This window comes from Brevundimonas sp. GW821-FHT02A10 (assembly GCF_059422025.1).
The window spans coordinates 229017-283966 of the sequence record NZ_JBWKWC010000004.1; the positions used below are offsets into that span (position 1 = coordinate 229017).

General features: G+C 68.4%; 49 protein-coding genes, 2 tRNA genes and 1 pseudogene (2 of these 52 cut by a window edge). 21 read left to right on the top strand and 31 right to left on the bottom strand.

The features are described 5' to 3' along the window. The 4 genes from AC07U0_RS13150 to AC07U0_RS13165 all read right to left on the bottom strand — a co-directional run. Positions 1 to 310, bottom strand: the 5' portion of a protein-coding gene (locus AC07U0_RS13150) for a valine--tRNA ligase (RefSeq protein WP_494720460.1). The gene continues 2405 nt to the left of window position 1, outside the view; only the first 310 of its 2715 coding nucleotides appear in the window; its start codon is at positions 308 to 310; its stop codon lies off the left edge, out of view. A 77-nt stretch (positions 311 to 387) separates the two neighbouring features. After that, a complete protein-coding gene (locus tag AC07U0_RS13155; RefSeq protein ID WP_494720461.1) occupies positions 388 to 978 on the bottom strand; it encodes a DUF2497 domain-containing protein in 591 nt (196 codons plus the stop codon). Positions 979 to 1140: 162 nt separating this feature from the next. Continuing rightward, the gene (locus AC07U0_RS13160; RefSeq protein ID WP_494720462.1) at positions 1141 to 2619 is read right to left on the bottom strand and encodes a TolC family outer membrane protein; all 1479 of its coding nucleotides are present in this window, start codon (positions 2617 to 2619) and stop codon (positions 1141 to 1143) included. Positions 2620 to 2755: 136 nt separating this feature from the next. Then, positions 2756 to 3385: a protein-L-isoaspartate O-methyltransferase family protein gene (locus tag AC07U0_RS13165; RefSeq protein ID WP_494720463.1), complete on the bottom strand. Its 630-nt coding sequence runs from the start codon at positions 3383 to 3385 to the stop codon at positions 2756 to 2758. A gap of 132 nt (positions 3386 to 3517) precedes the next feature. Between AC07U0_RS13165 and AC07U0_RS13170 the strand changes: the two genes are divergently transcribed. Continuing rightward, positions 3518 to 3591 (top strand) — tRNA-Cys (locus tag AC07U0_RS13170). 293 nt (positions 3592 to 3884) lie between these two features. Here the strand turns inward: AC07U0_RS13170 and AC07U0_RS13175 are convergent. From AC07U0_RS13175 to AC07U0_RS13190, 4 genes are all read right to left on the bottom strand, one after another. Next, positions 3885 to 4091, bottom strand: coding sequence for a hypothetical protein (locus tag AC07U0_RS13175; RefSeq protein WP_494720464.1), 207 nt, complete (start codon positions 4089 to 4091; stop codon positions 3885 to 3887). A gap of 297 nt (positions 4092 to 4388) precedes the next feature. Further along, on the bottom strand, positions 4389 to 7244 hold the full coding sequence (locus AC07U0_RS13180) for a M16 family metallopeptidase (RefSeq protein ID WP_494720465.1): 2856 nt from the start codon (positions 7242 to 7244) through the stop codon (positions 4389 to 4391). 94 nt (positions 7245 to 7338) lie between these two features. Beyond that, complete coding sequence (locus tag AC07U0_RS13185) at positions 7339 to 7764, bottom strand: hypothetical protein (protein ID WP_494720466.1); 426 nt, start codon at positions 7762 to 7764, stop codon at positions 7339 to 7341. A gap of 25 nt (positions 7765 to 7789) precedes the next feature. Beyond that, positions 7790 to 8722, bottom strand: coding sequence for a LysR family transcriptional regulator (locus AC07U0_RS13190; protein ID WP_494720467.1), 933 nt, complete (start codon positions 8720 to 8722; stop codon positions 7790 to 7792). Positions 8723 to 8869: 147 nt separating this feature from the next. On the opposite strand from AC07U0_RS13190, the gene AC07U0_RS13195 reads away from it, so the two are divergent. Beyond that, positions 8870 to 9568 (top strand): pirin family protein, encoded by a 699-nt coding sequence (locus AC07U0_RS13195; protein WP_494720468.1) that lies wholly within the window; start codon positions 8870 to 8872, stop codon positions 9566 to 9568. A gap of 77 nt (positions 9569 to 9645) precedes the next feature. Beyond that, positions 9646 to 10038 (top strand): DoxX family protein, encoded by a 393-nt coding sequence (locus AC07U0_RS13200; RefSeq protein WP_494720469.1) that lies wholly within the window; start codon positions 9646 to 9648, stop codon positions 10036 to 10038. 63 nt (positions 10039 to 10101) lie between these two features. On the opposite strand, the gene AC07U0_RS13205 is transcribed toward AC07U0_RS13200, so the two are convergent. Together AC07U0_RS13205 and AC07U0_RS13210 are read right to left on the bottom strand one after the other, a co-directional pair. After that, on the bottom strand, positions 10102 to 11751 hold the full coding sequence (locus tag AC07U0_RS13205) for a M28 family metallopeptidase (RefSeq protein WP_494720470.1): 1650 nt from the start codon (positions 11749 to 11751) through the stop codon (positions 10102 to 10104). Positions 11752 to 12101: 350 nt separating this feature from the next. Next, positions 12102 to 12905: a TrmH family RNA methyltransferase gene (locus AC07U0_RS13210; protein WP_494720471.1), complete on the bottom strand. Its 804-nt coding sequence runs from the start codon at positions 12903 to 12905 to the stop codon at positions 12102 to 12104. A 66-nt stretch (positions 12906 to 12971) separates the two neighbouring features. On the opposite strand from AC07U0_RS13210, the gene AC07U0_RS13215 reads away from it, so the two are divergent. Further along, positions 12972 to 13046, top strand: a tRNA-Asn gene (locus tag AC07U0_RS13215). Positions 13047 to 13245: 199 nt separating this feature from the next. Here the strand turns inward: AC07U0_RS13215 and nagE are convergent. The 4 genes from nagE to AC07U0_RS13235 all read right to left on the bottom strand — a co-directional run bounded on the left by nagE (position 13246) and on the right by AC07U0_RS13235 (position 22427). Further along, positions 13246 to 15021, bottom strand: a complete 1776-nt coding sequence (gene nagE / locus AC07U0_RS13220; RefSeq protein ID WP_494720472.1) for an N-acetylglucosamine-specific PTS transporter subunit IIBC — start codon at positions 15019 to 15021, stop codon at positions 13246 to 13248. After that, positions 15018 to 17552 carry a phosphoenolpyruvate--protein phosphotransferase gene (gene ptsP, locus AC07U0_RS13225; RefSeq protein ID WP_494720473.1) on the bottom strand — a complete coding sequence of 845 codons (2535 nt, stop codon included), beginning with the start codon at positions 17550 to 17552 and terminating at the stop codon, positions 15018 to 15020. Before ptsP ends, nagE begins: the two co-directional genes overlap by 4 nt. A 1-nt stretch (position 17553) precedes the next feature. Continuing rightward, complete coding sequence (locus AC07U0_RS13230) at positions 17554 to 19674, bottom strand: family 20 glycosylhydrolase (RefSeq protein WP_494720474.1); 2121 nt, start codon at positions 19672 to 19674, stop codon at positions 17554 to 17556. A gap of 113 nt (positions 19675 to 19787) precedes the next feature. Further along, positions 19788 to 22427, bottom strand: coding sequence for a TonB-dependent receptor (locus tag AC07U0_RS13235; RefSeq protein ID WP_494720475.1), 2640 nt, complete (start codon positions 22425 to 22427; stop codon positions 19788 to 19790). 283 nt (positions 22428 to 22710) lie between these two features. Between AC07U0_RS13235 and AC07U0_RS13240 the strand changes: the two genes are divergently transcribed. The 3 genes from AC07U0_RS13240 to nagA are packed head-to-tail and all read left to right on the top strand — an operon-like array spanning position 22711 to position 25639. After that, positions 22711 to 23454, top strand: coding sequence for a GntR family transcriptional regulator (locus AC07U0_RS13240; RefSeq protein WP_494720476.1), 744 nt, complete (start codon positions 22711 to 22713; stop codon positions 23452 to 23454). Continuing rightward, the gene (locus tag AC07U0_RS13245; RefSeq protein WP_494720477.1) at positions 23454 to 24500 is read left to right on the top strand and encodes an SIS domain-containing protein; all 1047 of its coding nucleotides are present in this window, start codon (positions 23454 to 23456) and stop codon (positions 24498 to 24500) included. Before AC07U0_RS13240 ends, AC07U0_RS13245 begins: the two co-directional genes overlap by 1 nt. Beyond that, positions 24500 to 25639 carry an N-acetylglucosamine-6-phosphate deacetylase gene (gene nagA, locus AC07U0_RS13250; RefSeq protein WP_494720478.1) on the top strand — a complete coding sequence of 380 codons (1140 nt, stop codon included), beginning with the start codon at positions 24500 to 24502 and terminating at the stop codon, positions 25637 to 25639. Before AC07U0_RS13245 ends, nagA begins: the two co-directional genes overlap by 1 nt. Positions 25640 to 25684: 45 nt before the next feature. On the opposite strand, the gene AC07U0_RS13255 is transcribed toward nagA, so the two are convergent. The 10 genes and pseudogenes from AC07U0_RS13255 to AC07U0_RS13300 all read right to left on the bottom strand — a co-directional run bounded on the left by AC07U0_RS13255 (position 25685) and on the right by AC07U0_RS13300 (position 34329). After that, positions 25685 to 26098 (bottom strand): hypothetical protein, encoded by a 414-nt coding sequence (locus tag AC07U0_RS13255; protein ID WP_494720479.1) that lies wholly within the window; start codon positions 26096 to 26098, stop codon positions 25685 to 25687. Positions 26099 to 26128: 30 nt separating this feature from the next. Continuing rightward, a complete protein-coding gene (locus AC07U0_RS13260; protein ID WP_494720480.1) occupies positions 26129 to 26497 on the bottom strand; it encodes a hypothetical protein in 369 nt (122 codons plus the stop codon). A 116-nt stretch (positions 26498 to 26613) separates the two neighbouring features. After that, positions 26614 to 26874: a hypothetical protein gene (locus AC07U0_RS13265; RefSeq protein ID WP_494720590.1), complete on the bottom strand. Its 261-nt coding sequence runs from the start codon at positions 26872 to 26874 to the stop codon at positions 26614 to 26616. A 118-nt stretch (positions 26875 to 26992) separates the two neighbouring features. After that, positions 26993 to 27193, bottom strand: a pseudogene (locus AC07U0_RS13270) (LuxR C-terminal-related transcriptional regulator); the annotation flags it as partial. A 66-nt stretch (positions 27194 to 27259) separates the two neighbouring features. Next, positions 27260 to 28480 carry a TetR/AcrR family transcriptional regulator gene (locus AC07U0_RS13275; protein WP_494720481.1) on the bottom strand — a complete coding sequence of 407 codons (1221 nt, stop codon included), beginning with the start codon at positions 28478 to 28480 and terminating at the stop codon, positions 27260 to 27262. A gap of 38 nt (positions 28481 to 28518) precedes the next feature. Then, complete coding sequence (locus AC07U0_RS13280) at positions 28519 to 30111, bottom strand: carboxylesterase/lipase family protein (RefSeq protein WP_494720482.1); 1593 nt, start codon at positions 30109 to 30111, stop codon at positions 28519 to 28521. Positions 30112 to 30121: 10 nt separating this feature from the next. Beyond that, a complete protein-coding gene (gene pelA / locus AC07U0_RS13285) occupies positions 30122 to 31309 on the bottom strand; it encodes a pectate lyase (protein WP_494720483.1) in 1188 nt (395 codons plus the stop codon). 118 nt (positions 31310 to 31427) lie between these two features. Further along, the gene (locus AC07U0_RS13290) at positions 31428 to 32552 is read right to left on the bottom strand and encodes a pectinesterase family protein (protein ID WP_494720484.1); all 1125 of its coding nucleotides are present in this window, start codon (positions 32550 to 32552) and stop codon (positions 31428 to 31430) included. 17 nt (positions 32553 to 32569) lie between these two features. Beyond that, a complete protein-coding gene (locus tag AC07U0_RS13295) occupies positions 32570 to 33682 on the bottom strand; it encodes an HlyD family secretion protein (RefSeq protein WP_494720485.1) in 1113 nt (370 codons plus the stop codon). Beyond that, entirely contained in the window at positions 33679 to 34329 is a 651-nt protein-coding gene (locus tag AC07U0_RS13300) for a TetR/AcrR family transcriptional regulator (protein ID WP_494720486.1), read from the bottom strand. The genes AC07U0_RS13295 and AC07U0_RS13300 overlap by 4 nt, the downstream gene beginning before the upstream one ends. A gap of 54 nt (positions 34330 to 34383) precedes the next feature. On the opposite strand from AC07U0_RS13300, the gene AC07U0_RS13305 reads away from it, so the two are divergent. The 3 genes from AC07U0_RS13305 to AC07U0_RS13315 all read left to right on the top strand — a co-directional run bounded on the left by AC07U0_RS13305 (position 34384) and on the right by AC07U0_RS13315 (position 38811). Next, complete coding sequence (locus AC07U0_RS13305) at positions 34384 to 36009, top strand: DHA2 family efflux MFS transporter permease subunit (RefSeq protein WP_494720487.1); 1626 nt, start codon at positions 34384 to 34386, stop codon at positions 36007 to 36009. Positions 36010 to 36045: 36 nt separating this feature from the next. After that, on the top strand, positions 36046 to 37335 hold the full coding sequence (locus AC07U0_RS13310) for an acetyl-CoA C-acyltransferase (protein WP_494720488.1): 1290 nt from the start codon (positions 36046 to 36048) through the stop codon (positions 37333 to 37335). Positions 37336 to 37590: 255 nt separating this feature from the next. Continuing rightward, on the top strand, positions 37591 to 38811 hold the full coding sequence (locus AC07U0_RS13315) for an NAD(P)/FAD-dependent oxidoreductase (RefSeq protein WP_494720489.1): 1221 nt from the start codon (positions 37591 to 37593) through the stop codon (positions 38809 to 38811). 133 nt (positions 38812 to 38944) lie between these two features. On the opposite strand, the gene AC07U0_RS13320 is transcribed toward AC07U0_RS13315, so the two are convergent. Next, entirely contained in the window at positions 38945 to 39706 is a 762-nt protein-coding gene (locus AC07U0_RS13320) for a hypothetical protein (protein WP_494720490.1), read from the bottom strand. Between the two features lie 92 nt (positions 39707 to 39798). Here AC07U0_RS13320 and AC07U0_RS13325 point away from each other — a divergent pair, with 92 nt between their 5' ends. Further along, complete coding sequence (locus AC07U0_RS13325; RefSeq protein WP_494720491.1) at positions 39799 to 40401, top strand: LOG family protein; 603 nt, start codon at positions 39799 to 39801, stop codon at positions 40399 to 40401. Between the two features lie 126 nt (positions 40402 to 40527). After that, entirely contained in the window at positions 40528 to 40821 is a 294-nt protein-coding gene (locus AC07U0_RS13330; protein ID WP_494720492.1) for a DUF8200 family protein, read from the top strand. A 65-nt stretch (positions 40822 to 40886) separates the two neighbouring features. On the opposite strand, the gene gltX is transcribed toward AC07U0_RS13330, so the two are convergent. From gltX to AC07U0_RS13345, 3 genes are all read right to left on the bottom strand, one after another. After that, on the bottom strand, positions 40887 to 42221 hold the full coding sequence (gltX, locus tag AC07U0_RS13335; protein WP_494720493.1) for a glutamate--tRNA ligase: 1335 nt from the start codon (positions 42219 to 42221) through the stop codon (positions 40887 to 40889). A 76-nt stretch (positions 42222 to 42297) separates the two neighbouring features. Continuing rightward, the gene (gene dksA / locus AC07U0_RS13340) at positions 42298 to 42714 is read right to left on the bottom strand and encodes an RNA polymerase-binding protein DksA (RefSeq protein WP_492949177.1); all 417 of its coding nucleotides are present in this window, start codon (positions 42712 to 42714) and stop codon (positions 42298 to 42300) included. Between the two features lie 201 nt (positions 42715 to 42915). After that, a complete protein-coding gene (locus AC07U0_RS13345; RefSeq protein ID WP_494720494.1) occupies positions 42916 to 43353 on the bottom strand; it encodes a flagellar assembly protein FliX in 438 nt (145 codons plus the stop codon). A gap of 180 nt (positions 43354 to 43533) precedes the next feature. On the opposite strand from AC07U0_RS13345, the gene AC07U0_RS13350 reads away from it, so the two are divergent. The 4 genes from AC07U0_RS13350 (at position 43534) to AC07U0_RS13365 (ending at position 47092) form a co-directional block, all read left to right on the top strand. Further along, complete coding sequence (locus tag AC07U0_RS13350; protein WP_494720495.1) at positions 43534 to 44649, top strand: flagellar basal body P-ring protein FlgI; 1116 nt, start codon at positions 43534 to 43536, stop codon at positions 44647 to 44649. A 2-nt stretch (positions 44650 to 44651) separates the two neighbouring features. Further along, positions 44652 to 44987, top strand: a complete 336-nt coding sequence (locus tag AC07U0_RS13355) for a rod-binding protein (RefSeq protein WP_494720496.1) — start codon at positions 44652 to 44654, stop codon at positions 44985 to 44987. Continuing rightward, positions 44984 to 45421: a flagellar basal-body protein FlbY gene (locus AC07U0_RS13360; protein WP_494720497.1), complete on the top strand. Its 438-nt coding sequence runs from the start codon at positions 44984 to 44986 to the stop codon at positions 45419 to 45421. Before AC07U0_RS13355 ends, AC07U0_RS13360 begins: the two co-directional genes overlap by 4 nt. An 87-nt stretch (positions 45422 to 45508) precedes the next feature. After that, positions 45509 to 47092, top strand: coding sequence for an EAL domain-containing protein (locus tag AC07U0_RS13365; RefSeq protein ID WP_494720498.1), 1584 nt, complete (start codon positions 45509 to 45511; stop codon positions 47090 to 47092). A gap of 284 nt (positions 47093 to 47376) precedes the next feature. On the opposite strand, the gene AC07U0_RS13370 is transcribed toward AC07U0_RS13365, so the two are convergent. Together AC07U0_RS13370 and AC07U0_RS13375 are read right to left on the bottom strand one after the other, a co-directional pair. Further along, positions 47377 to 48939, bottom strand: a complete 1563-nt coding sequence (locus AC07U0_RS13370) for an ATP-binding cassette domain-containing protein (RefSeq protein WP_494720589.1) — start codon at positions 48937 to 48939, stop codon at positions 47377 to 47379. Beyond that, the gene (locus tag AC07U0_RS13375) at positions 48929 to 49057 is read right to left on the bottom strand and encodes a hypothetical protein (protein ID WP_492949460.1); all 129 of its coding nucleotides are present in this window, start codon (positions 49055 to 49057) and stop codon (positions 48929 to 48931) included. The genes AC07U0_RS13370 and AC07U0_RS13375 overlap by 11 nt, the downstream gene beginning before the upstream one ends. Before the next feature lie 127 nt (positions 49058 to 49184). Here AC07U0_RS13375 and AC07U0_RS13380 point away from each other — a divergent pair, with 127 nt between their 5' ends. Further along, a complete protein-coding gene (locus AC07U0_RS13380) occupies positions 49185 to 49625 on the top strand; it encodes a hypothetical protein (RefSeq protein WP_494720499.1) in 441 nt (146 codons plus the stop codon). A 5-nt stretch (positions 49626 to 49630) separates the two neighbouring features. Here the strand turns inward: AC07U0_RS13380 and AC07U0_RS13385 are convergent, their stop codons facing one another. Beyond that, on the bottom strand, positions 49631 to 50467 hold the full coding sequence (locus AC07U0_RS13385; RefSeq protein WP_494720500.1) for a hypothetical protein: 837 nt from the start codon (positions 50465 to 50467) through the stop codon (positions 49631 to 49633). Positions 50468 to 50644: 177 nt separating this feature from the next. Between AC07U0_RS13385 and uvrA the strand changes: the two genes are divergently transcribed. The 4 genes from uvrA to AC07U0_RS13405 form a co-directional block, all read left to right on the top strand. Then, positions 50645 to 53587: an excinuclease ABC subunit UvrA gene (gene uvrA, locus AC07U0_RS13390; RefSeq protein WP_494720501.1), complete on the top strand. Its 2943-nt coding sequence runs from the start codon at positions 50645 to 50647 to the stop codon at positions 53585 to 53587. Positions 53588 to 53727: 140 nt separating this feature from the next. Beyond that, positions 53728 to 54195 (top strand): hypothetical protein, encoded by a 468-nt coding sequence (locus tag AC07U0_RS13395; protein ID WP_494720502.1) that lies wholly within the window; start codon positions 53728 to 53730, stop codon positions 54193 to 54195. A 53-nt stretch (positions 54196 to 54248) separates the two neighbouring features. Continuing rightward, the gene (locus AC07U0_RS13400; RefSeq protein ID WP_494720503.1) at positions 54249 to 54707 is read left to right on the top strand and encodes a hypothetical protein; all 459 of its coding nucleotides are present in this window, start codon (positions 54249 to 54251) and stop codon (positions 54705 to 54707) included. A 17-nt stretch (positions 54708 to 54724) separates the two neighbouring features. Further along, positions 54725 to 54950, top strand: partial view of a hypothetical protein gene (locus AC07U0_RS13405; protein WP_494720504.1) — the 5' end (the start) only. It continues 290 nt past the right edge of the window; 226 of the gene's 516 nt are visible here — the first part of the coding sequence; it begins with the start codon at positions 54725 to 54727; its stop codon lies beyond the right edge, outside the window.

A 54950-nucleotide genomic window follows, 5' to 3' on the forward strand; every position in this document is an offset into this window, starting at 1 on the left:
CGCGGCGACCGACATTGCCGGCGGCGGCCAGCTGACGCTCGACGACCATCTGGGTGGCGATACCGGCGTGGTCGGTCCCGGGCAGCCACAGGGCGGCCTTGCCCTTCATCCGGTGATAGCGGGTCAGGATGTCCTGAAGCGTGTTGTTCAGCGCATGGCCGATGTGCAGCGACCCCGTCACGTTCGGCGGCGGGATGACGATCGAATACGCTTCGGCCGCCCCTTCGGTCGGGGCGAAGGCGCCGGACTGCTCCCACTGGGCGTACAGGCGGGGTTCGGAAGCCTTGGGGTCGAAGGTCTTGTCGAGCATGGGGTATTCTCAAAAGCAGAAGAGGCGGCTCCTGCCGGAGCCGCCCCTGTTGATCTAGTCGCGGAGTGCGCGAAGGGCTAGCCGGCGGTGCGGGAGATCCGCTCTACCTCGGCCTTGACCGCGCGTTCGACGATGCCCGGCAGGTTGGCGTCGAGCCAGTTCTTGAGCAGCGGCTTCAGCATCTCGGCGACCATGCCTTCGACGGTCGAACCGCTGATGAAGTTCAGGTCGCCGGTCGGGGCCGGAGCGGCCGAGGCCGGCTTCAGGCTGGCGTGCAGGCCGGCAAAGGCCGAGGCGGCGCTGGCGGCGGCGCTTTCGCCGACCAGGCTGTCATAGTCGGGCGTCGGGGCCGGTGCGGTCCAGGCGGTCGGGGCCTCGGGCTCGGGCGAGGAGACGTCCAGATCGCCGATGCTCTCGACGGCCGGGGCCTCATAGGTGTCGGTCAGTTCGAGGATATCTTCCTCGACGGCCTCGGGCTCCTGCACCGAGGGCGTCTCGTCCATCAGGGCGGCGCTCGGGAAGGGTTCGGGCTCGGGCGCCGGGGCCGGAGCGGGCTCAGGCTCGGGCGCAGCCGCCGTCTCGGCCGGAGCGTCGTCTTCGGAGATGATCCGGCGAATAGACGCCAGAATCTCTTCCATCGTCGGTTCCTGGGCGGTCGGGTCGGACATGCGTAAACCTCGGCGGCACTTGAATGCGCACGTGAACGACGTGCGTGGACGGCGCAGGGCCTCAGGCGATCAGATCGCCCTGCCCCACAATCCTGTCGTCGCATCAACGCCCGTCGGAATCAACGGGCGTTTTGCACCTGCGCGGTTAACCGGCCCGGGGCCTTACCCCTGGGGTGCAGTCTTGACGACGTCGGACTTCAGCTGGGTGTCGATCGGGGCCTGGGCGCCTTGCGGGGTCGGGGTGACCAGCGGGGCGGCGATACGGTCGATCGTCTCCAGAACGCCGTCCCACGGCAGGGCGCCGCGACCGCGCACCGCGTCGGTGTTGGCGGCGGCGTCATAGGCTTCCAGCGACGGCACCAGGTTCGGGCCTTCGAGGCGGCCCATGGCGGCCAGCAGCGAGGACTGGGCGATGTAGGCGTTGGCCACAGCGCTGACCAGCTGGACCTGGGCGGCGCGCAGCTCCAGCTCCTGGTTCAGCACGTCCAGGGTGGTTCGCAGGCCGACCTGGGCCTCCTGACGCACGCCCTCGGCGGCGACGGTGGCGGCGCGGACGGCTTCGTTGCCGGCGGTGACCGTGGCCTTGGTCGAGATGACCTGGGCATAGGCCGAGGAGACGTCTTGCAGCACGCCACGACGCTCGCCGTCGATGGCGATCTTGGCGGCGTTGGCGGTTTCAAGGGCCTGGGCGACGCGCGAGGCGTTCAGGCCGCCGGTGAACAGGGGCACCGAGATCTGGGCGCCGACGGTCAGGCTGGAGCGGTCGGCCAGGTCGAACTGGCTGAGGTCGCCGGAGCCGCCGTAGGAGGCGGTCAGGCCGGCCTGGGGCAGATAGGCCGAACGGGCGGCGGCGACGCGGGCCTCGGCGGCCTGCAGGGTGAAGTCGGCGGCGACGATGGACGGATTCTCGACCAGACCGACGTCCAGGGCCTGTTCGAAGTCTGTCGGGACGCCGGGCAGTTCGGGCGGGGTCACCAGATTGGTCGGGGCCTGGCCGACGACGGCGGCATAGGCGGCGCGCGAGACCGACAGCTGGGCCTGGGCGTTGGCCAGGTCGGCTTCCGAGGAGGCAAGACGGGATTCGGACTGGGCGACGTCGGTGCGGGTGATCTCGCCCACTTCGAAGCGGGCGTTGGATTCGTCGAGCTGGCGGCGCAGGACGGTCAGATTGTCCTGACGGATCTGCAGGATCTGCATGTCGCGCTGGACGCCGACATAGGCCTGGATGACCGAGGCGAGGACCTGCTGCTCGACGGCGCGAAGGTTTTCACGGCCGGCCAGGACATTGGCTTCGGCGGCGCTGACGGCGTGGCCGATACGGCCGCCGCTGTACAGGGTCTGCGACAGGCTGATTTCGAGGCTGGCGCTGTCGACGTCGGTGACGTCCACGCCCTTGACGTCGGTGCGGGTGTAGCTGGCGCCGATGCCGACATCGATGGTCGGACGGTAGGAGGCGCGGGCCTGCGGAATGCTCTCGTCCAAGGCCCGCTGGTTGGCGCGCTGCGCCAGCAGGGTCGGGTTGGTCTGGTAGGCCAGGGCCAGGGCTTCCTGCAGCGTCTCGGCGGACGCGGATCCGGCGGACACGGCCAGCCAGGACACAGAGGCAAGGGCGACCGCGATGACGGACGAACGTTTCAGCATGTCTAATTCCCGATAGGGTTCGCGGAGGAGCGCGCCCTGAACTCTTCTATTCTCGCGTAGAGCGCATTCCGCCTACGCCACGCCAGTTAAGTTTTTTTCACGCGCCCGCCACCCCCGCCCGGCGGAAAAATGGACACTACAGTGCGAAAATCATCGGGGGCGACATTTCCGCCATAACCTGGGGGTTGGAATCGAACAGTTCGCGGCGCGACAGACCCTCGCGGCCACGGACATAGAGCACGGCCTTGCCGGCCGCGCCGGGACGTTCGACGACGACCAGACGGCCGCCGACCTTGAGCGCCTTGATCCAGGCTTCCGGACGGACCGGGGTCGCCATTTCCGAGACGATGATGTCGTAGTCGCCGCCCGAGGGTTCGGTGACGGGCGCCACGACGGTCGTGACGCCGGCCTCGGCCAGGGCCTCGCCCGCGATCTCGAACACCGCCGCATCAGCCTCCTGGGCCGTGACGGTCAGACCCAGATGGGCCAGCAGGGCCGCGGCATAGGGGCCGTTGATGGCCAGGGCCGTCTCGCCCGCGCGGGCGTCCGTCGCCTGCAGCAGCTTGGCCACGTCGCGGGCCATCATCAGCTTGCGGGTGGGGGTGATCTCGGTCTCGACCTCGGCATAGGCGGCGAAGGCGCGTTCCGGGGCGCAGAAGCGCTCGCGCGGCACGCTGTTGAGCGCGGCCTGCAGGCTGCGATCGGTGACGTCATTCACCCGGACCTGCGAGTCCACCATGACCTTGCGCGCGGCGGCGTAATCCATCGGCGGCGAATCCTTGTGCGTTCAGAGAGGAAAATCTGGCGTGCTTATAGGTCCGTGCGTTGCAGCGGACAATCCGATCTGATAGCGAACGCCTCCCGATGACGACGGGACCTCTTTCGAGGGGTTCCCGACGGCCTGATGGCGGAGTGGTTACGCAGAGGACTGCAAATCCTTGCACCCCGGTTCGATTCCGGGTCAGGCCTCCATCGCGGGAATGAGGGGGGAGCGGCGAGAGCCCTCCCCCCTTTCTCTTTTGTGGTTCAGGGGTCCCGTGCCGGTGCTTCGACGCCCCTAGGGATGGAACGGACTCGACTGTCCGAAGCCGCCGCCGAAGCCGCCGCCGAAGCCGGTCAGACCTTGCCCAGCGGCCGCCATTCTTGAGCTCAGCCTCATCCCGCGTCGTCCCCCGCCGAGCTCCACAGTTCACGCCCATCGCCTTTCTAAAAGCGGCGAGCCTGCGTGCAGGATGGGAGAGGGCTCGCGCCCTCTCCGCTTTTTATTAGAGGTTGGGGACTTCGATGCCGTTGATCGTCGGGGCCAGGCACACTTCGGACTGACAGGTCCAGGCGCAGAAGGTGTCGCCATTCCCGAACTTCATGCAGTTTTGATAGCAGCGGTCGTAGCACTCGTCGGCCATCGCGACCGGAGCGCTGGCAAGGCCGATGGCGCTCGCGAGAGCAAGAGTCGAGACAATCTTCTTCAGCATGACTTCTCTCCAAAGGGTCCAGGATGGACCTTTTGGAAATCTTCATTCTCGTTGTGCGCGAGTCAACAGGACGGCAACTTCAATCCAAAGACGTGCCGAGATCACATTCCGCCGATCGTCAGCGCCTTCGGTCCCATTGCCCTGCCAGAAATTCCGCCACCAGAGCGCTGCGCTCTGCGTAGAGTGAGATTAACTGCTGATCACACCCGTCACCCTTCGCAGGGTGGCGGGCTTCGTCATTTCAACGGGCAGTCGAGCGAAGGGGGGAGCGGCGCAAGCCCTCCCCCTTTCTCATTTCTACTTCAGGGCGCCCGTATCCAGATTCAGGCTGGAGACCGGGATGACCTCGACGTTCGGGTGTTTGGCGCGCAGGGCGTCGATGAATTTCGAGGCGTCGCCCACGATGACCAGACTGGCGTTCGAGACCGGCAGGGCGCGGGCGAAGGCGGCCTGGACCGAGGGACCGTCCACGGCGGCGACATTGCCGGCATAGGCGGCCAGATCGCTCATCGGCAGGTCGTAGAGGGCCAGGTTGGCCACCAACGAGCCCAGACCGTCCACCGTTTCCAGCGACGAGCCGAAGGCGCCGGTCAGGATGGCGCGGCGGGTGGTCAGTTCGCTCTCGGTCGGCTGGGTGGTGTCCAGACGCTCGATCTCGGCCAGAATCAGGTCCGACACCTCGACGGCGGTCTCGTTCTTGGTCTGGGCCGAGGCGGTGAAAAGGCCGGGGCCTTCCCGCAGGCCCAGCGACGAGCGGGTGCCGTAGCTGAGGCCGCGCTTGATGCGGATTTCCTGATTGAGGCGCGAGGTGAAGCTGCCGCCCAGCAGGGTGTTGCCCAGGGTCAGGGGGAAGTAGTCGGCGTTGACGCGGGGCACGCCGCGCAGGGCTGCGACCACCGCCGCCTGACCGGCGCCCGGCTGGTCGATGACCACGACGCGGGGCGACAGGGTCTGACCGGCCGGGGCCACGGCCGCATTGGCCGCCGAAGCGGTCGAAGTTGCGCGCCAGTCGCCGAAGGCCGACTGGGCCAGAGCCCGCGCCGCTTCCGGAGTGATGTCGCCGCTGAACACCAGGGTGGCGTCCGACGGCTGGTAGCGGGCGGCGTGGAAGGCCACGACGTCGGCGCGGGTCAGGGCGGGAACGGTCGTGACCGTGCCGATGCCGGGCGCGCCATAGGGGGCGTCGCCATAGACGACCCGCCCCGAGACCATGGAGGCGACCTGACCCGGAGAGGCCAACGACACTTTCAGGCCGTCGAGGGTCTGGGTCCGCTGACGGTCCAGTTCCTCCTCGGCGAAGGTCGGGTTGCGGACCAGATCGGCCATCAGGGCCACGGCCTGCGGGAAGACGTCGGCCGGAGCGTTGGCATAGACGCTGGTGAAGTCGGCGCCCGCGCCCGCGCCGATCGAGGCGCCCAGTTGTTCGATCTGGGTGGCGATCTGGGGCGCGTCGCGCGTCGTCGTGCCCTGGGTCAGGAGGTTGGCGGTCATGGCCGCGACGCCCGACTTGCCGGCGCCGTCATCGGCCGAACCGGCGTCGAAGCTGAGACGGGCCGAGACCAGCGGCAGGCCCGGCTTGTTGACCACCAGGATGCGCATGCCGTTGTCCAGACGCGCCTCGGCGACCGCGGGGGTCGTGGGCGAGACGGCGGCGGTCGGCTCGGGCAGTTTCGCGCGCTCGGCTTCGGGCAGCAGGGTCAGGGCTTCGCCGGCGGGGGCCAGATCGGCGATCTGGACCGGGGCGGTGACCCGGGTGTTCTGCTGGGTAACCGGATGCTGATCGTCGGCGTTGAGATAGCGGATGGTGATGCTGCGCTCGGGCGTCAGATAGCGGCGGGCGACGCGCTGGATGTCGGCAGCGGTCACGGCCTGGATGGCCGCGATCTCGCGGTCGGCGACCGAAGCGTCATTGGTGTTGATAAGGGCGAAGCCGAGGACGTTGGCGCGGTCGTCGACCGTCTCGCGGTTCCGCAGGGCGTCGGCGACCAGTTCGTTCTTGGCCTCGGTCAGTTCGGCGGCGGTGACGGGAGCGTCGCGGAACTTCGCCACCTCGGCGTTCAGGGCGGCGATCCCCTCCTCCGGCGTATGGCCGCCGGCCATGATGGCATAGACCTGCAGATTGCCGGCCTGCTGCGAGGAATCCGGGCTGGAGCCGATCTGGGCGGCGATCTGCTGATCATAGACCAGCGAGCGATAGAGCCGCGAGCTTTCGCCGGTCGACAGGATGCCGTCCAGCACCGTCAGCGGAATGCGGTCCGCCTCCTTGTAGGCCACCGTCGGGTAGGCCACGACCACCGCCGGGAGGGGCACATTGGGGGCGTAGAAGGTCGCCTCGCGCGGGCCCGTCGGCTCGCGTTCCTTGACGTCATTGACCGGCAGGGGACGGTCCGGATTGGCGATGGGGCCGAAATACTGGTCGATCCAGCCGTTCAGCTGGGCCTCGTCGAAATTGCCCGCCACGATCAGGATGGCGTTGTCCGGGCGATAGTAGGTGGCGTGGAAGCGGCGCACGTCATCGATGGTCGCGGCGTCCAGATCCTCGATCGAGCCGATGGTCGAGCGGCGGTAGGGGCTGTCCTGATAGATGGTCGCCGGGGCGAACAGGCCGAACAGACGGCCATAGGGGCTGGAGAGGACGCTCTGGCGGTACTCTTCCTTGACCACGTCGCGCTCGGACTTGAACACGTCCTCATTGACGACCAGCGAGCCCAGACGGGTGGCCTCGGCGAAGATCAGCCGCTGCAGGTGATTGGCCGGGATGGTCTCGTGATAGGCGGTGACGTCGTCGGAGGTGAAGGCGTTGTTGTTGCCGCCCACGTCCTCGGTCAGGCGGTCGAAGGTCTCGTCCGGGAAGTCCTTGGTCGCCTTGAACATCAGATGTTCAAACAGGTGGGCGAAGCCCGAGCGCTGCTGCGGATCATCCTTGGAGCCGACGCGGTACCAGACCTGGACCGTGACGTTGGAGGTCGACGCATCCCGCGCCGTATAGACGTCCAGACCATTGGCCAGGGTGCGTTTGGTGAAGCCCAGCGGCGGCACCTCGATCCCGGCGGTCGCGGTCGCGGGCGGCGCCGAGGACGTCCCCTCAGCAAAAGCGGGCGCGGCGGTCAGGAGGGCGGCGGCGGAGGCGGCGGCCAACAGACGGAACTTCATGCGGTTTCACTTTCCGGACAGGTCTGGTGTCCAGACCTAGGCCCGCAAGCGCGGCGGGAAAAGTGACCGATCTGTAATGCGGCCGCCTGAGAGGTCAGGCGGCGGGCGTCGCCGATGGTGCGGTTTGGGGCGCAACCTCTTCCAGCTTGCCCCGGCAGTAGGTGGCGGCGTCAGTCATCACAGCGTCCGGCGAGGCGGCGTAGGTCTGTTTGTTCAGGGTGACCATCTGGCTCGACAGCTCCGACGGGACGCTCTTTTCCAGCCATGTCTTCCAACGCGCATGGGCGGCGTCGTTCTCGGCCTGGCCCGCATTGGCCGGGAGCTCCAGCACCGCCACGCATTTGCCGCCGATCAGGGTCCAGTCGTCCGTGCCGAACAGGGACCGGGTGGCGGCGATGGGATCGGCCTCGGCCTGAACCGCCGGAGCCTTGGCCGCAGGCGTCGGAGACCCGCAGGCCGAGACGGCGACAGCGAGGGCGAGGAACGGGAGCGCGGTTTTCATGCCGTCAGAATAGGCCATGCCGCCCGTCTGGCAATCGCGCAGATCAGCGTTTGCCGCCGGTGTCGCCCGGCCACAGCGGTCCCGCGAACCGCCCGGCCAGATAGTCCATCAGGGCCGTGACCCGCGCCGGCCTGGGCCCCCCGCCGGGCGCCACCAGATGCAGGTCGATGCGCGGCAGCTCCCAGTCGGGCAGCAGGATCTCCAGACGGCCTTTCGCGATGTCGTCCCAGTGGAAAAAGTCGGGCTGTTCGGCGATGCCCAGCCCGGCCAGAAGCGAAGCGGTCAGGGCGTCGGCGTTGTTGGCGCGCAGGGGGCCGTGCGGCCGGACCATGACCTCGCGCCCGTCCGTCTTGTGCCGGAACTTCCAGGTGTTGGGCGTCGGCAGATAGGCATAGCCGAAGCAGGAGTGGCGCGAGAGCTCCTCTGGATCCTGCGGCCGGCCGCGCTGGGCGATGTATTCGGGCGAGGCAACCAGATGGCGTTTGATGGTGCGCAGCTTGCGCGCCGTCAGCGAGGAGTCCGGCAGGGCCGCGATCCGCAGGGCGCAGTCGAAACCGCCGCCGACCAGATCGACCACCTCATCCGACAGATGCAGGTCGATGGACACGTCCGGGTGCCGGGCCAGAAACTCCGGCAAGGCCGGCGCGACATAGGAGATGCCGAACGACATCGGGGCGGCCAGCCGCACCAGACCGCGCGGGTTCATCGACTGGTCCAGGGCCTGGGCCTCGGCGGCCTCGCCCTCGGCGACCATCTGGGCGGCGCGGGCGGCCAGCCCCCGGCCCTGTTCGGTCAGGGCGAAGCGGCGCGAGGTTCGGTGCAGCAGGGTGGTGCCCAGACGCACCTCCAGCCGGCTGACCGCCTTGGACACCGTCGCCTTGGACAGGTTCAGCGCCTCGGCCGCGCCCGAGAAGGACTGGGTCTCCGCCACCTTGGCGAAGATGGCGAGGGCTTCGAGGTCGGGCAGTTTGGACATGCGTTTCAGGACCGCTCGTGGAAACGATGTGTTTCCGCTGTTTCTATTTCTGATCGGTAGCGGATCGCTATCTTGCCCTCAAGCCAAGAGCGGCGGCGAGCGCGGCGGGGATGTCCCCGCCCCTGCCGGGACCGCGGAGACGAGACGATGATCGAGCGCAGACCTTTTGAATCCCTGGGCGGCGCCAACCACGGTTGGCTGAACGCCAAGCACCACTTCTCCTTCGCCAACTACTACGACCCCAAGCGCATGAGCTGGGGGTCCTTGCGGGTCTGGAACGACGATGAGATCGCCGCCGGCTCGGGCTTCCCGCCGCACCCGCACGCCGACATGGAGATCATCACCTATGTCCGCGAAGGGGCCATCACCCATGAGGACAGCCTGGGCAACAAGGGCCGCACCGAGGCCGGCGACGTTCAGGTCATGAGCGCCGGCACCGGCATCCGCCACGCCGAATACAACGCCGAGCCGGATCTGACCCGGATCTTCCAGATCTGGATCGAGCCGACCCGTCGCGGCGAAAAGCCCGCCTGGGGCGCCAAACCCTTCCCCAAGGGCGACCGCGCCGGTCAGTTCGTGGTTCTGGCCTCGGGCTTCGAGGACGACACCGATGCCCTGCCGATCCGCACCGACGCCCGCGTTGTGGGCGCGACGCTGAAGGCCGGTGAGACGGCGACCTATCCCCTGGGCGCCAGCCGCCGCGGCTATCTGGTCCCCGCCATCGGCGAGGTCGAGGTCAACGGCGTCCTGCTCAATGCCCGTGACGGCGTCGCCATCACCGACGAAGAAACCTTGACGGTTCGCGCAATCAAGGATGCAGAGATTGTCCTGGTTGACGCTGCCTGATAACTGGAACTAACACTGTTTCAATAAGACCCGGCGGTCTCACAGCCGTCGGGCCACTCTTCAGAGAAAGAATGACAATGGCTTCCTTCAATACCGCTCCCTGGGCGCCGCGCGCCCTCGCCGCCCTCCGCATCGTCGCGGGCCTGCTGTTCCTCGCCCACGGCGTGATCAAGCTCTGGGGCTTCCCCGACGGCGCCCAGCCGGGCGTGGTCCCGATGTTCAGCCTGTTCTGGATCGGCGCCGTGCTTGAAGTCGTCGGCGGCGCCCTGATCATCCTGGGCCTGTTCACCCGTCCGGCCGCCTTCGTCCTCGCCGGCGAAATGGCCGTCGCCTACTGGATGTTCCACTTCCCCAAGAGCCCGTATCCGGCCGTGAACGGCGGCGACGCGGCCATCCTGTTCTGTTTCATCTTCCTGTACCTGGCCTGCGCCGGCGCGGGCGCCTGGAGCCTGGACGCCCGTCGCAAGTAAGCCGACAGCCTGAGCGTCAATGACATACGGCCCGGAGTTCGCTCCGGGCCGTTTTCGTATGCTCTATTTACGGTCCGCCGCGCTGGCTTCGCGGACGCCCTCGAACTCATTGCCCGGAGTCCATCTGGGCCAGTCGGTCCCGGTCGCCAGCTCACGGCCCACCTCATACAGAAGCTGGACGTCGGCGGCGGCCCCGGTCATGTCCCAGCCCGGCTCCCAGGCGTCGGTCGGCTGGTGATAGCGGTCGCGGACGTAGACGCGGCTGGCCTCGGAGGCGCCGGTGAAGCCCGCCGCCGCGAACAGGGCCGGCACGCCCATCTTCGCCAGCGGGAAGTGGTCCGAGCGGTAGAAGGCCCCGACCTGGGGCGCCGGATCGGCGATCAGGGTCCGGCCCTCCTTCGCCGCATCGCGCGCCAGCCGGTCCTGCAGATCGGTCTTGCCATAGCCGATGACCACGATCTCGGGCGATGGCCCACCGGGCAGCAGCGAGTCCATATTGATGTTGGCGACCGTGGTCTCCAGCGGGACCAGCGGGTGGGCGGCATAGTAGTAGGCGCCCAGTAGACCCGCCTCCTCGGCGGCCCAGGAAACGAAGATCTCCGACCGTTCGGTGCGCGGGGCGGCGGCGAACAGCCGGGCCAGTTCCAGCACCCCGGCCACGCCAGAGGCGTTGTCGACCGCGCCGTTGTAGATGTCGTCGCCCGCCGCATTGGGCGTGGCATGGCCGAAGGCGTCCCAGTGGGCGCCGAACATCACCGTCTCGTTCGGACGGGTCGTGCCGGTCAGCTTGCCGGCGACGTTGCGGGTGGTCAGCCGCTCGTACTTCAGGCCGAAGTCCATCGACATGGTGACGCCGTTCAGGGCGACCGGATGGAAGTCGGCCGTCTGGGCCTGGGCTTTTAGCGTCGCATAGTCGAGACCGGCGGCGGCCATCAGCTTCGCGGCGATCGGCTGCTGAATCCAGCCTTGGGCCTGGACCCGTTCGGCCTCGACGTTGTCGCGCACGATGTCGAAGCCGGCGGCGGTGGAGGAGTTCTGCAGGGTGGTCCAGGGATAGCCGGCCCCGGCGGTCTCATGGATGACCAGGACGCCCGCAGCCCCGCGCCGCGCCGCCTCCTCGAACTTGTAGACCCAGCGGCCGTAGTAGGTCATCCCCTTGCCGTCGAACTTGCCCGCCACGGGGCTGTCGGCGGCGACCTCGAAGTCGGGGTCGTTGACCAGCATCAGCACGATCTTGCCGCGCACATCGACGCCCTTGAAGTCGTCCCAGCCGCGCTCGGGCGCGGTGACGCCATAGCCGACGAAGACCACCGGCACGTCGTTCAGGGTGATGCGGGACACCGGGCGGTGGCTGCCGACGATGATGTCGGTTCCGCGCTGGAAGGTCATGGCCTCGCCGCCGGCCTTGGCGGTGAGCACGGCGGGGCCGTCCTGCAGGAAGCGGTTGATCGGCACGGTCTGGAACCAGCCGCCGTCATCGCCCGCGGGCTCAAGCCCCATGGCCTTGAACTGGTCGGCGACATAGTTGACCGCCGCTTCCTCGCCCGCCGTCGTCGGTCCGCGCCCGCCCATGGCGTCGTCGGCCAGGGCCGCGATATGGGCGTTCAGCCGCGCCGGATCGATGTGTTGGGCGTCCTGGGCGCTCGCCACGGAGGCGGCGGCCGCCAGCAGCAGGGCGACGGCGGATACGGCGGTCGATTTACGGAAGGACATCGGGCGGACTCGGCGACAGGTCGGGGGACGCCGACCCTGCCCCCCGGCAGCCGTCGTGTCGACCTCCAAAGCCCGAAAACGCCTAGACCGGAGCAGTCATCCAGCCGATCGCCCCGGCGGTGCTGACGGCGAAGAAGACAACACCCAGCGCGGTCGCGACACGCGCGTTGCGATGGACGAAATACAGAATGCTGGCCATGACAATCTCCCCGCACGCATGGCGACACGGAAAGCGCGGCTCGGCAAGGTCAACAAAGCGTTAACGCCCTGAATTAGCGCGATTGTCACCCTATGGGCGCATTCGATCCGCCTACCTTCACGTGTGAGGCGAAACCGTCATGGTCCGCCCCTCAGCCGGCCCTCGTCAGCTGATGCAGGGCGATGGCCGAGGTCGCGGCCACGTTCAGGGAATCGAAGCCCCCGGCCATGGCGATCCCGACCGCGCGGCAGCGGTCGATGATCGTCTGCGGCAGGCCCGGCCCCTCCGAACCCAGCAGCAGGGCGCGCCGTCCGCCGGGTCTCAGGGCCGCCAGAGGTTCGGTCGCCGACGGGGTCAGGGCGATGACCTCGAACCGCGCCGCCTTCAGGGTCTCGACCAGCTCTTCCAGCGGCAGGGGTCGCGGCGACGGCGTGCGCAGCACCGCCCCGACCGAGACCCGGATGGACTTGCGATAGAAGGGGTCGCCGCAACGGTCGTCCAGCAGCACCGCCCCGGCCCCGAAGGCCGCAGCATTGCGGAACAGGCCGCCGATGTTGTCGTGATTGCCGATCCCCTCGGCCGCGACGATCACCGCGTCGTCACCGAGCCGGTCCAGCACCGCCGACGCCTCTTCCGGCGCGGGCTTTTCGCCAAGCGCCAGTATGCCGCGATGCAGGGGAAAGCCGGCGATCGAATCGAGCACGGCTTGGCTGGCCGCATAGACCGGCATGTCGGCGGGCGCGGCGGCGATGATCGGCTCCAGCGCCGCGATTCTCTTCTCGGCCAGCAGCATCGAGCGTGGGCGGCACAGGCCGGCGGGCGACACCAGATTGCGCAGCACCACCTCCCCCTCGGCGATGAACAGCCCTTCCCGCCCGGTCAGGTCCCGCTCCCGGATATCGCGATAGGCGGCGATCCGGGGATCGTCCGGGGCGTCGATGGAAATGATGCGCATGGCCCCACATTAGCCGTTGCAAGACGCGCGAAGCCACTGCTATACGCCCGCCTCCCGAGCAGATGTTCCGCAGTAGCTCAGTGGTAGAGCAGCCGACTGTTAATCGGCTGGTCGTAGGTTCGAATCCTACCTGCGGAGCCATCTCGGTACAAAAGCGCTGCTTCGGCAGCGCTTTTTTATTTTCCGGACAGCCTGTCCCGCGCCCGTGCATCCTGCAAGCCGCAGCGACGGCAGGAATGCTGATTCCCACCGCGACCAGATTCGGCTCATTTCGTGAAGCGCGCCGCTCCCTCCCGGCGTCGGTCGAGACCCTGCCGTGCGGCGACCCGACCAGCCGCCTTCAGGTTCCGGGTTCAGCGGCGGCCAGGACGCCCGCAGGCTCGAGCAGCAGGTGCACCGTGTCCGCCCCGGTCGCAACACAGGTCCTGACCGGGCTGGACGACAGGCCGGGCCAGTCGATCCTTGAAGCTTCGACAACTTCGACACAGAGCCGGGAGCCGCGGACAAGGACGCTGCGGATATTGCCGGCGCCGCCCAGGGCGCGATCGATCCCTGTGTGACCCGTGGTTGGGGATGGGGCCGAGGATTGGGTTCGGGCTGACATCGCCTCCGCGGTAGCGCCCGGTCCGGGCGGCGATGTCGGAACGGATGCTGCGCCCTTCAACTGCCCCCTGATCTCGTCAGCGACAGCGTCAGCGACGGGCCCGAGGATCACCTGGAGGTCGCTGGGCGACAGAACCAGGACGCCCCGCGCGCCAAGCCGCCGCAGATGGGGTTCATCGACCAGCGCCTGATCATTGACCGTCAGCCTCAACCGCGTCGTGCAGGCGGCGACGCTGTTCAGATTGGCGGCTCCGCCGAGCGCCACGACAAAGGCCGAGGCTCGCGCGCCCTCTTTCGCGCCAAGGGCGCCGGTCCCGGCCGCCTGCGCGGCGAGGGCGTCCGTATCCGGCTCCCTGCCGGGGGTCTTGAGGTCGAACTTCTCGATGAAGAACCGGAACAGCCCGTAATAGACCAGGGCGTAGAGCAGGCCGACCGGCGCAAGCAGCCACGGCCGAGTGGCCTGCCCATAGTTGATGACATAGTCGAACAGACCCGCCGAAAAGGTGAAGCCGAGATGCGACTCCAGCAGGCTCATGATCACCATCGCCAGACCGGTCAGGACCGCATGGATGGCGTAGAGCACCGGCGCCAGGAACATGAAGCTGAACTCGATCGGCTCGGTCACCCCCGTGAGGAAGGAGGTCAGAGCCAGCGACCCCAGCATGCCGCCGACGGCCTTGCGGCGTTCCGGCCGGGCGCTGTGGTACATGGCCAGACAGGCCGCGGGCAGACCGAACATCATCACCGGGAAGAAGCCGCTCATGAACCCGCCCGCGGTCGGGTCCCCCGCGAAGAACCGGTTGAGGTCTCCGGTCACGCCGCCGTAATCGCCCACGATGAACCAGGCGACATTGTTCAGGATGTGGTGCAGGCCCGTGATGATCAGGAGCCGATTGAGCACGCCGTAGACGAACAGGCCGATCTCTCCGGAGCCGACGATCGTGCGGCTGAAGACGTCGATCGCATGGTCCAGCGCGGTGAATCCCAGACCAACCGCCAGAGCCAACGCCAGACCCGCCAGGCCGGAGATGATCGGCACGAACCGCCGCCCGCTGAAGAAGGCCAGATATTCCGGAAACTTCAGCGTGGAAAACCGGTTGTAGAAGCTCCCCGCGATCAGGCCCGAGAGGATCCCGAGCGGCACGCCCAGACGGGCGACCGCGCTGTCCTTGAACGCCGCCGTGGCGAGCTTCGCGGCGGCCTCGGTCATGTCGGCGACGACTTCCGGCGGCGCCGCGATCAGGGCCTTGGCGCCCTCGGTGGCGATCAGGAAACAGACCACCCCCGCCAGTCCGGCCGCGCCGTTGTTGTCCTTTGCGAACCCCACCGCGACGCCCATGGCGAACAACAGGCCGAGATTGGCGAAGATCGCCTGGCCGGCGGCGGCCAGAAAGGCGATGTTCAGCAGGTCCGGCTGGCCGAGGCGCAGCAGCAGGCCGGCCACCGGCAAGACCGCGATGGGCAGCATCAGCGCCCGGCCGAGCGGCTGAAGGCTGGACAGACCGATCTTCATGCGGGCGCTCCTGCGGGTTGGCGCGGGGTTCGGCTTCGGTCGAGGGCTTCGGCGGCCAGTTGGCGCACGGCGTCCGCGCTCTCGACCGCCAGAGCTGAAGCGGCCAGCGCCCGGCATTCGCCCAAGGTCAGGCTGCGCACGACGGCCTTGATCTCGGCGACCATGGCGGGGGCCGCGGAAAGCTCGGTGACGCCCAGCCCGATCAGGATCGGCGCGGCCAGCGGGTCGGACGCCAGCCCACCGCAAACGCCGGTCCAGCGGAGGTCTCCCGCGCCCGATGCGGCGGCGGCGATCAACCTCAGCACGGCCGGATGCAGCCCGTCGAGCTGCGCCGCCAGATGCGGGTTCTGCCGATCCATGGCCAGGGCGTACTGGGTCAGGTCGTTGGTCCCGACGGAGATGAAGTCGATTTCCGGCCGCAGGAGATCGGTCGTCATCGCCGCCGCGGGGGTCTCGATCATCACCCCCAGAAGGGGCGTTGCGGAGCCGGTGTCCATCGCCGCGCGGTCCAGCAGGGCGCGCGCCTGACGGACCTCGGAGACGGAGGCGATCATCGGCAACATGACGGCCACAGGACCCGACGACCGGACCCCGCAGATGGCGCGCATCTGGGTCAGGAGAAGTTCGGGATGCAGCAGGCCGGAGCGGACCCCGCGAAGGCCCAGCGCAGGATTGTCTTCATGCGGCATCGGCAGATAGGGCAAGGGCTTGTCCCCGCCGGCGTCCAGCGTCCGCACGATCAGCGGCCGTCCTTCAAGCCCGTCGGCGATGGCCTGGTATTGAGCCAGTTGCTCGCGCTCGTCGGGCGGGGTCTGCCGGTCGAGGAACAGAAACTCGGTTCTCAGCAATCCGCAGCCCTCCGCGCCCCCGGCCACGGCGCCGGCCGTTTCGGACGCCGCGCCCAGATTGGCGAAGACCTCGATCCGGGCGCCGTCCGCCGTGCGGCAAGGTTCGCCGGAAGCAGCCCGGGCGTCGGCCTTGCGGCGACGATCGGCGGCGGCGCGGCTTTCCGAGGCCGCCAGGGTCTGGGCCGATGGCGAGGCGGTCAGACGGCGTCCGTCCGCATCCAGCACCACCAAGGTCCCGTTCGCGATCCGGTCCAGACCTTCGCCTGTCGCGACCAGGGCGGGCACGCCCATGGCGGCCGCCAGGATGGCGACGTGAGACGTGGGCCCACCGCGCGCGGTGCAGATCCCGGCCAGACGCGCGCCGTCCAGGGCGATCAGCTGGGAAGGGAGAAGATCATCGGCCAGCAGAACGTCGCCCGGCCCCAGGGTCGGCGGCGTGGCCGGCTCGTCGCCGGTCAGTTGAACCAGCACCTGCCGCTCGATATCCATCAGATCGTCGGCGCGCTCGGCCATCCGGGGATCGCCGAGAGAGCGCAGCAGGCCGGCTGTCGCCCCACAGGCGGATCGCCAGGCGAAGGCGGCGCTTCGCCCCTCGGCGACGGCCTGATGCGCGGCGGACACCAGTTCGGGATCGGTCAGGAAGGCGGCATGGGCCGCCAGTATGCTGCGCCGTTCCACCGAGCCGCCCGAGACACTGGCCTCAAGCCGCGCGCCCACGACCTTCAGCGCTGCGTCCAGGGCCGCCGCCTCGTGCGCGACGCCCTGCCCGGCCTCGGGGACCACGATTTCGCTCAGCCGCAGATGAACCGCCTTGCCGACCACCAGTCCTGGCGCCGCGCAGACGCCCGAGAAGACCAGTTCGCCGTCGTCGCCCGCGACGGGTCCGGTCGAGGCGATCATCGTCGCCGGCGCGGCGTGGGCCGGCCCGCCCTTCTCGTCCATTCCGGACAGGATCAGCTCGGCCAGAGCCGCCACCGCCGCCTCGGCGTCAGGCCCCGAGGCGCTCAGCGTCAGGTCGTCGCCGGCGCGCAGGCCCAGGGCCATCATCCCGACCGGGCTGGATGCGCTGGCGGTGCGTTGACCGGCCATCAGGATGATCCGGGCCCGGTGCGCGGCAGCGACGCCCGCCACCCGGGCCGCCGGCCGGGCGTGGAGACCATGGGGCAGCGGCGACCGGATGGTTCGGCTTGCCGATCCTTCCGACGCGGCCTCTGATCCGATCAGGCCTCCGCTCTCGATCCGCAGCACGGGCTGACCTGCCGCCACCAGCCGGTCTGTCACCCGCTGCGACAGGGTCCAGCCCTCGCCGGTCACGACCACGGGCGTGATCAGGCTGGCCGCCCCGCGCGCCACCGTTTCCAGATCGAAGGTCAACAGACGATCTCCGGCCTTCACCCGGTCACCCTCGGCCACATGGGCTACGAAGCCCCGACCGGCGAGCGCGACCGTCTCCAGCCCGACATGGATCAGCACCTCGATGTCCGTGTCGCTGCGGATGCTGACCGCATGGCGCGAGGACGGCAGGACGGTGATCACCCCGTCGAACGGCGCCCGCACCTCGCCCTCGGTCGGGTCGATCGCAAGCCCGTCGCCCAGCATCCGCTGCGAGAAGACCGCGTCGGGAACCTCGTCCAGGGGCGCGGCCCAGCCGGTGATCGGCGCCAGAAGCGTCACCACGCCCATTTCAGTTCGCTCCCGTGGGGCTCAGCCTGACCCAGTCCACAGCCCACATCGGATCGATACCGTGCTGGGTGAACGTCAGGCACAGATCGTGCGCCCCCGGCAGAGCCGGCAGCCGGCCCTTCAGCACCGTCACACCGTGCGAACGCGCCGCCTCGGTCAGGGGCACGACGAGCACCGGGTCGCCCGCGCAGCCGTCAATCCGCACCTCGAACTCACCGACGGGTCCAGCGGCCGGACGCACATGGACCTTGGCGATGTCGGCCCCGATCTGGAAGTTGAAAGGCACCTGTCCGACGGCGGCCTCCAGCATGACGCCCTGCGTCAGGTCCGCGGCCTGGTAGGTCCAGCACGGGTTCATGATGTCCATCTTGTAGGCCGCGCGTTCGCCTTGCACAGGCGCGTCGTCGATCAGGGTCAGGACCAGCCCCTCGGTGCAGAGTTTCATCTGGTGATCGTAGCGGCGTTCGCCGTCAGCCGGCGGGGCCATCTGGGCTGTGTCCAGCGCGGACCCGGCATAGTCGATGCCCAGCCGGCGATAGCGCGACAGCTGGGGCTGGAGCCGGCGATTGAAGTCGTCCCAGCCCTTCGCCTCCGGCCGCGACCAGGCCAGTTCCGCCAGGGCCGCGATCCGGGGATAGGCCATGTATTCCACCCGGTCCTCGCTCACCATGTGCTCGGTGAACAGATTGACCTGCACCCCGAGGACGTGGGCGCCCTGTCCCGGCGTGAGGGCCGCGGGGACCGGATCGAAGTCATAGATGTCCTGAACCGAGACCACCCGGCCGCGACCGGGTGCACCGTCGTTCGGGCTCTGGCGGTTGTCGAGATAGAGGGTCGGCTGGGCGGTCAGCACCGTGTCATGGCCCAGGCGGGCGGCCTCGACCGCGCCGGCGATCCCGCGCCAGGACATGACGGCCGCATTGCCCTGCAGGCCGCCTTCGAGGATTTCGTCCCAGCCGATCAGGCGGCGGCCGTGCTGGTTCAGATACTGTTCCATCCGCCCCATGAACCAGCTCTGCATGGCGTTCTCGTCGGTGATCCCGAGCGCGCGCATATGGGCCTGGACGCCCGGCGAGGCCTTCCACTGATCCTTGACCGCCTCGTCGCCGCCCAGATGCACATACTGGCCGGGGAACAGGTCGATTACCTCGCCCAGCACCTCCTGCAGGAAGACGATGGTCGTCTCATCGGTGTTGAACAGGGTGTGATAGACGCCCCAGTCCGACGGCACCGCGGACACGGCGCTGTCCGGCGCGTCCTGGACGCCCAGCTCGGGATAGGCCGCGACCGCCGCGCTGGCGTGACCCGGCACATCGATCTCGGGAACGACCGTGATGTTCCGGGCGGCGGCATAGGCGACGATCTCGCGCACCGTGTCCTGGCTGTAGAAGCCGCCGTAGAGGCGCGCCCGCCCCGTCGCAGGGTCGATGTCCGCCCGGGCCGCATCGCCTTCCGGCACACGCCAGGCGCCGACCTCTGTCAGTTTCGGGTGGCGGCGGATTTCGAGACGCCACGCCTGGTCGTCGGTCAGATGCCAGTGGAAGACATTCAGCTTGTGCAGGGCCATCCAGTCGATGAAGCCCTTGATGAACTCCGGCGACTGATAGTGGCGCGCGGAATCCAGCATCACCCCGCGCCAGACGAAGCGCGGCGCGTCTTCGATATGTACGGCCGCGATCGGCGCGGGCCCGGCCTCGGTCTGGGTCGCCAGCTGCCACAGGCTGATGAGCCCGTACTGCAGTCCGGCATCGTCGCCTGCGGAAATCTTCGCGCCGCTCGACCGCACGTCGAGGGCATAGCTTTCGGCCGCCGCCGTCGCTCCGCGTGTCAGGACGATCTCACCCCGGTCGCCCTCGACCACCGTCACGGACAGACCGCGCGTGCGTTGCATGAGATCGGCGAACCGGTCCGCGGCCGCCTTCGCCTGCCGGTCACCCGCCGGAACGGCCAGGCGGGCGCCGGTCCTGAGAACGAAGACCCCCTCCCCGGGCTCCACGCTTGCGGGTTCGGGAATGATGGCCGCGGCGGGGGCGGACATCCGCTCGGCCGGTAGTCCGAGGCCGGCGCAGCCCCCAACGGACAGGGCAAGGAAGGTCAGGAGGACGGCAGGCAGTTTCGACATCGTACGCTTCCGATCCGGCGACCTGACGAAGGTCTCTCACGGAGCCTAGGTCGTCGCACCCGGGAAAAACAGGCGGAGAACGGTCGCCCGTTCTCCGCCCAGTCGCTCAGGGTCTAGTAGCGATAGCGCACGCCGGCGTAGAGCGCCCGGCCGTTGTCGTAGGTGGCGCGCGGACGAACCTTGTCGCCGGCGAACTGGATGATGTCCTCGTCCAGCAGGTTCTGGCCTTCCAGGGTCAGGGCGACCTGCGGCGTGACGTTCCAGGCGAAGGAGGCGTCCAGCGAGCCGATGGCGTCCTGGTTCAGCTGGGTCGACCGGTCGAAGGTCACGAAGAACTCCGAACGGTAGTTGTAGGCCACCCGCGCCGAGAAGGTGTCGTCCTCGTAGAAGACCGAGGCGTTGTATGAATGCTCGGAGTTACCCGGCATCGGATCGCCGCTTTCGGTCTGCACGTCGGAGTAGGTGTAGTTGGCCTGGACGCCGAAGCCGCGCCAGATGTTCTTCACCACGGCCAGCTCGATCCCCTGCAGTCGCGCGCCCCCGCCGTTGGCCCGGCGATTGATCGTGAACTGGCAGTTATAGAGGACCGGATTGGCCGGACCGGCCGCCGTACAGAGCGAGAGGTTCGGCGTGGTCGTCTCGATCGCGAAGGTTTCGAGCGACGGCGCATCGGTGATGAAGCTTTCGATGTCCTTGTAGTAGAGCGCCGCCGAGAAGATCGTGCCCCGCTCCGGATAGTATTCCAGCGACAGGTCGAACTGGTTGGCGCGGTAGGGATCGATGTTTGGATTGCCGCCGACGCCGGTCAGCGAGCCCGGGTTCAGCGAGGTGCGCGGCGCGACGTCGGTGAAGTCAGGACGGGCCATCGTCCGCGCCGCCGCGAAGCGCAGCACAACGTCGTCCGTCAGGTCGAAGGCGAAGTTGGCGCTGGGCAGGACGTCGGTGTAGCTGCGATCGGCGCTGACCGCCGCGAAGGTCCCGAAGGCATTGGAGACATTGGTCGGGGACGCCACCAGGGCGTTGACGTAGCCGCTCGAGCTCTGGTCCGTGCGGACCACGCGCACGCCGATGTTGCCGCGCCAGCCCTCGCCTGCGAACTCGCCCATGACATAGCCGCCGGCCGCCTTCTCGTTGACCGAGAAGATCTCCGGATAGTTCGACACCCGGGCCCGCACGCTCGCCGGCAGGCCGTAGAGGATCGATTCCAGCTTGCTCCGGTCGACCTGCCAGTAGGAGGCCAGGGTCCCCGGCGCCTTGATGTCCTCGAGATAGTCGTTCGGCGTCAGGCCGCCGGCGAAGCTCGAGGGCGTACAGGCCGCGCCGCCGCAGCCCGAAGCCGCCAGCGGCAGGAAGAAGCCGCCGTAGGTGGTCGCCTGAAAGTCGGTGTCGCGGTCGTGGTCGGTGTATTTCAGCCCGACCTTGATCGCGTGCAGCGGACCGAGGTCGACGTCATACTTGCCGTCGACATAGGCGTAGAGCTCGCTGTCGTCATTGGTCACCTCGTGCAGGGACGCGAAGTCGAACTGCATGTCGGTCGGATCGGTCGGATCCAGGTTCAGGAAGGTGACCTGGGGCGTCTTGCCACGCAGGTCATAGGTGAAGGCGGCCGGGGCGCCGAACTCGACGAAGGGCTGGTTGGTCGTATCGCCGCTGGCCTCGGTGTAGCCCACCTTGAAGTCCAGGGTCAGGCGGTCGTTCGGCGTAAACTTGCCGTCGAGAGCGATGTTGCTCGTGGTCGCCTCGGCGTCGCGATCGATGGCGTCGAACACCGCACCGCGGCCGCCCGGCGTGGAGGTGATGGTGCCCACAACCGCCGTATTATCCACCACAGTGGTGTTGGTCAGGGTTCCGCCGCCGCCCAGCGCATTGGAGCCCCAGGCCAGGTAGTTCTGGTTGAAGTTGTCTGCGCCGAAGCGCGAATAGAGGCCGGTCAGGGTCAGTTCGACCTGATCGGTCGGCCGCCACTGGACCGCGAAGTTGGCGCCTTCACGCACCCGCTCCTGCTCGAACAGGGCCGACCCGATCAGGGACGGAACCAGCAGGGTGCCGGGGCCCGGATCGTTGTCGAAATAGCCAAGCACTTCAACGCCGTCGCGGCGGATGTTGCGCTTCTGATAGATGCCCGCGACCAACACGCCGAGGGTCTTGTCCGCATTATGCCAGCTGACCAGGGCCGAGGCGTTCGGGTCAAGATCGCCCGCATTCTCGTTGTAGGCGCCCTGCAGCGAGCCAAAGGCCTCGAACTCCTTCAGGTCCAGCGGGCGGCGGGTGCGGGTGTCGATCGTGCCGCCGATGCCGCCTTCTTCCAGATCCGCCGTGGGGCTCTTGTAGACCAGGGTCTGGCCGATGATCTCGGAGGGCAGCATCAGGAAGTTAAAGCTGCGGGTCGCCGACAGCTGCTCAAGGATGAACCAGTCGGCGGTCGCCAGGCCGTGGCCGTCGATCAGCGTCCGCGTCAGATTGGGCGAGGTGCCGCGCAGCGAGACCCGCTCGCCTTCGCCGAACTCGCGATTGATGACGACGCCCGGGACCCGCTGCAGCGCTTCGGCCACATTCTTGTCCGGGAACTTGCCGACATCCTCGGCGGTCACGACGTCGACGACGGCGTCGGCGTTCCGTTTGGTGCCGATCGATTCCAGGATCGACGCACGGATACCGGTGACGACTACCTCATCGACCGTGGTGGCGGACTGGCCGTCCTGCGCCATGGCGGCGCCTGCCGACAGCGCCAGCGCGCTGACGGTTCCGATCATCAAAGCCCGACAATTACGCATGACCAATCCCCTCCAATGTTGCAGGTCCGCTCCCCAGCGATCCCTGGCAATGCCAATAGAAGACCAATAAAGGCCCTCCGCTCCCTCTAGCCCTCGTCAAAAGGCCGTGGAATGGAGCCTGTCATCGAACAATCATCTCTGACAAGCCCAAATCGTCACATTGGACATATCTTTTTATCAGATTGGTTCTTGATTGGTTTGGTCAGATGGGTTGTGATGATCACAGCGATAGGCCAAGTCTGTTCCATCGCCCGGGGAGCCCATGTCATTCTCTGAACTGATCGGAACGCTGGACGCACGCCGCCCGGCCCCGCTTTACCAGCAGCTGCAACAGGCGGTCCGCGAGGCCATCGCCCAACGCGTGCTCAAGGCGGATCAGGCGCTTCCTGCCGAGCGCGATCTGGCGGCGGAACTGGATGTGTCGCGCATCACGGTCCGCAAGGCCTTCGACGGTCTGGTCGCCGAAGGCCTGCTGTCGCGCCGTCAGGGCGCCGGCACCTTCGTCGCCGCCCGTGTTGAGAAGAGCTTTTCCAAACTGACGTCCTTCTCCGAGGACATGGCCGCGCGCGGGCGCAAGGCGACCAGTTCCTGGCTCAGCCGGACGGAGGGCGCGGTGACGCCGGAGGAGTCCCTGACCCTCGGCCTCAGCCCCGGCACCGCCGTCTATCGCTATCACCGGATCCGCTACGCCGACGGCATGCCGATGGCGCTGGAGTATTCGACCGTGCCCGCGTCGTGCCTGCCTTCGCTGGAAGCGGTGGAGCTTTCGCTCTACCAGGCGCTGGACGCCAACGGCCAGCGCCCCACGCGCGCCCTGCAACGCCTGCGCGCCGTTCTGTTCACCGCCGAACAGGCCGAGCTTCTGGGCGTCGCACCGGGCGCCGCAGGTCTCCTGATCGAACGTCGCGCCTTTTCCCGGACCGGCCAGGCGGTCGAGGTCACCCAGTCCTTCTATCGCGGCGACGCCTACGACTTCGTCGCCGAGCTCAACGACGGTCCGGCCTGATGCGGCTTGTCGAAAAGCAGGCTTCCGAGACCCTGATGTTCCGGGAAGCGGCCGATTCCGGACGCGTGGTCGCAGAGCAACTGCGCCTCAACCGCCCGATCGCCGAAGCTCTGGGTCGGCGTCTGCGGGACTTCGCGCCCACCGCGGCCCTGATCTGCGGGCGCGGCAGTTCCGACCATGCCGGCGTCTTCGCCCGCCACCTGATCGAGACCGGGGCCGGCCTGCTCACCAGTTCGGCCGCCCCCTCCGTGGCTTCGGTTTATTCAACGGCCCAGAACATGCGCGGGGTGGTCTGTATCGCCGTGTCCCAGTCGGGCAAGAGCCCCGACCTTCTGGCCTCGGTCGCCGCTGCCCGGGACGGCGGCGCCTTCGTGATCGCCGTGGTCAATGTCGAGGATTCTCCGCTGGCCCGCGCCGCTGACGCCGTCGTGCCGGTGCGGGCCGGTCCGGAGCATTCGGTGGCCGCCACCAAATCCTTCATCGCCAGCCTGACCGCGCTCGCCCAGATGATCGGCCATTGGCTCGAGGACGAGGCGCTGCTCGCGGCGCTGGAGACCTTGCCGGACCGGCTCGCCGAGGCCTGGGCGCTCGACTGGTCCGCGGCCTTGCCCACGCTGACGGAGGCGCGCAACCTCTATGTCGTCGGGCGGGGCCCGGGTTATGGCGCGGCGCGCGAGGCCGCCCTGAAGCTCAAGGAGACCTCCGGCCTTCACGCCGAGGCCTTCAGCGCCGCGGAAATCCGTCACGGCCCCATGGCCCTGGTCAAATCCGGCTTTCCGGTCCTGGTCTTGCCCCAGGACGACGAAAGCCGCGACGACACCCTGTCGCTGGCCGCGGAGTTCGCGGGTCGCGGCGCGAGGGTTATCCTGCCCGATGTTTCCCCGACGCCCGGGACCATCGCCCTGCCCGCCCTGTCCGCCCATCCGGCAGTGCAGCCCATTCTGCTGATCCAGAGCTTCTATCGCCTGGCCGCCGAACTCGCCGTCGAACGGGGTTACGATCCCGACCGGCCGCCCTATCTCAACAAGGTCACCGAGACCGTCTGATGCCGACCACCTTCCGCAACGGCCCCATCCTGATAGACGGCGCCTTCGCCCGGGACGCAGCCGTCACCATCGATGGTGACCGGATCGTCTATGCGGGACCGGCGTCCGACGCCCCCGACGGCGAAACGGCGGATCTGGCCGGCCGCATGCTGGTCCCCGGCTTCATCGACACCCAGGTCAATGGCGGCGGAGGCGTGCTGTTCAATGACTGCCCGACCGTGGAGTGTATCGACGCCATCGGACGCGCCCATCGCCGCTTCGGCACGACCGGCTTTCTCCCGACTCTGATCAGCGACGACCTCTCGGTCATCGATACCGCCATCGACGCCGTGGAGGCCGCGATCGCCCAGGGCGTCCCCGGCGTCCTCGGGATTCATATCGAGGGCCCCTATCTCAACGAGTCTCGCAAAGGCGTGCACGACGCCTCGAAATTCCGGACCCTCGACGCCGAGGCCGTCGCCCGCCTGACCCGGCTGAAAGGCGGCAGGACCCTCGTGACCCTCGCTCCGGAAATGACCACGCCGGACATGATCCGCGCGCTGGTCGCCGGGGGCGCCGTGGTCGCGGCAGGCCATACGGACGCCGACTACGCCCAGACGCGTGCGGGAATCGGGGCCGGAATGACCGGCTTCACCCACCTGTTCAACGCCATGTCCCCGCTGACCAGCCGCGCGCCAGGCGCCGTCGGGGCCGCGCTGGAAGACATCAACGCCTGGTGCGGCCTGATCGTGGATGGCGTCCATGTCGATCCTGTCGTGTTGAAACTCGCCTTGCGCTGCCGGCCGCTCAATCGCTTCATCCTGGTCACCGACGCCATGCCCGGCGTCGGTTCCGGCGATGACCATTTCTTCCTTCAGGGCCGCCGGATCGACGTTCTGGACGGCGTCTGTCGCGATGAGAACGGGGTGCTGGCGGGATCGGATCTCAATATGGCGGCCGCCGTGCGCAACGCCCGCGACATGCTGGACCTGCCCCTGGAGGCCGCGCTGGCCATGGCGTCTCTTTATCCGGCCCAGTTTCTCGACATCAGGGCGACCGGCGTGATCCAGGCAGGCGCGCGGGCCAGTCTGGTCATCGTCGACGATGATCTTCGCGTTGTGGATTCCTGGATAAACGGGGTGGCGCGAGAGGCTCGCTGAGAGCGTCCGATCCCTCGCCTGTCTCACGGAACTCCGTCGCGCAGCCTAAGGCGTCGCGCCTGAGGCCTTGCGCTCCCGCCACACGACGCCGCACGCCAGGGCCGCGATGACGCCCAGGTTCCAGACGTAGTAGGCCGAGACATAGGCCCACTGCTCCAGCGAACGGTCGCGCGCGAAGACGAAGTGGGTGCACAGGATCAGAAACTGGAAACCCGCCGCCCCTGCCGTCCAGCTCCGCCGCGCATAGAGGGCGGCGTAGAGGAAGAACAGGAAGACGGCGGTGTCGATGGCGATGGCGATCCAGGGCGGATCGATGCGATTGAACGGGGTCAGCGCCGACCCGATCCAGGCCACGGCCAGCACAACGACGCTGGCGCGCTCCCAGCGACCGCCGCGCCACAGGGCGGCGAGGCCGACGAGCGCGAAGACGACGAGCGTGAAAAGATAGATTGGCGACACGGCGATTCCCCCGCCGTGTCGTAACCCCGATCAGGCTGCTTTCTCAACCAGACTTAAGGTCGGTGCGAAGCCGGTTTCGCGCGGCGTCGGTTGGTCTTCCTTGTCCAGGCCGCCCATCTGCAGGCCGCGGAAGCGAGTACGCGCCTTCACGACCGACAGGGCTTCATGGAGTTCGACCATGGCGCGCTGGGATTCGATCTGGGCGGCCATGGCCCGTGACAGGGCGTCGAACACCGGCTGGCCGACGGTCGGCGACAGGCCGGCGTCGCGGCGCGAGCGGGTCAGGGTCTGGGCCAGACGGCCAAGGCGGGCGATGGACTGGTCCTGACCGACTTCGGCGTGGGTCAGGTCTTTCTGCACGCGAGCGGCGATGCTCGCGGCCTTTTCGGCGCGTTTCATGGAGTGCTTTCGGAGATGAACCCGGGAGCTTCAGCCGCCGTAGCGGAACTTCTGAAGAAGAAAGGCGAAGCTTTCGGCTCCCGCGAGGCTGAGGAGGATCAACGCGGCGACGGCGGCTACGCCGAAGACGACGAGGATGCGTCCGAGGAGTTCGTTCCCGTGAAGGACGGATTGAAGTCCTGATCGAGCAAGGCCGTCGCCAGATAGAAGAGCTCGGCCATCACTCCCTCGGGAGTCAGGAAGGGCGCCTGCTTGCGGGTGCCCTCCACCAGATGCCGGACCATCAGACGTTTGTCGGGCGTGTGCGCCATCCCCAGGAGAATGGTTTCCACCCCGGCCCAGCTGACGGCCGGTATCAGATCGTTGTTCGCGGTCATGGTATTCCTCGTTCGCCCCTTCAGAAGGCGCTGAGGACGGCCATTGGGCCATTGGGAATGGCTCGGATTGGGAACCGGTCCCAAGGGTCTCCCAGGCCGCCAGACGCAGGGCCGCATCGACGCGATTTCCGGCCTGCAGCTTGCGCACCGCGTTTTCGCAATGCCGGTCCACCGTGCCCGGCTTGATGCCCAGTTCGCGCGCGATCTGCTTGGAATTCAGGTGCGCATGAACGAGGCGCAGGCATTCGCGCTCGCGTTCCGTCAGATTGTCTTTTACGCCAGACATGGACCTGCACCTGCGGCTTCTCCGCGCGGTCATCGTTGCCGTCAGACGAACGGCGACGCAAGGCGTCAAACTGTCGGGCTTTTCTGGTCGTCAGGCTTTTCAGCGATCCGGCTTCAGACCGAACATCATCGGCCGCGCATAGTCGCGAACGGCGTCCGCCTGATCGAGGTCCGGAGCCCAGCGCCACAGCTCGGCGGCGGCGTTGATCATGTCGTCCAGCATCCGGGCGGCCAGGGCCTGGTCCACCGGCCGGATCGAGCCGTCGATGATCCCGTCGGCGACCATCAGGCCGAAGCGGTCGCCGACCCGGCGGGTCGCCGCGACGATGTCCGACCTAACCTCTTCCGGGGCCGCGCTCAGGGCCGTGTGGCGCAGCAACGGCCCTCCGTCGGAGAGCTGGTAATGCACCAGCGCCGCGACCGTCTGCGACAGCCGCGCCCAGCCCGAGCCGAGTCCCGCCGCTTGCAAGGCAAAGCCCGCGTCCTGGGCCCGGCGCACGATGCCGAAGCTGCGCGCGAAACAGTCGCTGACCAGATCCGCCTTGGTGTCGAGGTGGTGATAGAAGGAGCCCTTGGTCACGCCCAGCCGCGCCGATATCTGACTGACCGAGGCGCCGTGATACCCCTTTTCATTGAGCAGCCGGGTCGCCGCGCGCAGGAAGGCCTCACGCGCGCCATCGTCCGGGTGGGCGTCGAAATCCAGCGCTTCGGGCGGCCAGATCGCGCCGGTCGTCGCGAGGCCGTTCAGCAGAATGTCCGCCGTCCGCGCCCCGATCCGTGGCAGGTCCTCCGCCTCGAACTCCCGCGCCCAGTGGGCGGCGCCGAAGACCACCGACAGCAGCAGATGGGTCCGCGCATTGCGTGCCGACGGGGTGTCGCCCCCACGCGGCTGCCCGATCAGCACCCGCCGCGCCCGCCGGAACAGGGCTACGAAGGCCTCGAACACGCCCTCGGCCTGCGGCCCCGTCAGGGCGCTGAGATCGCTGAAGCCGATCAGGTCCGGCGCCTGCCCCCGCGCCATCCGGGCCAGATGTTCGAAATGCAGATCGAGGAAGACGCGGATGCGCTCTTCGGCCGCCACCGGTTCGACCGCGTCCAGCAGGGCGTCATAGGCCGCGATGGTCCGGAAGAAGCAGGCCGCCGCCAGATCGTCGCGGCGCGGGAAATAGTAGCTGACGCTGGTGTTGCTCAGGCCGATGCTGCGGGCGACGTCGATCAGGGTCGCCCCCTTCAGCCCGCGCGCCTTGAACAGCCGCGTGGCCTCATCGAGGATCAGCCGGCGCTTGCTCTCGAAACGGCTGGAGGCGGCGGCGGCGGTCATCGCCCCTGACTGCCCGCCCGGCCCGATAACCGCAACCGTCACGTTCCGGGCTGACGGTACGGGATCAGCCCCACCAGCCGCCGCTCCTCGCCGCGCGGATCGGGCGTGGCCCGGCTGACCGTGTCCCACTGCATGGTGACGCGCCCCGGCAGGTCGTACCTCGGCCAGTCCGGCACGCCGGCTCCGTTCGGATTGCCGGTGCGGGCGAAGTTGAGCAGGGCCGTCGACATGGTCTCGGCCAGGGCGTCGGTCTCGGCCCCGCCACCGGTCATGGAGACCATTTCCCTGTTGTTGCGGAAGTAGAAGGGGATGTCGGCGCAGTGGGGCGCGCCCCATTTGCCGCCCATGGCCGGGCTCTTCCAGTCGAACTGATAGACCCAGGTCGCGGCCCCCGGCTGCACCGCCCGCCGGTCCGCCTGGATGATCTGGGCCCGCCACGACCTCAGCGCCGTGGTGGCGGCGAAGAAGACCTCGGACGGCGAATAAGCCGGGTATTTGTCGCGATACCAGGCCGTCACGCCTTCCGGCGTCATCGGCCCCATGTAGGACGCGATGGCGCGGGTCAGCTTGCCGGGCACATCCTCCCACTTCAGATCGAACAGGGCCGGGTCGGACGGACCAATCAGCAGCCGGGTCTCGTCATGGGTATTGCCCATGATCAGGGGCACATTGGCCGACAGGGGCGTGGCGTCGGGCTCGAACGGATGCCGCGTCAGGCTGCGCCCGTCCAGCACCGGCCCGTAGTAGACGCCGCGGCTGGCCGCGATCAGCTGGTCCTTGGTCAGCCGCTTCAGCTCGGCGGGCGTCGAGACCCCGGCCTGGGTCAGGACCTTTCGCGCCGTTTCGGTGGCCATCTCCGGCGGGGTGACGGTGACCTGCTGGCCGCTCATGGTCATGACGCGATGGAACAGGCCGCGCGCCGCCGGCATCCCCATCAGAACCGAGCATTTGGCCCCACCGCCCGATTGGCCCCAGATGGTGACGCAGTCCGGATCGCCGCCGAACTCAGCGATATTGTCCCGCACCCACTGCAGCATCAGGACGAGGTCGAGCATGCCGGTGTTGCCGGAATCCGCGAACTCCTCGCCGCCCAGTTCGGCCAGATACAGATAGCCGAAGCTGTTCAGCCGGTGGTTCATCGACACCACCACCGCATCCCCGAACGCGGCCAGATGGGTCCCGTCGTAGAGGTCGCTGTTGGCCGAGTAGTTGATGAAGCCGCCGCCGTGGATCCAGACCAGAACGGGCCGCTTCTTCCCGTCCAGACCCGGGGTCCAGACGTTCAGCTTCAGCATGTCTTCGGACGTATCGTCGGTCGTATAGGCGCGGTCGGGCAGATAGCCGCTGTTCGCCCCGCTGCCCGGCTGGGGCGCCATGGGGCCGAAGGCGGTGCAGGGTTTGACCCCGCGCCAGGGTCGGGGCGGCTTCGGCGCCGCGAACCGGGTCTCGGCCGTGTCCGCGCCATAGGGAATGCCCTTGAAGCCGAGGATGTCGCCGTTGCGGAAGCCGCTGACGCGTCCGTAAGCCGTGCGGGCGACCGGAGCCGCTTGCGCAAAGGCAAGGCCGGGCGCGGCGAGTGCGGCCGTGGCCCCGGCGGCGGCCAGCAAGCTCCGGCGATCGAGATCGGTCATCGGTCTCTCCTCAGTGTTCGGAATGGGCCTGACGCCAAGCGGCGTAAGCCGTCAGCACCTGCGCCCCGGCCAGGCTGTACCAGCCGTAGCCGCCGCGCCGCTCCTGCTCGACCTCGGCGAGGTCGTAGCGGATCACGCCGTCGCGCCCGGCGAAGATCGGCCGGTTGGTCCCGATCTCGTAGTAGCGCGCCCATAGCGGCGGGGCCTCCGGATCGGCCCGCACGACGCCGTCGCCGTTCTCGCGCACGAAGCGGATGCCGTGCAGCTGGCTGCGGTCGAACCAGTCGGCGCCCTCGCGGATCGCGCGCCGGACCTCGGGCGACGGGTTGTCGAGGCTCATAAGCAGCAACAGGACGCCCACGCTCTCCCCGCCCGATATGGCTGCGGGCTCGAAGCGGCGGGCGGCGCGCGGCTCCAGCGCGACTTCGTCATACTGCTGGCCCCAGGCGGTGCGTTTGCCGTCGACGACGATCTGGGTCTTGAGGATGAAATCGAGCGCCTTGTCGAACGACGCCTTCGCCGCCTGACGGTCGGCCTCGGGCAGGCTGGCGAAGTCCCCGCCGGCCGCGACCTCGCGCAGCAGGGCCATCACGTCCACGATCATGTCGTCGTTGAAGGTGGCGTAGCGCTCATAGCCCTCGGCGGGCGGCGGCACGGAATGGGGCCAGCCGCCGGTCGGGTACTGGTACATCAGGATGAAGCCCAGACCCCGGCGCACGGCGGCCAGATCCTTCGCGTCGCCGGTGGCGCGGTACGCACGGGCGAGAAAGCGCATCTCGTTGACCGTGGCCTTGATCAGGGCGCCGTCGCTGCCCCACGGCCCCGCCTGAGCCGGGTCGCCCCGGTTCAGCTCCCGCGTCGTGTTCATCAGCGGCCAGCCGCCGGTCGGGTCCTGCCAGGACAGGATGTTGGCGGTCATGGCCAGGCCCTCGGGCGTGCGGTACCAAGCGTCGGGCTGCCCGCTCACCTTCTCGGCCCACCAGCCGGTCGGGCGGTTGGGATTGGCGATCCGCGCCTGGGCCCGGGCGCGCAGCTGCTCCGGCGTCATGGCCGCGAGCGCCGCCTGATCGGGCGAGGCGGTTTGGGCCTGCGGTACGGGCTGCGCGGCTTGCGCGGATGCTCCGCCCGCCTCCGCCATACTTGCGAGGATTGGGCCGGCGAGCAGCAAGGCGGCGGCGAGCCCCTTGTGAACAGTCATGGCGTTTCCCCGGGCCATTTGTGTTTGTGGTATGTTTTTCTTTAGGGGTGCGCTCGTTGCAGACGCGCGTCAAGAGGCCGCGACGCCGCTGGAAGGTTGAATTCGGGAAGACGGTATGCTAGCGCAGCCCGCCGATCACAGCGGTGCGGGTGATCGCGGCGGCCTCGGCGGCGGTCAGGGTCTGGCCGCGAGCGAAGGCGGCGCGACCCGGCCCGGACGAGCCATGCTGGGAGAAACGCACGTCCTCGGGCTGGAGCATGGTGCGCGGATTGCCGTCGCGGCCGGTGTACCACATCTCGGTCCAGCCCTCCGGCGCGATATGGTCGTCCATCCAGCAGTCCAGATAGCTGGCCGCCGCCACGAAGCGCGGATCGCCATAGCGGCCGTCGGGGAAGGTCGTGGTCGGGCGCCAGGGCCGTCCGAGATAGACCGAGCCCTTCGCTGTCCCCACCTCCTTCGTCAGCCGGCAACGATGGAAAACGAAGCCGAACGGCTGGTCGATCGGGGTGCTGGGCGCGGCGATATAGCCTTGGTCCAGCTTGTTGCTCGTCTCGCCGGGGCGCGGCCGCGATCGGATCTCGCAGCCCTCGAACCAGACCCGCCCGGCGCCGAAGATGAAGTCATAGCTGCCGACGATCAGGCAGCGCTCGAACAGGGCCTTCCCGACATTGGCGAACAGGGTGTCCTGATAGCCGAGGAGGTCGCAGTCGCGGATCACGGACCGCTCGGCGCCCCGGTCCAGCATCAGGGCCACAGCCTGCGGCCCCGCCCCGTCGTGCGAGCGCAGCCCGCCCGGCTTCGTCATCTCGGCCAGACCGTCGAAGGCGTTGTTGATGGTCAGGTTTTCAGCGCGGAAGTCGGGCGCCCGCACGAACAGGGTCGCCGACCGCGTCGTGCCCCAGTTGCGCCCGTCCGGCCCCGCCAGCCCCGAGGCCGCCAGATGGTTGATCACCGACCCGGTCCGGCTCGCCCCGACTAGATGGACGAAGGGCCTGTCGACCACGACCTGCCCCTCATGGATGCCCGGCCCGATCCAGATGCGGAACGGCCGCGCCCCGTCAGCGGGCGCCGCCGCGATGGCCGAGGTCAGGTCGGGATAGACGGATACGCCCGCCGGCGATCCGCCCTGCCCCGGCTTCAGAACCGCCGCATCGAGCGGGACGGACGCCGCCTTCGCGGCCGACGCCAACCCGCTTGCGGCAAGCGCGGCAAGGATCAGACGGCGGGAGACGGCTTGGGTCATCCGCCCCTTCTACCAGACTATTTCAGCGTCACCTTGACCGTGGTCGAGAGGCCGGACCGCAGCTGACCCAGCGCCGGCTGGCCGGGGTCGAGGCGGATGCGGACCGGGACCCGCTGGACCACCTTGGTGAAGTTGCCCGTCCCCGGCTCGAACGGCAGCAGGGAGAAGGTCGAGCCCGAGCCCGGGGCGAAGCTGTCCACCACGCCGTGCAGATGCGCGCCCGGCAGGGCGTCGATCTCGATGTCGGCGCGCTGGCCGACGCGCATCCGGCCCGTCTGGGTCTCCTTGAAGTTGGCGGTGACATAGAGGCCGGTCGCCGGCACCACGGTCAGCAGCCGCGTGCCCGCCTGGACATAGTCGCCGGGCTCGGCCTGACGGTCGCCGACGATGCCGTCTATGGGGGCGCGGACGATGGTGTTGGCCTGATCCTGACGCGCCAGATCGAGCGCGGCCTGAGCCCGGGCGACCGAGGCCTCGGCCCGGGCGACGGCGGCGGTCAGCACCTCGCGGCGCGCGGTGACGACCCCGGCCTGATTGCGGGTGACCTCAAGATCGGCGCGGGTCTTGTCCGCGGTCGACTGGGCCGAAACGGCGGCGGCGCGGCGTTCCTCGGCGTCCCGGCGCGCGACCGTGCCCGAGGCCAGCAGGTCGTCGAACCTCTGCCGGTCGGCCTGGGCGCGGGCGTTCTGGGCGTCGGCCGAGGCGATGGAGGTCCGGGCCGAGCGGATATTGGCCGCGGCCAGGGCCTCGTCGGCGCCCAGCGAGGTCAGGGCGGCATGGGCGGCCAGAAGCGCGGCCTCGGCGTCCTGCAGATCGGCCTCGGCCGCCGCGACCCGGGCGTTAAACTCCTCCGGGTCGATGCGGACCAAAGGATCGCCTTTCTTCACCGCCTGATTATGGGCGACCAGCACCTCGGCGATCAGGCCGCGCACCCGGGGCGCGACGGAGGAGGAGTCGGCCTGCACATAGGCCGCCTCGGTCTCGACCGTGTTCCTCGGCATCAGGATCAGCGTCGCCCCGCCGACCGCGATGACCACCGCCGCACTGACCATGATCAGGGTCCGCTTAGAGAACGGCAGACCCGCCTTCTTCGCAGGAACGGCGACGGCGTCGGGGGTGGTGGCGGTCATTGAACGGCTCCGGTCGCCACGGCGGGGAGGCCGAGGCGGCGTTTCAGGGCGGTGCGTGAGGCAAGAAGAATGGCGTCGGACTGTTCGGTCGGGCCGATGGCGCGGGCCAGGGACAGTGCCCCCACCGCCTCGGACACCACCGAGCGCGAGACCAGCACGGCCTCCTCGGGATCGAGCGACGGATCGGCTGCCTCGATCATCGGCCGCATCAGCGACGCCAGACGGTCGGCGGTCACGGCATAGGCGGCCCGCTGCGCCGGCTCCAGCCGCGTCATGTCGGTCGACAGGATCGGCAGCGGACACAGGAAGGTCCCCGAGTCGCGATGCCCGGCCGACAGATACATGTCGAGATAGGTGGCCAGCGCCACCGGCAACGGCAGACCGTCGGTGATCCGCTGGAACCGCGCCTTCGCCCCCTCCAGCATCTCCTCCAGCGCCGCGTCGATCAGGGCGTCGCGCGAGGGGAAGTGGGCATAGAAGCCGCCGTGGGTGAGCCCGGCGTCCTTCATCACCGCCGCCACGCCCAGGCTTGCTAACCCATTTTGGCGGATGGCCTGTTTGGCGACGGTCAGGACCTTCTGTCGGGTCCGGGCCTTGTGTTCGGCGTCATAGCGCATGGCCTTGCGGGCCTCCTTTATATGACGCATGTAATATAAAGGCCGGCGCTTCCGCAAGGGGTCGTGCCGACAGGACCTTCTTCGATGACCGACGCCACCGCCGACAGCCTGCCCTCTCCGACCCGCCCAGAGGCAAAGCCTGCGCCCGCGCCGCCAAACCCGCTGGCCCTGCCGACGCCGGTGAAGTTCCTGATCTTCGGGGTCATGGCGTTCGGCCAGTTCATGGCCCTGATCGACATCCAGATCGTCGCGGCCTCGCTGAACGACGTGCAGGCGGGCCTGTCGGCGGGGCCAGACGAGATCAGCTGGATCCAGACCGGCTATCTGATCGCCGAGTTGATCATGATCCCCTTCGCGGCCTTCCTCGCCCAGTCGCTGTCGACCCGCTATCTGTTCGCCCTGTCGGCGGGCCTGTTCACCGTCTCCAGCGCCCTGTGCGGTATGGCCTGGGACATCGAGTCGATGATCGTCTTCCGGGTCATCCAGGGCTTCGTCGGCGGGGCCATGGTGCCGACCGTCTTCGCCACGGGCTTCGCCATGTTTGAGGGCAAGCAGCGCGCCATGATCCCGGCCATCCTCGGCATGGTCTCGGTCCTGGCGCCGACGCTCGGCCCCACCGTCGGCGGCTGGATCACCGACGCCGCCGGCTGGCGCTGGATCTTCTACGTCAACATCGTGCCGGGCGCCCTTGTCACCGTCTTCGCCCTGCGCCTGATCAAGGTCGACCTGCCGAACTTCGCCATGCTGAAGCGGATCGATTATTCCCACCTCGCCGCCATGGCCGTTTTCCTCGGCGGACTGGAGTACGTCCTCGAGGAGGGTCCGAAGAACGACTGGTTCCAGGATCCCTGGATCGCCATCGCCGCCTGGGCGTCGTTCGTGGCCTTCGTCCTGTTCCTCGAGCGGTCCTTCAACTCCGGCGGGCCGATCGTGCGGCTGACGCCGTTCAGAAAGCCGACCTTCGTCTTCGCCTGCGTCTTCAACCTGACCATCGGCTTCGGCATCTACGCCTCCACCTATCTGATCCCGGTCTTCCTCGGCCGGGTGCGGGGCTACAACTCGCTGGAGATCGGCACGACGGTCGTGGTCACCGGCTGCGCCCAGCTGTTCAGCGTCATCGTCGCCGCTCGCGCGTCGCAGAGCGTGGACCAGAGGATCATCATCGGCGTGGGTCTGAGCCTTTTCGCCTTTTCCCTGTTCCTGACCTCGCACCTGACGCCCGACTGGGGCTTCGCCAGCTTCTTCTGGCCCCAGGTCCTGCGCGGCTTCTCGATCATGCTGTGCATCGTGCCGAGCGTGCAGTTCGCCCTGGCCGGCTTCGTGGGCCCGGACCTGCGCTATGCCTCGGGCCTGTTCAACCTGATGCGCAATCTCGGCGGCGCCGTGGGCATCGCCATGGTCAACACCTGGCTCGGCGACAACGCCCGCCTGCACGTCCAGCGCTTCGGCGAGGCCATGGGCCAGCCGCACAGCCACGCCGCCGAACTGGTCACAGGCCTTGCCGCCCAGATTGGCCGCGCGACGTCGGACAGCGCCCAGGCCCTGCTGATGGCGCAAGGCGAGCTGGCCAAGGTGGTGGCGCGTCAGTCGCTGACGCTGGCCTTCAACGACGTCTTCCGCCTGATGGCCTGGATCTTCCTGTTCGCCCTGATCATGGTGCCCTTCTGCCGCCCGCCGAAAAACGCGGCGCCGGTCGCCAATGAGCACTAAGGTGAAGCTTCTCCTCCCCCGAATGAGAGACGTGTGATGGCCCGCACTCCCAAGACCTCTTCAAAGGCTCCGGTCTGGCTGGCGGCAGGGGTGCGAACGCCCTTCGCCAAGGTCGACGGACCACTCTCGACCTATGACGCCATCGCCCTGTCGGTTCCTGTCGCGCAGGCGATGGTCGCCAAGCTGAACGGCGCCAAGCCCGACTTCGCCGTCTGGGGCACGGTCATTCCCAACCTGACGTGGAGCAATATCGCCCGCGAGGTCCTGCTCGACGCCGGGCTCGACCCGACCATCCCGGCCTTCTCGACCGTCATGGCCTGTTCGACCTCCATGGTCGGGGTGTTCGAGGCGGCGGGGATGATCGACGGCCGCGGCCGCGACCTCGCCCTCGTCGGCGGGGTCGAGGCCATGAGCCGGGTCCAGATCGGCCTCAGCCAGGGCCTCTCCGACGGCCTGCGGAAATTCCTGCAGGCGAAGACCCTCGGCCAGCGCATCGGCCTGCTGTCCGCCCTCAAGCCCCTCTCCCTGTTCATCCCCAAGGTCGTCAACCGCACCACCGGCATGAGCATGGGCGAGCACACCGAGATCACCGCCAAGGACTGGAAGATCGGCCGCGAGGATCAGGACCGCGTGGCCCTCGCCAGTCACCAGACCGCCGTCGCCGCCTGGAACCGGGGCTTCTTCGACGACCTGGTCATCCCGGTCGGCGAGTTCAAAAAGGACAACCTGCCCCGTCCCGACACCTCGATGGAGCGGTTGGCCAAGCTCAAGCCCGCCTTCGACAAGACCAGCGGTCAGGGCACCCTGACGGCCGGCAACTCCTCGCCCCTGACCGACGGCGCCGCCGCCATCTGGGTCGCCTCCGACGAGGGGCTGAAGCGCCTGCCCGCCGAGACGCCGCGGGTGAAGCTGATCGACTATGAGGTCACCTCCATCGACCTGAAGCACGAAGGCCTGCTGATGGCCCCGGCCTATGGCGTGCCGCGCATGCTGGTCCGCAACGGCCTGACCTATGCGGACATCGATCTGTGGGAGATCCACGAGGCCTTCGCCGCCCAGCTGCTGTTCCACATCAAGGCCTGGCAGGACCGCGACTTCCTGCGCGACAAGGCGGGCGTCACCGCCGACCTCGGCGCCTTCCCGACGGACCGGGTCAATCCCAATGGCGGCTCGACGGCGCTGGGCCACCCCTTCGGTGCGACCGGCGCCCGCATCCTCAGCCAAGCGGTGAAAGAACTGGCGAGCCGCCCCTCGGGCACGCGCGCCATCGTCAGCATCTGCGCCGACGGCGGCCAAGGCACCATGGCGCTTCTCGAAGCCGCCTAGGCACGAAAAAAAGGCCGCGTCCGAGGACGCGGCCATAAAAAGTTTATTTGGGAGGAAACGCCCAGGAAAGGGCATGACGCCGAAGCGTCGAAGAGCAATCTATGTTGCGACGCACAATTTCGCAAGTGCGACATGCGGTTTTGAAACACTCAGTGTCCTAAAGTTACAAACAGGGGCGACCGTGGCGCCCGACCGCGAACCGCCTTACATAGGGCGGACACCCCGCAGCCGCTTACGACAAGGCTCTGTTTCCACGTGGAAATTTCTGACGATACCCAGGTCCTGATCATCGGCGCGGGCCATGCGGGCGGCTCCGCGGCGGCCCTGCTGCGCCAGTACGGCTTTGCGGGTAAAATCGTCCTCGCCGGGACGGAAACCGCCCCGCCGTACCAGCGCCCGCCCCTGTCGAAGGCCTGGTTGAAGGGCGAGGCCGACCTCGACGCCCTCTTGCTGCGCCCCGAAAGCTTCTACGCCGAGCAGAAGATCGACCTGCGCACCGGCATCACCGCGACCGCCATCGACCCGGCGTCGAAGACCGTCACCTTCGAAGGCGGCTCGATCGAGCCCTACGACATCCTGATCCTCGCCACCGGCTCGGTGGCCCGCAAACTGCCGATCCCCGGCGCCGACCGCCCCGAACTGATCGAACTGCGCACGCTTGAGGACGCCGAACGGCTGAAGGGCGCTCTGGGCCCCGGCAAGCGGATGGCCGTGGTCGGCGGCGGCTATGTCGGACTGGAGGCCGCCGCCTCGGCCCGCAAACTGGGCGCCGGGGTCGTGGTGCTGGAGCGGATGGACCGCGTGCTGCAGCGGGTGGCGTCAGAGACCCTCTCGACCTTCTTCACCGATCACCACCGCGCGCACGGTGTCGAGATCCGCGCCGGCGCCGAGGTCTCCGGCTTCGAAGACGGCGGCGTCCGCCTCGCCGACGGCGAGCTGATCGCCGCCGATGTCATTCTGGTCGGCGTCGGCGCCCTCGCTTGCGACGCCCTGGCCCGCACCGCCGGCCTGACCTGCGACAACGGGGTGGTCGTCGACGAGGCCGCCCGCACCTCCGATCCGTCCATCTTCGCCCTCGGCGACATGACCCACCGGCCGATCCCGGTCATGGGCGGCCGCGTCATGCGGCTGGAGAGCGTGCCTAACGCCCTTGAGCAGGCCAAACAGGCGGCCAGCGCCATCACCGGCCGCCCGGCCCCCGCGCCCGAGGTCCCGTGGTTCTGGTCCGACCAGTACGAAATCAAGCTCCAGATCGCCGGCCTGCCCTTCGACGCGGACCGCCAGATCCTGCGCGGCGACATCGCCGAAGGCCGGTTCGCCGTCTTCCACCTGGCGGGCGACAAGGTCGTCTGTGTCGAGGCCGTCAACGCCCCGCCCGAGTTCATGGCCGGCCGTCTGCTGATCGGCCGCGCCACGCCTGTCGATTCCGACAAGCTCGCCGACCCCGCCATCTCGATGAAAGAGGTCGCGGCCTGATCGGCGTGCCCGGCCCCGGACAAGAAAAAAGCCCGACGCGGGCGCCGGGCTGAAGAAGTTCGGTGATGGTGGTGTCCCCAAAAAGAAGACGATTCCTCCATCGGCCGTTTTGCTTAACGAGAGGTAAACGCGGTCAGCCGGCAGGGAACCAGCTGCCCTGACGCGAGCGCGGCTGCACCGGCCAGGACACGGACCAGCCCTGCGGATTGGAGACCATCGCCAGACCGCCGCCGCCGCCGCCGCCGCTCCCAAGCACCGGCCCCGGATAGGCGTAACGCCGCCCGGCGACGACAATGTCCGTCGCCCCCGCGCCTTCGTTGGTCAGCACCTGACTCCAGCGGCCGTCCGGCCCGACATGGGCCTGCACCGGCTCACGCCCGGCGACCGAGACCGCGACGCTCGAGCCCGGCGCCGCCCGGCCCGAGGCCAGCAGGGCATGGCCGTCACTGTCGACCACGTCCAGCGGTCCCGCCCGGTCCAGCCGTTTGGTCGGTGCGCCGGGACTCAGCAGGGCCGTGGGACCCGCCGGGTCGCGCGACACCAGCATCTGATAGGGCGCCGGCGAGGCGTCCTGACCGTCCTGGGTCTCGACCATGAACAGGGTGTCGTTGGCCGGCGAGCGCACCTGAAGGTCGAACAGGCCGTTGGCGTCGGCGCCGACCGCATAGGCCGTGCCTCCTGCGGCGCGCAGCACGACCCTCCCCTGCGGCGCCGCCCGACCGCGCACCGTCAGACCCGAAGCAGTGCGTTCGACGGCTTCGATGCGCGGCGGCGTCACCCAGCCGGAGCCCGCCTGCGCCTCGGGCGCGCGGCCTTCCGGCGCGGGCGAACAAGCCGCGGCTCCGCCGAGAGTAGCGAGAGCTGTCATGCCGATGACGAAGATACGCCGTTTCATCCTGCTCGCCGTGTCTGTAGGACTGTCGGCCCAGATAGCCCGGCCCAGCCTGATTGTCTTGGCCCGATTGTCCGCTTTTCGTTCGAGGATTCATGTCCCTGCCCGCCACCGCCATCGCCCCCTTCGACGGCAAGTCCGTCTGCCTGTTCTGCGGCTCGGCCCCCGGCAACGATCCCGCCTATATCGAGGCCGCGACGGCCTTCGGCGCGGCGACGGCCCATGCTGGCTGGCGGCTGGTCTATGGTGGCGGCGGCGTGGGCCTGATGGGCGCCTCGGCCAAGGCGGCGCATGACGCAGGCGGCCGCGTCGTCGGCATCATGCCGGCCTTCCTGCGCAGCCGCGAACGGCTGTTCGACGATGTGGAGACTATCGTCGTCACCTCCATGCACGAGCGCAAGACGCTGATGTATGACCAGTCGGACGCCTTCGTCGTCGCCCCCGGCGGCGTCGGCACCCTGGAAGAGGTCATCGAGCTGCTGTCGTGGAAGCGGCTGGACCTGCATCACAAGCCGATCATCTTCCTGAACATCGACGGCTTCTGGGCTCCCCTGCTCGCCGTGCTGGAAGACAGCGTGGCCCGCGGCTTCAGCCCCCCCTCCTTCCTCCAGGCCTACAGCGTCGCCGACAGTGTCGAAGAGGCGGTGGAGATGATGGTTCGGGGCGATGCGCCCGTCGTGCAACATGATCAGAGATAACTGATCACCGATCATAAAAAGTGCATCGCGCCACTGTTTCGCCCTTGACAGTTTTCTAATGAAACTGACATTGGCGTCTCAGGAGCGCATTTCCTGACGCTCCGACCCGTTCTTCGGAGACATCCCATGCGCGCTCTCGTGCTCGCGGCCGCCCTGTTCGCCGCCGCTCCTGCCCTCGCCGACACCCCGGCCACCAGCCTGACCCTCGCCGACGCCGCCAAGGCCCCGGCCGCGACCCTGATCATCGACGGCGCCTCGTGGCGCTGCGACGGCGCCTCGTGCACCGCCACCGGCGGCGCCAACCAGCCCGCCTCGCGCGCCTGCCGCCGCGTCGTGGCCCGCGTCGGTCAGGTCAGCGCCTTCTCGTACAAGGGCGTCGCCCTCAACGCTGAACAGCTGGCGACCTGCAACGCCGCCTGAGCGGGTTCAGACAATCTGACGATCCAGGAACCGCCTGAAGCCCGGCTTCAGGCGGTTTCTTCTTTTCAGGCGGCCTCGCCCCTGAGGCGCTGAACCATCCGCTCGCGGCCGATCAGCGGAACCATGGTCGCCATGTCCGGCCCATGCGGCTGGCCGGTCAGGATCAGGCGCAGCGGCATGAACAGGGCCTTGCCCTTGGCGCCGGTCTTGTCCTTGATCGCCGTGGTCCAGGCCGACCAGGCGGTCTCGTCGATGGTTTCGGGCAGCAGCTCCAGCGCCGCTTCGGCGAAGGCCGCGTCCTCGACCACCGGCGTCACCGGGCCTTGGACGATCCTGGCCAGCTCGACCACATCGGCGAACTTCTGCAGGTTCGGACGGACCACAGCCCAGAAGGCCTCGCCCAGATCGACGCCCAGCGCCGCCAGACGCGGCTGCGCCGTCGCATAGTCCATGGCGTGCAAGGCCTGGGCGTTCAGACGGTCCAGATCGGCGGTGTCATAGCGCGCCGGCGAGCGACCCGTCTTGGTGAAGGCGAAGCTTTCGCCCAAGGCGTCCACCGAAGCGCCGACTTCCAGCGGGTCCGAGGTGCCGATCCGGCCCAGATGGCTGGTGATGGCGATCGGCTCATAGCCCAGGTCGCGCATCTCCGAGATCGACAGCGAGCCCAGACGCTTGGACAGGGCCGAACCGTCCTCGCCGACCAGCAGCGGCATGTGGGCGAAGCCGGGCACGGTCGCGCCGAGCGCCTCGAAGATCTCGATCTGGGCGCCCGTGTTCGTGACGTGGTCCTCGCCCCGGATGATGTGGGTGATGCCCATGTCGATATCGTCGACGACCGACGGCAGGGTGTAGAGGAACAGGCCGTCCTCGCGGATCAGCACCGGGTCCGACATCGAGGCCGTATCGACCTCGGCGTGGCCGCGCGCCAGGTCTTCCCAGGCGACACGCTTGCCGTCCAGCTTGAAGCGCCAGTGCGGCTTGCGGCCCTCGGCCTCGAAAGCGGCCTTCTCTTCGTCGGTCAGGCTCAGGGCCGCGCGGTCATAGATCGGCGGCAAGCCACGGGCCAGCTGCACCTTGCGGCGGCGATCCAGCTCTTCGCCGGTCTCATAGGCCGGATAGAGGCGGCCCGAGGCCTTCAGCCGCGCGGCGGCCTCCTCGTAGCGGTCGAAGCGCTTGGACTGGTTGTAGCGCTCGTCCCAGACCAGACCCAGCCAGGTCAGGTCGTCCTCGATCCCCTGTTCGAACTCCGCCGTCGAGCGCGCCAGATCGGTGTCGTCGATACGCAGCACGAACGAACCGCCCTGCCCTTTCGCGAACATCCAGTTGACCAGAGCCGTGCGGACATTGCCGACGTGCAGCTTGCCGGTGGGCGACGGAGCGAAACGGACCTTGACGGACATGAGTTCAGGCGACCTTGAAACGGGAGGCGCGTAGGTCGCCCCGTCGTCCCCTCAAGTCAAGGCGCTGAGCCCGGATTCAGTCGTCGCGGTGGACGCGTTCGCGGCGTTCGTGGCGTTCCTGGGCCTCGACCGACAGGGTCGCCGTCGGGCGGGCTTCCAGTCGGCCCAGGCCGATCGGTTCGCCGGTATCCTCGCAATAGCCGTACGAGCCGTCCTCGATCCGACGCAGGGCGTCCTCGATCTTGGAGATCAGCTTGCGCTGGCGATCGCGGGTCCGAAGCTCCAGCGCCCGGTCGGATTCGGACGACGCCCGATCCACCAGATCCGGATGGTTCTCGGTCTCGGCCTTCAGATTGATGACCGTGCCCTTGGACTCGCGCAGGATGTCATCCCGCCACGCCATCAGCTTGTGTTTGAAATAGGCCAGCTGCCGTTCGTTCATGAACGGTTCGTCGTCTGAGGGCCGGTACGCGACCGGCTCTGCTGCAGTCATGGACGCAACTGCGTTCATCGCACTCACGCTCTTCAACTAAAACGCCCCCCTGTGGCGCAGACTGCCTTTAGGCGTCGGCGAGAGTCGGAGCAACGCGGTTCGCGCGTCCGTGATCAGGGAAAACCCGCTCGACGTGAGCAGCGTGACATTTTGTCATCACACCGCTCAGCGGACAGGGGAAAAGTTCAAGGATTCGGTGGTTTATGGTGCGTTGCGGCGAACTTCGGCCTTGGCCAGTTCAACCGCCGCGCGCAGATCAATCTGGTCCAGCAGACCACTGAGGCCGTCGTTTTGCCCCTCAGGGGTATCTTCGGGCCGTTCCTCGCGCAGGGAGCGGGTCAAACGCTCCAGGGCTTCGGCGTCGTTTTCACCGCCCAGCATCGCCATTTTGAGCTCGTCGAGCCGGTCCAGCAGGCCGCGTCCGCGCCGAATCGACCGGCGCCGGCGCTCGGTCGCGCTCTCGACCCCCTGCAGGGCCATCAGGGCGGACAGCCCCGCGACGCCGCTCGCGCTGGAGGCCGAGGCGGTCGCCGCAGCGGGCGCCGAGCCCCCCGTCTGACCCAGGCTGAAGCCGCCCGCGGCCTTGGTGGAGCGGGCGCTCGACGTCGATGTCGGACCTGAGGGGCCGGTGACCTTCATGGGCAAACGCTCCGGAACATGGCCGATCCTCGCCGGATCACGGTGACTGTTTGGTTAACGGGCGGGCAGAATCTGCCGCCCTGAACGGCAAGCTTCAGCGTTCGATCATTGAAAACATTGAACTTTCAATTCGGCACGATCCTCGCATTCCGTTTCGGGTCACAGTCAGGATTACCCTCGATGTCGAAACGTCTTGCCGCCCTCTTCGCCCCGGTCCTCGTCGGACTGGCCGCGCTGACGGTCGCGACCGCGGCTGACGCCCAGTCGCGCATCAAGGATATCGCCTCGATCGAGGGCGTCCGCTCCAACCAGCTGGTCGGCTACGGCCTGGTCGTCGGCCTGAACGGCACGGGCGACAGCCTTCGCAACTGCCCCTTCACCCGCCAGTCGCTGGAAGGGATGACCGAGCGCCTCGGCGTCAACATCCGCGGCGCCAACGCCAACTCCAAGAACATGGCCGCCATCATGGTGACGGCCGAGCTGCCGCCCTTCTCCACCCCCGGTTCGCGCATCGACGTGGCCGTCTCCAGCATGTGCGACGCCAAGAGCCTGCTGGGCGGCACCCTGCTGGTCACCAGTCTCCAGGGCGCGGACGGCGAGGTCTATGCGGTGGCGCAAGGCTCGGTTCAGACCGGATCGGTCTCGGGCGGCGGCGCCTCGGGCTCCTCGGTGACGCGCGGCGTCCCGACCGCCGGCCGCATCGCCTCGGGCGCCACGGTCGAGCGTGAGACCGGCTTCAACCTGGACTCCATGCCCGAGGTTCGCCTGACCCTGCGCAATCCGGACTTCACCACGGCCCAGCGCATCGCCGCCGCCATCAACCAGTCCTTCCCGCAATCGGCCTTGGCCGAGAACGGCTCGGTCGTCGCCCTGCGCGCGCCGGCCCAGCTGGGCATGGCGGGCTTCATCAGCCGGGTCGAGAACATCCCCGTCGCGGTCGACGCCCCGGCCAAGGTCATCATCGACGAGGTCAACGGCGTCATCGTCATGGGCGAGGCGGTTCGCGTCTCCACCGTGGCCATCGCCCAGGGCAACCTGACCATCTCGGTGCAGGAGAACCCCCAGGTCAGCCAGCCCGCGCCCTTCAGCCAGGGCCAGACCGCCGTCGTCCCCTCCTCCACCGTCAATGTGGAAGAAGAGCTCGGCCGCGAGATGCGCATCGTCAACGGCTCGACCTCGCTCTCGACTTTGGTCAACGGCCTGAACGCCCTGGGCGTCTCGCCGCGCGACATGATCTCCATCCTCCAGGCCATCAAGTCGGCCGGCGCCCTCCAGGCCGAAATCGAGGTCATGTGAGCATGAGCGACCTTTCCGCCGTCTCCGCCCCCACGGGCTTCCTGACCCCGGCCCCCACGGCGCCGACCGCCGGGACCGGCTCGACCATCAGCGACGCCCGCCGCGCCCAGATCAAGAAGACCGCCGAGGACTTCGAGGCCTCCTTCCTGTCGGAAATGCTCAAGCCCATGTTCGAGGGCCTGTCGACCGACGGCCCCTTCGGCGGCGGCGAGGCCGAGGGCACCTGGCGCAGCTTCATGATCGACGCCATGGCCAAACAGACGGTCAAGGCCGGCGGCATCGGCCTCAGCGGCACCGTCATGTCCGAAATGATCAAGATGCAGGAGGCCCGGCAATGACCGACGCCCACACCGCGACCGCCGCCGCGCGCCACCTGACCGAACTGACCGAGACCCTGACCGAACGGCTGGAGAGCGAGACCCGCGCCTTCACCGAGCGCCGGCCCCAGGACGTCGTCGAGAGCCTGCCGATCACCCAGGAACTGGCCAACCAGTACCGCCGCGAGTCGGCCCAGGTGAAGGCCAACCCGGCCATTCTCGCCGCCGCTCCGTCCAGCGAGCGGATGCGTCTGGTCAAGGCGACCGAGCGCTTCAACACAGTGCTCGCCAAACATTCGGTCGCGGTCGAGGCCGCCCGGATCATCTCCGAAGGCCTGGTCCAGACCATCGCCGGAGAGGTCGCGGCCTCGCGCGCCATGGGCACCGGTTACGGCGCCTCAGGCCGGGCCACCGCCGGGGACGGCCGCGCCATCACCCTGAACCGCAGCGCCTGATCAAACCGATCAAAGACCGGCGGTTTTCCTCCCGTTAACCCTGCCAATGCGGCGAAGCTTTAAGGCCTCGTCGGCTAGGGTTTGGTCATGGAAATCCGCAAGCGCCTTCTGGGATTCGCGTTCGCCTCGGCCGACCTGCTGGTCGAGCTGATGCCGGACGGCCGCGTCGGCATGGTCCTGGGCGTTGGCCCGGCGGCCGGCCATGGCCCGGAAGTGTTTCAGAACCAGCTCCTGGCCGATCGGCTGGCGCCCGGCGGCGGCAAGCTTCTGACCAAGGCCCTGACGGCCCTGCAGCCCGGCGCCCGCACCAGTGCGGTGCCCCTGCTGATGACCTGTGGCGAGGGCAAGGTCCGCCGCGCCACCCTCCGCGCCTTCATGCTTCCGGAGCTGGCGCCCGCGATCTCGTGCTCGATCAGCTATGACGGTCCCGTCTTCTCCACCGTGCCCGACGAATGCCCGCCGATCCTCGATTCCGCCGGCTTCCTCGACAGCGCGCGCAACGCCCTGAACGCGCCGGACGCCGGTCCCTTCTCGATCTCCTTCATCGACATCGGCGGTCTGGCCGCGATCGGCGAGGACATCGAGCGCGCCACCGCCCGCGTCGAGGCCACCCTTCAGTCCGCCTCGATCGACGGCGCCTCGGCGGCCCGTCTGACGCCCGAACGCTACGCCCTGCTGCGCGACAAGGATGACAAGCGCGATCTGATCGGCGAGGTCCAGGAGGTGGTCCGCAACGAGGGCCTGAACCTGTCGATCTCGGGCGCCACAACGGCCATGCCGAACTGCCCGCCGGTCAACGCCCTGCGCGCCCTGCGCTTCACCGTCGAAGGCTGTCTGGCCGAGGGCGGTCTGGACAATCCCGACGCCGCCTTCAACACCGCCATGGCCCGCACCATGCAGGAGGCCGAGGGCTTCCGGAACGTGGTCAAGGCGCGGACCTTCAACCTGCACTACCAGCCCATCGTCGATCTGAAGACCGGCGCCGTGCACCATTTCGAGGCCCTGTCGCGCTTCAGCGGCGACGTCAGCCCGGCCAACACCATCCGCATGGCCGAGGAGCTGGCCCTGATCGAGGGCTTCGACCTGGCCGTCGCCGAAAAGGCGCTGCAGCGACTGCGCAAGCCGGGCTCGGGCCTGCTCAAGATCGCCATCAACGTCTCGGGCGCCTCCCTGGCCACCGACGCCTATGTCGAGGCCCTGCTCAAGATGACCGCGGCCGCGCCGGACGAGCGTCGCCGCCTGATCGTCGAGATCACCGAGTCCGCCGCCCTGGCCGACGTCGCCGCCGCCAACCGTCGCCTCGGCGCCCTGCGCGACGCCGGCATCAAACTGTGCATCGACGATTTCGGCGCCGGCGCCGCCTCGCTCGAATACATCCACGGCCTGTCGGTCGACACGGTCAAGATCGACGGCAAATTCATCCAGGGGATGGCGAGCGACCTGAAGACGCGCACCGTCGTCGCCCACCTGGTGGAGCTGTGCGGCTCGCTGAACCTGACCACCATCGCCGAGTTCGTCGAGACCGAAGCCTCCGCCGACATGCTGCGCGGTCTGGGCGTCGACTACGCCCAGGGCTGGCTCTACGGCAAGGCCGAGGCCGAGCCGCGCACCATCCTCCAGACCTCCTCGGCCCCTGTCCGCCGCAAGGGCGCCGTCGCCAGCTGGGGCTGACCGCTTCGACCTCGCAGAAGTCGTCGCACGAACCCCCGCCTCTTCAAGGCCCTGACGGCTCCCGCCGACATTCGGTCCGGCGCCATCCCATGCGGGTGTAGACTGCCCGCTCGGGTCTTTGACATCGCCGCCGCCGGATGCCGCCTTGCACGCCGATGCACATGAGCGCAAAGCGTGCTGCGGATTTCCGGATATAGAAAGCCTATTCATATCAGTCTAATGCGCTCGAAACCTGATATTGTACTTTCGATTTTGCACTCGCGTGCAAATGTTTTTTCCGCTCTCTAGCGGGCCTCCAGCCGCACCGTTTCCTCCACCCCGATCGCCTCCAGGAAGGCCGGGTCGTGGCTGACCACCAGCAGGGCGCCGTCCCAGGCCGCCAGCGCCGCCTCCACCGCTGCCACCGCGTCGAGGTCCAGATGGTTGGTCGGCTCATCCAGAATCAACAGTTGACTGGGGTGCGCGCCGCCCATCACGCAGGCCAGTCCCGCCCTCAGCCGCTCGCCGCCTGACAGGGTCCCGATCACGCGGTCGCCTGCCGTGTTGCGGAACAGGAAGCGCGCCAGGGCCGCCCGCGCCGCGTTCGGCGTCGCCCCGGGATTGAGCCTCTGGAAGGCCTCGACCACCGTCTCGTCCGACCGCAGCAGGCTGGTCTCCTGATCCAGCAGGGCGGCGCGGACAGGGCGCTCGACCGTGCCCGCCGTCGGTTCCAGCAAGCCCGCTGCCAGCTTCAGCAGGGTCGTCTTGCCCGCCCCGTTCGGACCCGTGATCGCCACCCGCCGAGGCCCGATCAGGCTCAGGTCCACCGGTCCGACGATCCATCTCCCGTCCGGCGCATCCCACGCCGCCGCGCTCATCGTCAGCACCGTCCGGCCCGCCGCCAGCCCGGTCGGCGGCAGGGGTATCGACAGTTCGCGCACCCGCTCGACCCGCGCCTGGGCCTCGCCCAGCGCCGCCTCCGCCGCCTCGGCCCGGCGTTCGGCCAGCCCGCTCTCTCGCGCGCCCGACACCTCGGCCCGCTCGGCCATCATGCCCAGGACGATCTTCGGCGCCGAGCCGCTGGCGGCATAGGCTCGCCCCGCCCGATCGCGCCGCGCCTTCTTCTCCGCCGCCATACGGCCCTCACGCGCGGCGCGGTCGACATCGCGTTCGGCCGAGGCCAGGTCCCGCGCCGCCGCCGCCCGCTCGGCCGCCTTCCGCTCGGCATAGAGGTCGTAGTTGCCGCCATAGACCGCCCCGCCCAGGCTCGACAGTTCGACGATCCGGTCCATGCGGCGCAGCAGGTCGCGGTCGTGGCTGACCACCACCGCCCCACCCTTCCAGCGGCCCAGCACCTCGGCGACGATCCGCCGGGCGCCGGCGTCCAGATGGTTGGTCGGCTCATCGAGCAGCAGCAGGTCCGGCGCGGCGATCAGCAGCCCCGCCAGCCTCAGCCGCGTCAGCTCCCCGCCGCTCAGACCCGAGGACAGCCGGTCCAGCGCCATCCCGGCCAATCCAACCTGATCCAGCGCATCCTCGATCCGCTCGGTCAGGGTCCAGTCGGCCTCGGCGAGGTCCGCCTCGGTCCCCTCCCCGGCCAGCACCCGCTCCAGCACGGCCACGGCCGCGCCAACGCCCAGCGTCTGCGCCACGCGCTCGTCGGGTCCCGGCTCATGCCTCTGGTCCAGCATTCCGATCGTGCCGGCGCGCGCCAGCGTCCCGCCGGACGGCGGCTGCTCGCCCGCGAGGATGCGCAGAAGGGTGGACTTGCCCACGCCGTTGCGGCCCACCAGACCGGTGCGCTCGCGCCCGAAGGCGAGGCTCAGATTGTCGAAGAGACGGCGGCCGTCAGGCGTATCAGCGCTGATGCGGTCCGCGGTTGCGTACCCGGACGGGGACGCGCTTGGGCTTGGGGAGGTTCGAGACATAGACCGCGATCATGGCGACGAGGGAAAGGGCGGTGCCGATTTCCAGTGCGATGATCATGACAGTCAGGCCTCCTGAACGAACTCAGACAGGAAGGATGGCGCGTCCGGGGCCGTTACGCAAGTGCGGCGCCCGGCTGGCGGCGAACACGGCTCTGTGACAGGCTGGACCGTAAGGAGACTTCGCCATGCGCCTGACGCCCCTGATCGCCTGCCTCGCCATTGCCCTGACCACGAGCGGCTGCATCACCATCGGCGGCGAAGACGATGCGCCTTCGGGCCCGCCCACGGTCATCCGCACGCCCGGCGAACCGGCCCCGCCCCAGGCGAAGTTCTATGCCGACTGCCTCGCCGCCTCGGCCGCCGCCGGGACCTATGAGAAGGAGCCGGGCGTCGACCTGCTGCGCTTCACCTGCGCCGGGGCCCCGGCCCGGGCCTTCTACGACGGCCTCGCCGCCTGGGCCTCGACCGGCGGCGGCTCCGAGGTCGTCGCCGAGGGCCGCACCTGGCGCTACACCCAGAAGATCGTCCGCAACCCCTACGGCCTCGACGACTGCTCGACCGACGGCGCCGGCGACTACCACTGCACCATCACCCTGAACGTGGGGACGTTCCTGTCGGCCGGATAGCTCGCTCAGTGATCAGCGGGCGCGACGGGGCTGAAGTCGTCGGGAGTCGAGACGAAAGGCTCGCTCGCCGCCTTGCCCTTCTTCGGCGCCTTGGGGGGCTTGGCCGTGTTCTTGCGCAAGGCCCAGAACAGGACCGCGCCCAGCGGGAAGGCCACCGAGAAGATCCAGGGCGCGAACGGCGAGGCCGCCCGGACGACGGCTGACCCCAGAAGGTAGAACTGGATGAGTTGGACGCCCCATGCTCCGGTTCCCCAGTTGAGCTGGAAGGCCACGACGCCGAACAGGCTGAAGATCGCCCAGCCCCAGCGGCGGCGATACAGGGCGAAACCGACGGTGACGACGATGAAGCCGGTCACCGCGATCATGGCCGCCAGCATCATGTAGTGAACCGGCGTCTTGCCCGACAGGGTGAAGCCATTGGCCTTCAGCTCCGCTGGCGTCGCGCTGTTGACGTTGAAGTTGACCACGACCCAACGTCCGTCGGGAGCCTTTGCCATCTGGGTCTGGGTAACGACGACGGCGGTGGGGAAATCATACTGCCGCGTGAGGAAATACTGGTCTCCGCCTGTGCCGACGCCCCGGGTGAAACCGAGGGTCTTGCCCGCAGGCGGCGGCGTCTTCGGAAGCTTCGCCCTGACCGCGGCGAACGGGGCGGCCATGGTCGCCCTGTCCAGACCCGGGGCCATGTCTGCGAAGACGGCGTCCGTCTGCCCGGCGATCGTCAGCGTCAGGATCCGGTCGGCCTGCGCCTCCCGCGCCGGATCGCCCTTGATCGTGATCGGCGCGCACGCCGCAACGATCATCAGGCCAGCCAGCAGCACGGCCGCGCGAAACAGTTTCATGAGTATCCCCCGGTACCTCGCCACACAACCACACCGGCCCCGCGGACACAATCTCGGGACGAGCCTTGTCAGCATCCCGACTGTTCCTACATTGTTCTTGCTGAAACCCCCGGATCAGTCCCCATATAGTTCTGCTGCACCGGACCCCGTCCGGCCCTCCCGCGTTTCCCCGGACACATGACCGAAAAGCACAACTTCATCCGCGTGCGTGGCGCCCGCGAGCACAATCTCAAGGGCGTGGATGTCGACATCCCGCGCGAGAAGCTGGTCGTGATGACCGGCCTGTCGGGCTCGGGCAAATCCTCGCTCGCCTTCGACACCATCTATGCCGAGGGTCAACGCCGCTATGTCGAGAGCCTGAGCGCCTACGCCCGCCAGTTCCTGGAGTTGATGGGCAAGCCGGACGTCGACCTGATCGAGGGCCTGTCGCCGGCCATTTCCATCGAGCAGAAAACGACGTCCAAAAATCCGCGCTCGACCGTCGGCACGGTGACCGAGATCCATGACTATATGCGCCTGCTCTGGGCGCGCGTCGGCGTGCCCTATTCGCCCGCGACCGGCCTGCCGATCGAAAGCCAGACCGTCAGCCAGATGGTCGACAAGCTGACCGCCCTGCCGGACGGCGAGCGCCTGCTGCTGCTGGCCCCCGTCGCGCGCGGCCGCAAGGGCGAGTACAAGAAGGAGATCGCCGAGTGGCAACGCTCGGGCTACCAGCGCCTCAAGATCGACGGCCAGTTCTACGCCATCGAGGACGCTCCGACGCTCGACAAGAAGTTCAAGCACGACATCGACATCGTCGTGGACCGGATCGTCACCAAGGCGGGCCTCGAGGGCCGTTATGCCGACTCGATCCAGACCGCGCTCGGCCTCGCCGACGGCATCGCGGTCGCCGAATGGGCCAATACGGAAGAGGGTCAGGAGCCCCGCCGTATCACCTTCTCCGAGAAGTTCGCCTGCCCCGTCTCGGGCTTCACGATCAGCGAGATCGAGCCCCGGCTGTTCTCGTTCAACAACCCCTTCGGCGCCTGTCCGGTCTGCGACGGTCTGGGCGTCAAACTGGCCTTCGACGCCGATCTGGTGGTGCCGGACCGCGACAAGACCTTGCACGCCGGCGCCGTCGCCCCCTGGTCGCGCGGCCCCTCGCCCCTCTACACCCAGACCCTGCAGGCCCTGGCGCTCCACTACGGCTTCTCGATGGACAGGCCCTGGCGCGAACTGCCGGCCAAGGCCCAGGGCGTGATCCTGCAGGGCTCGGGCGGCGACAAGATCAAGTTCGTCTATGACGACAACGCCCGGAAGTATGAGACGGTGAAGACCTTCGAGGGGGTGCTGCCCAACCTCGAACGCCGCTGGCGCGAGACCGACAGCGCCTGGGTCCGCGAGGAGCTGGGCCGGTTCCAGTCCGAGACGCCCTGCGACGCCTGCCACGGCAAGCGGCTCAAGCCCGAGGCCCTCGCGGTCAAGATCGACGGCGCGGACATCGCCGACATCTCCACCCTGTCGATCAAGAAGGCCTACGACTGGGCCCAGGCCCTGCCCGAGGCCCTGACCGAGAAGCAGATGGAGATCGGCCGTCGCATCCTGAAGGAGATCGGCGACCGGCTGCGGTTCCTGAACAACGTCGGCCTCGACTATCTGTCGCTGTCACGCGCCTCGGGCACCCTGTCCGGCGGCGAGAGCCAGCGCATCCGTCTGGCCAGCCAGATCGGTTCGGGCCTGACCGGCGTCCTCTATGTCCTCGACGAACCGTCCATCGGCCTGCACCAGCGCGACAACACCCGGCTGCTGGAAAGCCTGATGGGTCTGCGCGACCTCGGCAACTCCGTCCTCGTCGTCGAGCATGACGAGGAGGCGATCATGACCGCCGACTATGTCATCGACATGGGTCCGGCCGCCGGCGTCCACGGCGGCGAGATCTGCGCCGAGGGCACGCCCGCCGAGGTCATGGCCAATCCGAAGTCCCTGACCGGCAAATACCTGACCGGCGAGCGCGAGATTGAACTGCCGCCCGAGGGCCGCCGTCCGGTCAACCGCAAGAAGATGCTCAAGATCTCGGGCGCGACCGGCAACAATCTGAAGGCCGTGACCGGCGAGATCCCCGTCGGCCTGTTCACCTGCGTGACGGGCGTGTCGGGCGGCGGCAAGTCGACCTTCACCATCGAGACCCTGTACAAGGCGGCCGCGCGCCGCCTGCATCAGGCCTCGGACGCCCCAGCCCCCTTCGACCGGATCGAGGGGCTGGAGAATTTCGACAAGGTCATCGACATCGACCAGTCGCCGATCGGCCGCACCCCGCGCTCGAACCCGGCGACCTACACCGGCGCATTCGGTCCGATCCGCGACTGGTACGCTGGCCTGCCGGAGTCCAAGGCGCGCGGCTATGGCCCCGGCCGGTTCAGCTTCAACGTCAAGGGCGGGCGCTGCGAGGCCTGTCAGGGCGACGGCCTGATCAAGATCGAGATGCACTTCCTGCCGGACGTCTACGTCACCTGCGACGTCTGCAAGGGCAAGCGCTACAACCGCGAGACGCTGGAAATCGTCTTCAAGGGCAAGTCCATCTCGGACGTGCTCGACATGACGGTCGAAGAGGCCGGCCAGTTCTTCAAGGCCGTGCCGCCGATCCGCGACAAGATGCTGACCCTGAGCCGCGTCGGTCTCGACTACGTCAAGGTCGGCCAGTCGGCGACGACCCTCTCGGGCGGCGAGGCCCAGCGGGTCAAGCTGTCGAAGGAGCTCAGCAAGCGGGCCACCGGCAAGACCCTCTACATCCTCGACGAACCCACCACCGGCCTGCATTTCGAGGACACCCGCAAGCTGCTGGAGGTGCTTCAGGAGCTGGTCGATAACGGCAACACCATCGTGGTCATCGAGCACAACCTGGATGTCATCAAGGTCGCCGACTACCTGCTGGACTTCGGTCCCGAAGGCGGTGACGGCGGCGGCGAGATTGTCGCAGTGGGCACGCCCGAGGAGGTCGCCCGCAACGAGCGCAGCTGGACCGGCAAGTACCTCAAGGAGGTCCTCGACCGCCACGAGACCCGCCGCAAGGCCCGCGTCGCGGCCCTGACCGCCGAAGCCACCGCCAAGGCCAAGCCCGCCAAGGTCCGCAAGACCGCCTGATCCGTCCGGCCGGGTTCGCCCGGCCGGAGTTCGCCGAACGCGCGTTAAATTCATCACAGGACGAACAATCGTTAACGCCTGCGAAGCTCGACCGTGAACCGCCGCGTAGCTCTCGCGTTGGTTCTTCGAATGCGAGCCTCATGATGTTCAAGGTCCTTGTCCCTGCTGTCGCCGCCCTCGGTCTGGTCGCCTTTGCCGCCAAGACCCAGGACTGGTCGCACGACGCCGCCGAGCCCGCGGCGGTCGCCGCCATGGCTCAACCGGTCATGGGCTGGCACCTCAGCTATGAGGGCCCGATGGCCAAGCTGGCCTATGGCGTCGAGAACTCCGACCAGCTGGCCCTGATGGTCACCTGCGCGCCCGGCGACCGTTCGGCTGCGGTCTATGGCGACGTGCTGCCCGCATCCCCGCGTCTGGCCCAGGCCTCGCTGGGCTCGATGGAGGATGAGGCCCGGGTGCCGCTCTCCGACCCGGCCCTGCAGAGCCTGGCCCGCAACGGCGTCATGCCCGTCGTCGGCGAGGCCGGCCCGACCCGCATCCACGCCAGCGAGGCGGAACGCCGGGTCGTCTCGGGCTTTCTGTCCTATTGCGATCAGGCCCGGGCCTGATCATCTGCAAGCCTGATCCTTCCAGGGTTCACGACATCAGCGGGGGCTGAGCCATGACCACCACCCTGACCGCCCTGACGGCGGCGACGCATCTGGCGTTCGCCCTTTTGTCAGGCCCGCCCGCACAGGCCGCCGCCTGGACCTGGACCCTCTATGAGGGCGAGGGTCCCGTGGTGCTGGCCAATGAGGTTCCGGACACGCCGCAGCTCAAGGCCACACTGGAGTGCACGCCGGGCTCCGGCGTCGCCCGCGTCTCTGTCTATGGCGGCCCGCTGACCGCAGGCATCGCCACGGTCACCTCGCAGGGCGGCTCGGGTCAGGCCCAGACCGAGGCCCAGGCGGGACGCGGCGGCAAGCTCAGCCTCGCCCTGCGCACCGATCACCCGGTCTTCGGCCAGTTCGTGGCCTCGGGGGACCTGTCCGTCGCCGTCGGCGATCAGCATCAGGACGTCGACATCGAAGCCGCCCATCTTGCCAAGCTGCGCCGCTTCGCGGACCTTTGCAGCGGATGACCCTCAAGGACCACCGCGTGACCCCTGCCAAGCCCAAAGCCGTCAGACTGCTGATCGTCGCCAGCCTCGCCGCCCTGGCCGCCGCCTGTTCGACCACCCGCGACGCAGCGCCGGTCTCGGGCGTCTCCAGCGGATCACCGCAGCCGGTCGCCGGGCTGGACTGGTTCTACCATCCGGACGCGGGCGAGGCGAAGCTGGTGTACGGCGTCGAGACCTCCGACGACCTGCGGCTGGGCCTGACCT

What these genes read in the sequence shown, in the direction of transcription:
- AC07U0_RS13155 (WP_494720461.1), bottom strand. Translation starts at nt 978, where the DNA reads ATGTCCGACCCGACCGCCCAGGAACCGACGATGGAAGAGATTCTGGCG.
- AC07U0_RS13160 (WP_494720462.1), bottom strand. Translation starts at nt 2,619, where the DNA reads ATGCTGAAACGTTCGTCCGTCATCGCGGTCGCCCTTGCCTCTGTGTCC.
- AC07U0_RS13165 (WP_494720463.1), bottom strand. Translation starts at nt 3,385, where the DNA reads ATGGATTACGCCGCCGCGCGCAAGGTCATGGTGGACTCGCAGGTCCGG.
- AC07U0_RS13175 (WP_494720464.1), bottom strand. Translation starts at nt 4,091, where the DNA reads ATGCTGAAGAAGATTGTCTCGACTCTTGCTCTCGCGAGCGCCATCGGC.
- AC07U0_RS13180 (WP_494720465.1), bottom strand. Translation starts at nt 7,244, where the DNA reads ATGAAGTTCCGTCTGTTGGCCGCCGCCTCCGCCGCCGCCCTCCTGACC.
- AC07U0_RS13185 (WP_494720466.1), bottom strand. Translation starts at nt 7,764, where the DNA reads ATGGCCTATTCTGACGGCATGAAAACCGCGCTCCCGTTCCTCGCCCTC.
- AC07U0_RS13190 (WP_494720467.1), bottom strand. Translation starts at nt 8,722, where the DNA reads ATGTCCAAACTGCCCGACCTCGAAGCCCTCGCCATCTTCGCCAAGGTG.
- AC07U0_RS13195 (WP_494720468.1), top strand. Translation starts at nt 8,870, where the DNA reads ATGATCGAGCGCAGACCTTTTGAATCCCTGGGCGGCGCCAACCACGGT.
- AC07U0_RS13200 (WP_494720469.1), top strand. Translation starts at nt 9,646, where the DNA reads ATGGCTTCCTTCAATACCGCTCCCTGGGCGCCGCGCGCCCTCGCCGCC.
- AC07U0_RS13205 (WP_494720470.1), bottom strand. Translation starts at nt 11,751, where the DNA reads ATGTCCTTCCGTAAATCGACCGCCGTATCCGCCGTCGCCCTGCTGCTG.
- AC07U0_RS13210 (WP_494720471.1), bottom strand. Translation starts at nt 12,905, where the DNA reads ATGCGCATCATTTCCATCGACGCCCCGGACGATCCCCGGATCGCCGCC.
- nagE (WP_494720472.1), bottom strand. Translation starts at nt 15,021, where the DNA reads ATGAAGATCGGTCTGTCCAGCCTTCAGCCGCTCGGCCGGGCGCTGATG.
- ptsP (WP_494720473.1), bottom strand. Translation starts at nt 17,552, where the DNA reads ATGGGCGTGGTGACGCTTCTGGCGCCGATCACCGGCTGGGCCGCGCCC.
- AC07U0_RS13230 (WP_494720474.1), bottom strand. Translation starts at nt 19,674, where the DNA reads ATGTCGAAACTGCCTGCCGTCCTCCTGACCTTCCTTGCCCTGTCCGTT.
- AC07U0_RS13235 (WP_494720475.1), bottom strand. Translation starts at nt 22,427, where the DNA reads ATGATCGGAACCGTCAGCGCGCTGGCGCTGTCGGCAGGCGCCGCCATG.
- AC07U0_RS13240 (WP_494720476.1), top strand. Translation starts at nt 22,711, where the DNA reads ATGTCATTCTCTGAACTGATCGGAACGCTGGACGCACGCCGCCCGGCC.
- AC07U0_RS13245 (WP_494720477.1), top strand. Translation starts at nt 23,454, where the DNA reads ATGCGGCTTGTCGAAAAGCAGGCTTCCGAGACCCTGATGTTCCGGGAA.
- nagA (WP_494720478.1), top strand. Translation starts at nt 24,500, where the DNA reads ATGCCGACCACCTTCCGCAACGGCCCCATCCTGATAGACGGCGCCTTC.
- AC07U0_RS13260 (WP_494720480.1), bottom strand. Translation starts at nt 26,497, where the DNA reads ATGAAACGCGCCGAAAAGGCCGCGAGCATCGCCGCTCGCGTGCAGAAA.
- AC07U0_RS13265 (WP_494720590.1), bottom strand. Translation starts at nt 26,874, where the DNA reads ATGACCGCGAACAACGATCTGATACCGGCCGTCAGCTGGGCCGGGGTG.
- AC07U0_RS13275 (WP_494720481.1), bottom strand. Translation starts at nt 28,480, where the DNA reads ATGACCGCCGCCGCCGCCTCCAGCCGTTTCGAGAGCAAGCGCCGGCTG.
- AC07U0_RS13280 (WP_494720482.1), bottom strand. Translation starts at nt 30,111, where the DNA reads ATGACCGATCTCGATCGCCGGAGCTTGCTGGCCGCCGCCGGGGCCACG.
- pelA (WP_494720483.1), bottom strand. Translation starts at nt 31,309, where the DNA reads ATGACTGTTCACAAGGGGCTCGCCGCCGCCTTGCTGCTCGCCGGCCCA.
- AC07U0_RS13290 (WP_494720484.1), bottom strand. Translation starts at nt 32,552, where the DNA reads ATGACCCAAGCCGTCTCCCGCCGTCTGATCCTTGCCGCGCTTGCCGCA.
- AC07U0_RS13295 (WP_494720485.1), bottom strand. Translation starts at nt 33,682, where the DNA reads ATGACCGCCACCACCCCCGACGCCGTCGCCGTTCCTGCGAAGAAGGCG.
- AC07U0_RS13300 (WP_494720486.1), bottom strand. Translation starts at nt 34,329, where the DNA reads ATGCGTCATATAAAGGAGGCCCGCAAGGCCATGCGCTATGACGCCGAA.
- AC07U0_RS13305 (WP_494720487.1), top strand. Translation starts at nt 34,384, where the DNA reads ATGACCGACGCCACCGCCGACAGCCTGCCCTCTCCGACCCGCCCAGAG.
- AC07U0_RS13310 (WP_494720488.1), top strand. Translation starts at nt 36,046, where the DNA reads ATGGCCCGCACTCCCAAGACCTCTTCAAAGGCTCCGGTCTGGCTGGCG.
- AC07U0_RS13320 (WP_494720490.1), bottom strand. Translation starts at nt 39,706, where the DNA reads ATGAAACGGCGTATCTTCGTCATCGGCATGACAGCTCTCGCTACTCTC.
- AC07U0_RS13325 (WP_494720491.1), top strand. Translation starts at nt 39,799, where the DNA reads ATGTCCCTGCCCGCCACCGCCATCGCCCCCTTCGACGGCAAGTCCGTC.
- AC07U0_RS13330 (WP_494720492.1), top strand. Translation starts at nt 40,528, where the DNA reads ATGCGCGCTCTCGTGCTCGCGGCCGCCCTGTTCGCCGCCGCTCCTGCC.
- gltX (WP_494720493.1), bottom strand. Translation starts at nt 42,221, where the DNA reads ATGTCCGTCAAGGTCCGTTTCGCTCCGTCGCCCACCGGCAAGCTGCAC.
- dksA (WP_492949177.1), bottom strand. Translation starts at nt 42,714, where the DNA reads ATGACTGCAGCAGAGCCGGTCGCGTACCGGCCCTCAGACGACGAACCG.
- AC07U0_RS13345 (WP_494720494.1), bottom strand. Translation starts at nt 43,353, where the DNA reads ATGAAGGTCACCGGCCCCTCAGGTCCGACATCGACGTCGAGCGCCCGC.
- AC07U0_RS13350 (WP_494720495.1), top strand. Translation starts at nt 43,534, where the DNA reads ATGTCGAAACGTCTTGCCGCCCTCTTCGCCCCGGTCCTCGTCGGACTG.
- AC07U0_RS13355 (WP_494720496.1), top strand. Translation starts at nt 44,652, where the DNA reads ATGAGCGACCTTTCCGCCGTCTCCGCCCCCACGGGCTTCCTGACCCCG.
- AC07U0_RS13360 (WP_494720497.1), top strand. Translation starts at nt 44,984, where the DNA reads ATGACCGACGCCCACACCGCGACCGCCGCCGCGCGCCACCTGACCGAA.
- AC07U0_RS13365 (WP_494720498.1), top strand. Translation starts at nt 45,509, where the DNA reads ATGGAAATCCGCAAGCGCCTTCTGGGATTCGCGTTCGCCTCGGCCGAC.
- AC07U0_RS13375 (WP_492949460.1), bottom strand. Translation starts at nt 49,057, where the DNA reads ATGATCATCGCACTGGAAATCGGCACCGCCCTTTCCCTCGTCGCCATG.
- AC07U0_RS13380 (WP_494720499.1), top strand. Translation starts at nt 49,185, where the DNA reads ATGCGCCTGACGCCCCTGATCGCCTGCCTCGCCATTGCCCTGACCACG.
- AC07U0_RS13385 (WP_494720500.1), bottom strand. Translation starts at nt 50,467, where the DNA reads ATGAAACTGTTTCGCGCGGCCGTGCTGCTGGCTGGCCTGATGATCGTT.
- uvrA (WP_494720501.1), top strand. Translation starts at nt 50,645, where the DNA reads ATGACCGAAAAGCACAACTTCATCCGCGTGCGTGGCGCCCGCGAGCAC.
- AC07U0_RS13395 (WP_494720502.1), top strand. Translation starts at nt 53,728, where the DNA reads ATGATGTTCAAGGTCCTTGTCCCTGCTGTCGCCGCCCTCGGTCTGGTC.
- AC07U0_RS13400 (WP_494720503.1), top strand. Translation starts at nt 54,249, where the DNA reads ATGACCACCACCCTGACCGCCCTGACGGCGGCGACGCATCTGGCGTTC.